The organism is Actinoplanes utahensis (genome assembly GCF_016862455.1).
GTDB classification, from domain to species: Bacteria; Actinomycetota; Actinomycetes; order Mycobacteriales; family Micromonosporaceae; genus Actinoplanes; species Actinoplanes utahensis.
Genome location: NZ_BOMZ01000049.1, coordinates 1 through 50,876, shown reverse-complemented (window position 1 = coordinate 50,876; position 50,876 = coordinate 1). Strand labels below are relative to the sequence as shown.

The window sequence follows — 50,876 nt, the reverse complement described above, 5'->3', positions numbered from 1 at the left end:
ACCACACCCGGCGGGGGCCTCGTCGTGGTTCTGGAGGACCGTCCACTCCGGGCATGTGCCGGCCTCGGTGCAACTTCCCTCCGACAGCGGCCGCCTTGACTCGTCGGAGACCCCGGCACCGGCCAGTGGCGGGCCACAAAGGAGCGATGACGCTGACCGTGGCGAACCCGATCTACGACCTGCGCTGCGGTCGTGACCACTCGACGCTGCGCACCGCCCCGGGCATCATCCGGGCGATGACCACCGCCCTGGGCGACTGGGCGACGCTCCTCGACGTGGACGATGGAACATGCGGGCGCGGGTTCGAGCCATGGATCGTCCCGCCCGTTGCCGCTTGACTGGAGTCAACGAAGAACCAGTCGAAGGAGACAGCGGATGTACGCGATCACCGGAGTCACCGGGCACGTCGGCGGAGCGACCGCGCGGGCCCTGCGCGAGGCGGACGTCCCCTACCGCGCGGTCGTCCGGGACCCGCGCAAGGGCGCGGGCCATCCGGAGACGGCGGTGGCCGACTTCGCCGACCGTCCGGCCCTGGCCGCGGCGCTGAGCGGATGTGCCGGGGCGTTCGTGATGCTGCCGACGCTGCCGGGCGGTGACGACGCGGCACATCGGGCACTGGCCGATGCGATCGCCGGCGCGGTCGCCGACAGCGGGGTGCCGCACGTCGTGATGCTCTCGTCGCTCGGGGCGGACCTGGCCGAGGGCAACGGGCCGGTGCGCTGGCTGCACCACCTGGAGAGCCGGCTGCGTGACACCGGCTCCCGGGTCACCGCGATCCGGTCGCCGCACTTCCAGGAGAAGGTCGAGGAGATCCTCGGCGCGGCCACGGGCGCGGGCGTCTACCCGGTCTTCGGCGACGCGGACGTGCCGGTGCCGATGGTGGCGACCCGCGACATCGGTACGACGGCGGCCGCGGCCCTGGTCAGCCCGCCGGAGGACAGCGAGGTCGTCGACCTGGTGGCCCCGGAGTACACCGAACGGCAGGTCGCCGGCGAACTGGGTGAACTGCTCGGCCGCGAACTGGAGGTCGTGTCGCTGCCCCGGGAGGCGTGGCTCGGCGCGCTCACCGACTCCGGGGTGCCGCCGCTGCTCGCCGCCGAACTGGCCGAGCTCTACGACGCCGCGAACCGGGGTGTCCTGCAGCCGCGCGGCGACCGGCGGCACGTCTGCGCCACCGGGATCAGCGCGACCCTTCGCGAGTGTGCCGCGCCCACGACGCCGGCAGGCTGAGCGACGCGGGGGCCGGCGAACCGGGCGCGGCGGTGTAGATGGCCGGGGCTCTCCCAGGCCGGGGTGAGGTCACCGGCGACGTGGTGCCGGAAGGATGTACCGCTAGGACACCCCGGCGAGCTTCTTGCGGGCCTGGGTCAGCGCCCGGCGGGTCAGCGTGCCGAAGGCGCGGCGCTGCGGGCCGTCCCCGGGGAACGGCAGTTCCGCGGCGGCCGCGTTGATGGCGGCGTCGGAGAGTTCCGAGCCGATCAGGATCCGCTCGGCCGCGCGGAGCCGCACCGGGCACGGGCCGGCGTTGACCAGGCCGATCGCGGCGGCGCTGACCAGACCGTCGGTCACGGTGACCGCCGCCATCGCGGCCGCCTGCGGATAGATCGTGGTCCGGCGGTCCTCGGCGTACCCGGTGCCGGTGCCTTCCGGCAGCGCCGGGAGGCAGACCTCGGCGAGCAGTTCGTCCGGGCGGCGCACGGTCGTGAACGGCCCGGTGAAGAACTGCTCGGCCGGCACGGTGCGGGTCCCGCGCGGCCCGGTCAGCACCATCTGCGCGCCGACGGTGACCGCCAGGGCCGGCCACTCCCCCGCCGGGTTGGCGTAGGCGAGGCTGCCCAGCATCGTGCCGCGGGCCCGGACCGGCGGATGCCCGATGTGGCAGACGACCGCGCGCATCAGGTCGCCCAGCGGCCCGCGGACGGTGTCCGCCTCGAACGCCCGATGCCGGACCAGCGGCCCGACCCGCAGCGTGCCGCCGCCGGTGTCGAGGGTGTCCAGTCCCGGCACGAGGTTGATGTCGACGACCCGGCGGGGTGGTGCGCACGTGCCGGTCATCTCCAGGATGAGGCTCTGGCCGCCGGCGAGCACCGCGGTGTCCCCGTCGGAGAGGGCGGCCATCACCTCGTCGACGCTGTCGGCGGCGAGGTACTCCACGGTGGTGGGGTTCATCGGGCGTCCTCCACTGTTCAGTTTCCGCCCCGGGGGACCGCACGGCTGCTTGCTGGTCCGGCAGGCCGTCACATTGTCAGCCAGGTGAATGTGACACGGAAAGGGTGCCACCCTTCCAGGTGACGATCGAGAGGTCGGATCCCCCGATCGGCCACCGGCCCCGGGGACGGTCGTGGTCGGTCGGCAGGCTCTCCCACCGCAACGCGTGCCCCGGGGCGCCGGAGGGCTCGACGTTCACCTGAAGACCGGGCCAGTCACCGCGTACGGGTTCGGCCGCCGCGCCACGGACGTGTGCGACCGGGGTCAGGTCGTCCTCCGTCACCACGGTCCACGGCTCACCGTGTACCCGGGCCTCGTGGCGATCAGAATCCGGCCGGCATGGTCGAACCCGATTCTCGCGTTGCCGTCGAGCAGCCCGCGGCCCTCCGCGGTCGCCTCGACGACGTCGCCGCCGCCGTGCCGGAACGGCGTCTCCAGGGGCTGCGCCGATGCGGTCTCCCAGGACGTACATGCCGGCCCGGCACCGCCCGACCACCGTCTCCTCGGCGGCCGGTGAGGGCGCGGCCAGCGCCGGATGCGAGTCGGCACTGCCGGGAGCCTCGATGCGCATGACCGGTATCGAAACAACTCGACACCGCTCACCGCAACGGGCGGTAAGGCCGAAAGGCCGAGCTCATCCCTTTCATCCGTTCACGCGGCACTGGGCACGGTGCGTGACGTGAGACGGGCGTGTCCGGGGTTCCCTGATCGTCTCCGGACACGCCCGAGCGTCACACCCCACCCCCGGCGACTACTCACCGTCACTGCCCATATCGAAACGAGTGATGATCGGCACTGTCGATCGAGGGTGTCGGATTTGATCGCGGTCCGACTAATATCCACGAGCATCGAATCGATGGATGTCAGTTGGGGGACGGGCATTTGAAGATCTCAGGTAGACGTGACCTTCGGCGATCGGCGACGATCGCCACGATCGGGGCCACCGTGGTGGCGCTCGCGGCGCCCGGCGCGGCAGCGAAGGCCCCGGCCGATCCGGCCGACCGCGCCTACGCGCAGATCGCCGCACTCCAGCAGCTCAAGAAGTCGCTGACCCCGGCCGAGCGCAAACTCGACAGCCGGCTCGCGATCGAGCTGCGCAAACGCAACGGCAAGGTGGCGGCGAACGCGCTGCCGGAACTGTCGACCGGGGTCGAGGTCTCCGCCTCCGGCCGGACCGAGGTTCTGGTACGGGCCGGTAAGGTCGACGACGCCCTGGTGAACCGGCTACGCGGGGTCGGCGCCGGGATCCGGCACGCGTCGGCGGACACGGTCCTCGTCGAGGCGCCGCTGACCGCGCTGCCGGCGATCGCCGAGTGGAAGGACGTGGCCGAGGTCAGCCTCAAGACCGGCCTGATCAGCAGCCACGAGACCGATCCGCGCAAACGCCCGGCCGCGGACACGAAGGAGGCGAAGGCCGCCCGGATCGAGTCCGCCGTACGACGGGCTCAGCAGAAGGCCGCAGCCAAGGCGACCGCGACCGCCGCGCCCACCCAGGGCGCCGCCGTCTCCGAAGGAGACCGGGCGCACGCCGCCGACACCGCCCGGACCAGGTACAAGGTGAGCGGCGTCGGCGTCAAGATCTGCGCCCTGTCCGACGGCATCGACTCCCTGGCCGCCTCGCAGGCGTCCGGTGACCTGCCCGCCGTCGACGTGCTGCCGGGCCAGGAGGGCTCCGGCGACGAGGGCACCGCGATGCTGGAGATCATCCACGACCTGGCGCCGAAGGCGGAGCTCGGGTTCGCCACCGCGTTCACCAGCGAGGCGAGCTTCGCGGCGAACATCCGCGCGCTGCGGTTCGAGGCCGGGTGCGACATCATCGTCGACGACGTCGTCTACTACCACGAGAGCCCCTTCCAGGACGGGCTCCCGGCGCAGGCGGTCAACGCGGTCACCGCGGACGGCGCGTTCTACTTCAGCTCGGCCGGCAACGAGGGCAACACCCTCGACGGCACGTCCGGCAACTGGGAGGGCGACTTCGCCGGCTCGGGCCGGGGCGTCGGCAAGTTCGCCGGAGACGCGCACGACTTCGACCCGGGCGCGGGCGTGCAGGTGTTCAACCCGCTGTCGCCGAACAGCGCCGGCCGGGTGACCACCCTGTGGTGGGCCGACCCGCTGCTCGGATCGGCCAACGACTACGACCTGTACCTGTTCAACGCGGCAGGCGACGTCACGACCTTCTCGCAGGACACCCAGAACGGCGACGACGACCCGTGGGAGGCCCTGCAGACCGGGTCCGGCACCGGTCAGCGGCTGGCCGTGGTGAAGTTCGCGGGCGCCGACCGCTACCTGCAGCTGTCGGTGTTCCGGGGCCGGTTCACCGACTCGGCGGACGGGCTCAAGGGCTTCTCCACCCCGGGCGTGACCCGTGGCCACAACTCGGCCGAGCAGGCGTTCTCGGTGGCGGCGGCGCCCGCGGCGAAGCCGTTGCCGTTCCCGCTGGAGACCGGGGACCCGGAGAACCCGACCGGGCCGTACCCGAACGTCTTCACCAAGCAGTCCAAGCCGGAACGGTTCACCTCGGACGGGCCGCGACGGGTGTTCTTCAACGCCGACGGCACCCCGATCACACCCGGGAACTTCTCCTCGACCGGCGGGTTCGTCCGCGCCAAACCGCAGATCACCGCCGCCGACGGCGTCACCACGACGGTCCCGGGCTTCGAGACCTTCTACGGCACGTCGGCCGCCGCACCGCACGCCGCCGCGATCGCCGGCCTGGTCCTGTCCGGCAACCCGGGCACCACCAACGCCGAGATCCGGGCCGCGCTCACCGGCACCGCGCTGGACCTGGCCCCGGCCGGGTACGACAACCGCACCGGCAGTGGCGTGATCCGCGCCGACCTGGTGCTGCGCAACACCGGCGCCACCCCGCAGCCGCTGGTCCGGACCGGCACCCCGACGGTCACCCCGACCACCGGCGACGGCGACGCCTACCTGGAACCGGGCGAGACCGCGACGGTGTCCGTGCCGGCCGAGAACGTCGGCGACGGTACGGCGACCGGCGTCAACGTGGTGGTGGAGACCGCCGACGCCGGGGTGACGGTGACGCCGCGGGCCCGCTCGTACGGCAACATCGCCGCCGGCGCCACCAAGACCCGGGACTACACGCTGAAACTGGACGCCGGTTATCCGCTCGGCCGCCCGGTGAAGCTGTCGGCCCGCGTCACGTTCGCCGGCATCCTGTCGCCGACCGCCGCCGAACTGCTCGTGCCGGTCGGCCAGGTGTCGACCACGGTGCGGGACTTCGCCTACACCGGCCCGGTCGTCCCGATCCCGGACAACGACGTGGCCGGCGCCTCCGCCGGCGTGGAGGTGACCGGCGTGGGGTACGCCTCGTCGCTGACCTTCTCCATCGACGGCACCGAGTGCAACACCACCACCGGCGCGACGACCGTCGGCATCGACCACACCTGGGTCGGTGACCTGACCGCCACCTTGACGGCACCGGACGGCCGTTCGATCGCCCTGTTCGCCCGGGACGGCGGCGGCGGCAACAACATCTGCCAGGCGGTCTTCGACGACACGGCCGCGGCGTCGTTCTCGTCGGTGACCTCGACGGACGCTCCGTTCACCGGCACGTGGCGGCCGGACGGCTCGCTGACGTCCCTGCGGTCCGCTCCCATCGACGGCACCTGGACGCTGCACGTGACCGACGGTGTCGGCTCCGACACCGGCTCGATCCGCTCCTTCGCCCTGCACGCCACCGGCTTCGAGCCGGCCTGACCGCTGAACGTGGGGGCCCCGGGCGCGATGCGTCCGGGGCCCCCACGCGTAGCGACGGAACGCAATGATCGGCGACGATGGCGGCATGGGCTGCTACCTGCACATCACCCGTGCATTCCGGGACCACGAGAGTGAACGCTTTCCCATTCTCGACGAGGAGGTCACGGCGGCGGTGGACGCGGCGCCCGACCTGTTCACTCCACCGGACGCGCCCCGGCATCCCGGTTTCCGCTACGTGATGTGGAAGGACTCGGTGCACGAGGAGTACCTGCTGTTCCAGCGAGGCCAGCTCGACACGAAGCATCCGAGCGACGCCTTCATCCGCCGGATGATCGAGTTGGCCGGGCACTTCGACGCCTGGGTGATCGGCGACGACGCGGAAGTGTACGAGTGGGACGGTGCACAGATCGTCGCCGGGGACCGCGACCGGGAGGAGTTCCACCGCCGGCAGCTCGTCATCACCCGCGCGTCGATGAACGGCGACGCTCCGATCCGGTGGAACGAGTGGACGGCACTCGCCGCCGCCCAGCCCGACTTCTCGTCGATGAGCAGCGTCGAGGTGAGGCTACCGTCCGGGCTGCGATGGATCGAGTGCCCGCCGGTGCACTGCTGGACCGGCCACCCGTCCGGCCGACCGGTGCCGTTCTTCCACGACGAGGATCTGATCGAGGTCACCGACGCCGACGAAGCGACCGAACGCCGCATGACGGAGCTGGCCGCCGCCCTCCAGGCCCGTGTCGTCGAGGGCTGACCCCCGCCGCCGCCCGGGCCCGCCGTAAGCTTCTGCCGTGACGGGCGGGCTCGGGAAACTCACTTCGCACCAACGGGATCTGCTGGACGGCTGGCTTCCCGGCCTGCGGGTCGAGCGGGATCACAGCTGGGGCGTGGTGGAGACCACGGTCCTGGAGGTCACCCACGGCGGGGAGCGGTTCATCGTCAAGGCCGGTGGGGCCGCTGACCATCACATCGCACGGGAGATCAACGCGCACCGGCACTGGCTGACACCGTGGACGAGCCGGGGCCGGGCGCCACGGATGCGGCACGGCGACGACCGGGCGAAGATCCTCGTCTGCACGTACCTGCCGGGCGATCTGGTCCTGGACACCGAGGACCAGCGGAAGCCGGAGACGTTCCGGCAGGCGGGCGAGCTGCTCGCGCTGTTGCACGCCCAGCCGGCCGGCACCGACGGCTACGAGCGGCGCGAGAACGAGAAGTCGCTGAAGGCGCTGGACGGCCCGCACCGGATCGCCGCGCCCACGGTGGAACGGCTCCGGAAGCTGATCCGGTCCTGGCCCGAGCCGCAGACCCCGGTCGTGCCCGCCCACGGCGACTGGCAGCCCCGCAACTGGCTGATCCACGACGGCGTGGTCAGTGTCATCGACTTCGGCCGGGCGGCGCTGCGGCCCGCCTACACCGACTTCGGCCGTCTCGAGGTCCAGGATTTCCGTGACGATCCGGGCCTGGCGAAGGCTTTCATCGAGGGGTACGGGTCCGACCCGCGCGAGTCCGCCGCCTGGCGCCGCAACCTGCTGCGAGAGGGCATCGGCACCGCCTCCTGGGCGTACGCGCACGGCCTCGACGACTTCGAGGCCCAGGGCCACCGCATGATCGCGGAGGCGCTCGGCTGAACCCCGGCTGGTTCTCAGGCGCGTGCGGCCGGTCGCTCGTACGACATGAGCGCGGCACGTTTGTGCCCGAGATCCACTTCGGCCAGCGGCGCGAACCCGGCCCCGGCGAACATCCGCCGCGCTCTCTCGTGTCGGGCGTCCGGGTCGGCCACCACCCGCACGCACTCCGGATCGGCCGCGAACAGGCCCGCCACCAGCGCACGGATCAGCTCCCGGCCCAGCCCACGCCCGGTGGCGCCGAGTGGCCCGACGGCGATGTGCACGCCGAGGTCGTGATGGTCGGCCGGGTAGTACCTGCCGACCACGTCCCGCGGCGTCCGGTAGACCTCCAGATAGGCGAGGTCGACGCCGTCGCGGGAGGCGATCAGCGGCACCGTGCACGATCCGGCGAGCTGGCGGCGCAACACCGCGGCCCAGCGCTCGACCGGCCAGGCCTGCTCCCAGAACAGGTCCACGTGCGGCAGCGCCATCCACTCGGCGACCAGCTCGGCGTCGCCGGCGTCCGGGTCGGCGGGACGCACCCGCCACACGCCGTCGAGGGCCGGCACGGGCGGCGGCCCGGCGGCCAGCACCACGGGGTCGAGACCTTCGGAGAGCTCCCGGAACGACTCCGCTGACCAGGTTTCCGTGCTCATCGGACGGCCTCCATCGGCAGTAGGTAAGGCTCGCCTAACCTAAAAGACCGGTGGCCGAAGAGACAACAGGGGCCCTTCCAGGCCCCCGTCGTCCCTGTTGTAAGGTCGCCCTCGCCCGAGGACCGCCGGTCAGTCGCCGAGCTTCGGCAGGGTCGAGGCGCCGTTGTCGACGAAGTTGAACGTGGTCGTCAGCGGGGCGTCGCCGAGCTCCTGGGCGATGATGCCGTACTTGCCGGAGAGCTGCAGGAACGCGTCGCCGTTGGCGATCGAGTAATTCTTGCCCTCGACCGCGTCGATGGTGAACAGCTGGTCGGCCTTGCCGGCGTCACAGGCGGCGGAGCCGACGGTCAGCGGATTACTGCCGTTGGTCTTGATCACCAGGCAGAGCGGCTCGCCGCCGGACACCACCTTCGCGGTCTTGATCAGGAACTTGCCGCTGGTCGGGGACAGGACGAACAGGGTGTGCTCGGCCTCGCCGTCGATCGTGGTGAGGCGGCCCTTGTCCAGGGCGACGATCGACTCGGTGCTCTGCACGGGCTTGATGACGACCTGGCGCTTGCCGGCGAGGATCGGGTCCGCGGCGCCCGTACCCCCGGGCTCGGTGTCGCTCTTGCTCCTGGTCGGCGTCGCGGACGGCTTCTCAGCGGCAGCGCCTGCGGAGGTGGCGGCGGCAGGAGTGGAGACGGCCGGAGTGGTGGCCGCCACCTTGGCGGGCTCCTCGGAGGAGGTGCTGCCGGAGCAGGCCTGCAGGGCCAGGGCCAGGGCGGCGCCGGCGGCGACGGTGTAGATCTTCCGGTGGAGCAAGGCGTTCCCCTCATCGTGGGCTCGTTCGTCGCCCTTGATCCTCGACGGCCGGGCGCCCGGCCGAATCACGGATTCGTGCCGCCTACCCCATACCGGTGAGGCGGTCGCCGAGCGGGCTGCGGCGGTACAGGACCGAACGCCCGGCCCGGGTTCGGATGAGCAGGCCGCTCGCGTGCAGGACCCGCAGATGCTGGGAGACGGCGCCCGGAGTGACACCGAGGCGGCGGGCCAGGTCGGTGGTGGTCGACTCCTCGCCGAGGAGGGCGAGCAGGCGGGCCTTCGGCGGCCCCACCAGGGCGGGCAGGATGCCGGGGTGGACGGGTGCGGGCGGCTGCCAGAGGTCGGCGACGCCGCGGGCCGGATAGGACAGCCAGGGCGGCTCGTCCGGGCTCATCGGCGGGATCGGCTTGTAGGCGAAGACCGACGGGAGCAGCAGGAGACCCCGGCCGGCGGCCAGCACCCGATGCCGGCCGATCATCTTGTCGATGCGTACCGTCCCCTGATCCCACGTCACGTTCGGGTGCAGGTCCTCGAAGAGCGCGCGGGCGCCGCCGATCGCCAGCCGCCGGGCACGATAGGTGGTGTCGGCCTCCAGGACCAGGCGCATCCGGGGCCAGACGGCCTCCATCGACGCCGCCCAGTAGCGCTCGAGGACGGCGATGAGGTCGGCCAGGGTGGCCGTACGCAGCACGGCGGGCACCGGGCCGGGCCGGTGGGTGGCCGCGAGGTCGCGGTCGACGATGTCCGGCGGGGTACGGCGTACCGTCGCCAGTTCCTCGGCCAAGGACGGCGTGAAGGAGTCCGGCCGCGGCGTCAGGAAGTCCGGCAAGCCGCGCGCCGCACCGACCAGCGCCAGCAGCAGCCGCAGGTCATCGGCGCCGACCGCGGCGAGCGCGGCCCGGCGCCACGGCAGGTGCAGGGTGTAACGGCCGGGATCGCGCAGCGCCCAGAGGCTGAACACCAGCTCCTGCACGGGTGAGATCGCGAAGCGGGTGTCGGCCAGGTCGTCGGCGCTCAGCTCGTACTCGATCATTTAGCCCCAGGCTATATCTGTTAGCGCCGATCGGCTGACGCGGTGGACTGCGGACATGAGATCGAGCGCGGTTCTCCTCCTCGCGACCGTCTGCGGCGTGGCGGTCGGCAACGTCTACTTCCCGCAGGCCACCGGCCCGGCGATCGCCGCGGGCCTGCACGTCTCCGGCGACGCGGCGGCCGCGGTGGTCACCGCGACCCAGCTCGGGTACGCCGCCGGACTGTTCCTGCTGGTGCCGCTCGGCGACCGGCTGCCGCACCGGCGGCTGCTCATGACCCTGCTCGCGGTGACCGGCACGCTGCTGCTCATCGCGGGCCTGATGCCCGCGCTGCGCCCGCTGGTGGCCCTGAGCGTGCTGATCGGCACCGCCACGGTGGCCGCGCCGATCATCGGCCCGATGGTGGCCGGGCTGGTCCCGCCGGATCGGCGCGGAGTCACCGGCGGCCTGCTGCTCAGCGGCGGTACCGGCGGCATGCTGCTGTCCCGCACGTTCAGCGGCTACCTCGCCGAGTGGTGGGGCTGGGCCGCGCCGTACCTGCTGTTCGGTGTGCTGACCCTGGCGCTGGTGCCGCTGGCCGGCCGGGTCGTGCCGCGGACCGGGCCGGGCACCCGCCGGCCGTACCCGGCGCTGCTCATCGAACCGCTGCGGCTGCTGCGCCGCGAGCCGCTGCTGCGCCGGTCGGCCGGCTACCAGGCGGCCGTGTTCGCCGGGTTCTCCGCCGTCTGGACGTGTGTGGCGTTGCTGCTCACCGGGCCGGCGTACGGCTACGACGCGCACGCCGCCGGCCTGCTCGCGTTGGTCAACGTCGTGACCGTGATCGTCACCCCGTTCGCCGGCCGGCTGGCCGACCGCCGCGGGCCCGACCTCGTGACGCTGATCTGCGCCGCCGCCGTCCTCGTCGCGGCGGCGCTGCTGAGCCTCGGCGGCGGCGGGCGGATCGGCTGGCTGATCGCGGGCACGCTGGTCCTCGACGTCGCCATGCAGTCCGGCACGGTCGCCAACCAGGTCCGGTTCTACGCCCTCGGGCCCGGACGGCTGAGCCGGATGAACACGGCCTACATGACCTGTGCGTACCTCGGCGGCGCGATCGGGTCGTGGCTGGGCGTGCGCTGCTTCACGGCGTACGGCTGGAAAGGGGTATGCGGCCTGGTGGCCCTGCTCGCCGCGACCGTCGTGCTCACCGGGTGGCGCCGCCTCGGTTATCGGCGCGGCCGGCGGGTAGTCCTCGACCATGAGCGAGCTGCCCGGCACTGAGGAGTCCTATTGGATGGACTCGGCCCCGCCCGCCACCCACCCGGCGCTGACCGGCGACGCGGAAGCCGACGTGGTGGTGATCGGCGGCGGGATCGCGGGCCTGTCGACCACGTGGGAGCTGACCGAACGCGGTCTGCGGGTGCACTTGTCGAAGCGGACCGGATCGCCGCCGGCGTCACCGGTTACACGACTCGGGGTGTCCGAGATCGCCTACCGCTGGGCGGCCCAGGACAACACCAGCACCGACCGGATCCCGTTCGTCGGCCCGTTGCACCCCGGCACCCGTCTCCGCCCGCTGCACCCACCTGGGCTGCATCGTCCGCTTCAACGACGCCGAGACCACCTGGGAGTGCCCGTGCCACGGCTCCCGCTTCACCGTGGACGGAGCGGTGCTGCAGGGCCCCGCCACCGAACCCCTACATCCTGAGGAGGCCGATCCGCGATGACCAGCAGGTTCGCTCAGTGGACGCTCGATGTGCAGGACGTACGCCGGCAGGCGGAGTTCTGGTCGGCGGTACTGGGTTACACGATCGACTACGGCGACGACGGCGACGCCCACCTGTGGCCACCGGACGGCGGCCTCAGCGTGTGGCTCCAAGCGGCGGGCGAGCCGAAGTCGGGCAAGAACCGGGATCATCCCGATCTGGTGGCCGCCGACGGCGACGTGGCGGCCGAGGTCGAACGGCTGCTGTCGCTGGGCGCCACCCACGCCGACGTCGGCCAGAACGGTGACGAGGGTTTCACCGTCCTGGCCGACCCCGAGGGCAACGAGTTCTGCCTCCTGCACCGGCGCTGACCGTGGGCGGCGGGACCGGAACCCTCGATGTACGGGGCAGCGGTTCCGCCGCCCACCGGCGACAATGCGCGGATGGAGTCGTTCGCCGCCGTCTTCGGACCCCCGCCCACCGCCACACCGCCCCGGATCGACTGGGCCGCCGTGGAGAGCTGGCTCGGCCTGACCCTGCCCGCCGACTACAAGGCGATCGCCTCCGCGTACGGCCCCCTCGACATCGGCGAGCACATCTGGCTGCACGTTCCCTGCAAGGACTACGACGGTTTCGACTACGGGGACTGGCTGGCGCAGACCCACCGGCACTGCCGGGTGGTCTCCCGGGAGACGTCAGCGAGCCCACCGCCGATCCTGCACCCCCAGCCCGGCGGCCTGCTGGCGTGGGGCAGCACCCGCACCGCCGATCACCTGTTCTGGGACACCTCGGCCGGCGACGACCCGGACCGCTGGCCGGTCGTCGTCTTCCGGCAGGACACTGCCGACGAGGGCGCCGACCCGTGGCTGCGCTACGGGACGCCGCTGGTCGAAACGCTCGTCGAGGCGACCCGCAACGGGTTGCCGCTGCCCGGTGGCGGGCGGCTCGATCCGATCCCCGCGACGCTGGAGCGGACGGCCTTCCTGCGGAAGAACCACCGGTGGGCTCCCCCGGAACCGGCGCCGCCGACCGACCCGCGCCGCCGGGCCGCCCTCACCGAAGGCGAGGGTCTGGCGGCGCTGACCACGCTGGTGCCGCCGCCCGCGACACCGCGCCTCGGCGACGGCGCCTGGGAGGACCTGTTCGCGCGCCTGGGCACCCGGCTGCCGGACGAGTACGTGACGCTGATGGACCGTTACGGAGCCGGGACCTGGCGCGACTGGCTCGCTTTCCCCTCGCCCCGCGGTGACGCGTTCGACAGCCACGTCGAGCAGACACTGGACGCCTACCGGGAGCTGCGCGCGGAGTTTCCCGAGTACAACACCCTCGCCGTCTGGCCGGAGCCGGGCGGTTTCCTGCCGTTCGCGACCTCCCTCGACGGCGACGAGCTGGGCTGGCTCACCGAGGGCGACCCCGATTCCTGGAAGCTGATCGTCTATCCGCGGCATGACGAACAGGGACCGCCGTTGCCCGGCGGCCTGATCGAGACACTCCTGGCGTGGACCCGTGGACGCTTCGACGCCCCGGGTCTGGTCGCCCTCGACGAAGACGATGATCCACTGGAGTTCGCGACCTTCGAGCCGTTCCCGGAGTAGAGCGCGGCGCACCCGGAACGGGCGTCGCCGGCTCAGCCGCGCCAGCGGAGGATCTCCAGGGCGGCGCCGACGGCGACGATGTCCTCGGCGAGCGGGCGGGGAAGCAGCCGGTCGGCGCGGGCGAGGCGGCGCAGCACGGTGTTGCGGTGGGTGTAGAGGCGTTCGGCCGTACGGGTGGCGCCGCACTGCTCGCGGATGTAGGTGGCGACCGTGTCCCGCGTCTCGGGGTCAGCGTGCCGCAGTTCGCCGAGGGTGTCGGCGAGGAACTCGTCGGTGCGGGCCGGTTCGGCGGTGAGCAGGGCGACCAGTTGAACATCGCTGTACCGGGCGACCTGCTGCGGTGAGGCGAGCCGGGCCAGCATCCGCTGGGTGGTGGCGGCGTCGAGATGGCTGCGCCGGAACCCGGCGACGTCGGCGCCGGGCCGGCCGAGCGCGACCCGCACCTCGGGATGCCCGGCGAGTTCGGCGGTGAGCCGGCCGGCGTCGACGGGTTCGCCGGTCGGCAGCCACAGCCACAGCGCGGCGGCGCTCGCCACGATGGTGAGCCGGTGGGCGGCGCCGCTGACCCGCAGCAGCGACTCGGCGGCCGCCTCCAGCCGGTTCGGGGTGGTGGCGCCGGTGTCCCAGATGATCGCGGCGGTGTGCGGGCCGGTCAGCCGGTAGCCGAGCTGGGTCTCCGCCCGGGACCTGCTGATCGGGGCGCCTTCCAGCAGCAACGTGACCGCGGCCCGGCGTTCGGCGTGGGCGCCGCGAGTGAGTTCGGCGCGTTCGGCGTCCATCCGTTCGGACAGCGCGGCGATGGTGTCCTCGATGAACGTGGTGATCGACAGCGCGGACAGGTCGAGCAGCTCACGCAGCTCCCCGGCGTCGGAGGTGAGACCGAAACAGATCTCCATCCAGTACCGCCAGACGACCCCTTGCGCGGTACGGAACGCGTCGAGCACCCCCCGGTCGAGGCCGCGGCGCACCAGATCGCGGGAGGACTCCAGCATCTCCGGGCCGAGGTTCGCCGGAACCCGGCTGCCGGGCTCGCGCAGATTCGTCACCACCCATTGGCGCAGGTTGGCGAGATTGCTGCGGCGGACCGCGGCGACCAGGGCCGGGTCCTCGGTGACCGCCCGGATCCGCCGGCTGCTCAGCGACGCCTGGTGCAGGTCCTCCAGCCAGTCGCCGGGCGGTTCGAGGGCGGCCCGCGCGCCCTGCCGCAGCAGTTCGGCCATCCGCGGTGAGATCTCCGGCCAGGGGACGTTCTGCACCATGCGATGAGTATTTTGGTGCGCTCCGTGCTAGCGCAAGGTCGCCGGGCCATCGACCATGGCAGGATGAGCGAGCACTTCGATGTCCTGATCGTCGGGGCCGGCATCTCCGGCATCGGCGCGGGGCGCTACCTGAAGACCGAACTGCCGGGTAAGAGCTTCGCCATCCTGGAGGCGCGGGGCGCCTCCGGCGGCACCTGGGATCTGTTCCGCTATCCGGGCATCAGGTCCGATTCCGATCTGCACACCTTCGGGTACGAGTTCAAGCCCTGGCGAGACGAGGAGTCGATCGCCGACGCGCCGCGGATCCTGTCCTACCTGCGCGAGACCGCCACCGAGAACGGCCTGGACCAGCACATCCGCTACCATCACCGGGTCGTCGCCGCGTCCTGGTCGTCCGAGCACGCCCGGTGGACCGTCACCCTCGCCGACGGCCGCACGCTCACCTGCGGGTGGCTGTTCTCGGCGAGCGGCTATTACCGGTACGACGAGGGGTTCACCCCGGAGTTCGCCGGGCGGGACCGGTTCGGCGGCACGATCGTGCACCCGCAGCACTGGCCGGAGGATCTGGATCACGCGGGCAAACGGGTGCTGGTGATCGGCAGCGGGGCGACCGCGGTCACCCTCGTCCCGGCGATGTCCCGGACGGCCGGGCACGTCACGATGCTGCAGCGGACGCCCTCGTACATCCTGCCCGTACCGAAGAAGGACGCGATCGCGAACGCGCTGAAGAAGCGGCTCGGGCCGGAACGCGGGTACGCCTGGACCCGCCGGAAGAACATCGTCCAGCAGAAGGCGATCTGGTCGTTCTGCCGGCGGTTCCCGAACACGGCCCGCAAGGTGATCCGCTGGGTCAACACCCGGCAGCTGCCCGCCGGGTATCCGGTCGACGAGCACTTCAACCCGCCGTACGCGCCGTGGGACCAGCGGTTGTGCGCGGTCCCGGACGGCGACCTGTTCCGGGCGATCCGTTCCGGGCGGGCGTCGGTGGTCACCGACCGGATCGTCACGTTCACCGAGACCGGCGTACGCCTGGAATCCGGCCGGGAGATCGACGCCGACGTGATCGTGACCGCGACCGGCCTGAACGTGCAGGCGTTCGGCGGAGTCCCGCTCACCGTCGACGGGGCTGCCGTGAAACTGGCCGACACCGTCGCCTACAAGGGCATGATGCTGTCCGGTGTGCCGAACCTGGCCTACGCCATCGGGTACACCAACTCGTCCTGGACGCTCAAGATCGGCCTGCTCTGTGAGCACTTCTGCCGGCTGCTGGCCCACATGGACGCCCACGGATACGACATCTGCCGGCCCGAGGTCGCCGACCCGTCCATGCCGACCCGGCCGTTCCTGGACTTCGGCGCCGGCTACATCGAACGCGCCGTCGATCAGCTGCCCCGCCAGGGCGACCGGATGCCCTGGCTGACCTCGATGGACTACCAGTCCGACGTGCGACTTCTGCGCGCGGACAGCGTCACCGACCCCGAACTGCACTTCGCCGGCATCCCGGTGTGAGCGGGGGCGGGCAGACCATCCTGGACACGGACGGGGAGTCGTTCGACCCGTACCCTCACGGTCGATCTCTTCGGGGCGGGCCGCCGGGATCATCGTCGCGGAGGCACGGGCGGGGTCGCCCCGGATCCGGGTCGGTGGCGACGCGACGACGGTGGACCGGCTCGTCGGATTCCTGCCACGGCTGTACCCGAGGCTCGTCTCCGGTTACGAGAAGCGGCTCTCCTCCTGGAGACGTGTCTGGGGTTGCTCGGGGTTCACCAGCAGGTTTTCTGGGGTGTCTCCCGTATTGCTGTCAGCGTCCCGGGTCCTGAACCATTTGTTGTGTGGCGGGGTTCACCCTTCCGAGAGGTGCCGACGAAAAAGTGTCGTACCCCCGGCCTAGCGTCAGCGATGAGAACCCGGTGGCCGGCCGGTCTGGTGATACAGGAATCCATCCAGACGAGCGCCCGGCCCGAATAGGAAGCGTCCGAGCACGTCCCGCGAAGGAGGAGCCATCATGAACGCCACGACCCCCGTACTGACCGCCGCCCGGGCGGAAGCCCTGTTCACCACCGGTCTGGCCACCGGAAGCCGGCCGGCCTTCGAGGTCGTCGAGGACGCCATCCGGGCCACGGTCCGCGCGCACGGCGGTGTCCGCGGATGTGCCGCCGACGTCGCCGCCGAATACGGCGACCATCCCGAGCTGGCCGTGCCACGCATGCGCTGGGCCCTCGAGGTCGTCGCCCTGCTCTACCCGCCGCGCCGCAACCACACCACTCGTCCGTACGGGTGGGCCCTGGTCGGCTGACCCCCGGGACACGGGACACGGGTCCCGCGATCCCGTCGGTCGACCGGAGGCGATCGGTCAGTGGCGGAACTGGCCGACCAGCGCGGTGAGTTCGCCGGACAGGCGGGTCAGGTCGGCGGCGGCCTGCTGGGTCGTGTCGGCGCCGGCCGCGGTGGCGCCGGCCACGGCGGCCACGCCGGAGACGGTGGCGGCGACGTCGCCGCTGTTGGCGGCGGTGTCGGCGACGGAACGGCTCATCTCGGCGGTGGTGGCGGTCTGCTCCTCGACGGCCGAGGCGATGGTCGTGGTGTAGTCGCTGATCTGCTGGATGACGGCGGTGATCTCGCCGATCGCGTGGGCCGCGCTGCCGCTGGACGCCTGGATCGCCTCGATCCGGCTGGTGATCTCGTCGGTGGCCTTGGCGGTCTGCTGGGCCAGTTCCTTCACCTCGCCGGCGACCACGGCGAAGCCCTTGCCGAGTTCGCCGGCGCGGGCGGCCTCGATGGTGGCGTTCAGGGCGAGCAGGTTGGTCTGCTCGGCGATGCTGGTGATCAGCCGGACCACGTCGCCGATCTCGGCGCTGGCGGCGCCCAGCTGGGCGACCTGGTCGGTGGTGCGGCGGGCGACGGCCATCGCCTGCTGGGCGACCTGCGCGGCCTGCCCGGCGTTGCTGGCGATCTCCGTGATCGAGGCGCTCATCTGCTCGGCGCCCGCGGCGATCGACTGCACGCCGGCGTTGACCTGTTCGGAGCCGTGCGAGGCGGTGCCCGCCTTGGCGGCGGCGTCGGCGGCGCCGGCCTGGAGGTCGGCGCTGACGGTGGTGAGTTCGCGGGAGGCGCCGGCCAGTTCGACGGCGGAGCCGCCGATCGTGGTGACGGTCCGGCGCAGGCTGGCGATCGCGGTGTCCAGGGCGCGGCCCATCCGGCCGGGTTCGTCGCTGCTGGTCAGGCCGGTGGTGTGGGTGAGGTCGCCGGCGGCCAGGCTTTCGCAGACGTCGGTGACGCGGTGCAGCGAGCGGACGATGCCGCGGGCCATGAAGACGGCCAGCCCGATCGCGAGCAGCAGCCCGATCAGCAGGAGGACGAGGACGAGGGTGCGGTTGCCGGTGTAGGAGTCGTCGGTCTCCGCGGCGGTGTTCGCGGCGTCGGCGGACTCGGCGGCGGTCATGTCGGCGATGTCCTGCATCGCCTCGGCCATCAGCGGGCTGATCTCCGCATCGCGGATCTTCTGCCAGGCGGTGACGTCGTCGCGCTGGCTGGCCGGGATCAGCTTGTTCGCGGCGATCTCCTCCAGCTCCATGAAGTCGGCGTAGAGCTCGTCGATCGCGGCGGAGTCCACGGCGGGATCGCTGTCGCGGTAGGCGATGAAGGCCGCCTCCGCCGCCTTCTGGTCGTCGGCCAGCGCCTGAAGGTACTTCGCCTGGGTGGTGTCGTCGCGGGACAACGCGTGGTTGGTGATGGTCAGGCGGGTCTGCAGGACCGACGCCTTCAGGTCACCGAGTGCCGCCACACTGGCCAGGTTGCCGTTGTAGATCTCCCGGGCGCCGTCGTTGGCGCGGCTCATCCCGTTCAGTCCCAGCAGTCCGACGACCACGGCGACCAGCGCGGCGACCGTGACGGCGCTGAGGAACTTGACGTTGACGCTCAGCCCGGCGAACCAGCCACCCGACTGTGGCGCGGACGTGCCCGACTCGACCACGGAGACCCTCGACTCCCCTTCGCCCCCGGCCACCAGGGCCGGGCGGTTCGAACAGGGCTTCTGCCGCCCTCACCCATGAAGATCGGCTCGCCGGCCCGCACCCTGAGCGTCAAGGGCGCGGTCCGCGGTGGGAGAGGCCCCCGGAGCCGCGAGGGTACGGGCGAGCCAGCGCAACTGATGCCGCACGTGGTACGCCTCGCCGTGCTCGTGGCCGTTGAACCGGTACTCGTGCTTGGCCCGTGTGGGCCGTACGGGCGCGGCGGCGCCGTACTGCTCGTACGCGGTCCGGCCGGTGACCGGCGGGCAGACGGTGTCCCGCAGCCCGATCCCGAAGTGGCCCGGCGCGGTCGCTCGCCGGGCGAAGCTCACCCCGTCGACATATGACAGGGTGCGCCAGACGGCCTCCTCCGCGTCCCGGTGCACGGCCAGGTACGCGGAGATCTCCGCGTACGGCGGCCCGCTGGCGTGTTCGACGCCGCGTTCGATGTCGCAGAGGAACGGCGCGGACACCAGGGCGGCAGCCAGATCCGGGATCAGCCCGGCGGCGGCGAGCGCGAGCAGCCCGCCCTGGCTGTTGCCGACGACCGCGACGCGGTCCGGGTCGGCGCCGGGCAGTTCCCGCACCGCATGGACGGCACGGACCGCGTCGGCGATGAGACGGCGGTAGTAGTAGTCGGCGGGCGACAGGATCCCCCGGGTGACCGGGCCCGGACCGCCGAGCGCGACCCCGGCGGGATCCGGGGTGTCCCCGCCGGAGCCGTACTGGTCGCCCTGGCCACGGTTGTCCATGAGCAGGTGCGCGTATCCGGCGGCCGGCCAGGTCAGGCGTTCGTGCGGGAGCCCGCGCCCGCGGCCGTACCCGGCGTACTCGACGATCGCGGGCAGCGGTTCGGTGTGCCCGGCGGGACGGGTGTACCAGGCGCGGACCGGATGCCCGCCGAACCCGCCGAACGTCACGTCCCAGCAGTCCAGCAGGTCCAGATCGTTCGGCACGGGACGGACGTCGAGGACGATCGGCCCGGCGGACTCGGCGAGGGTGGTGCGCCAGAACGTGTCGAAGTCAGGCGGTTGCATCACGGGGTTCCCAACGGGCGGTGCTCTCCCGGACGACGAGTTCGGTGACGAGATCGATCCTGGTCATCGGTACGGCCACGCCGCGCGCCAGGTCGAGCAGCATCCGGGTGGCCGTCCCCGCCATGTCCTGGACGTGCTGGTCGACGGTGGTCAGCGGGGTCGCCGACCACTCGGCCATCGGCACGTTGTCGTAACCGACGACCGACAGATCCGCCGGCACCCGCAGCCCGAGTCGCCGGGCCGCCCGGATCAGCCCCATCGCCTGCATGTCGGAGCCGGCGAAGACCGCTGTCGGCCGGTCGGAACGGTCGAGCAGGTCGAGCCCGTGCTCATAGCCGGTCTCCCCGGTGAAATGGCCGTATCTGATCAGTCCCGGCTCGGCCGGCAGCCCCGCCTCGTCGAGTGCCGACCGGTACCCGGCGACCCGGGCCCGGCTGCACAGGACGTCGGCGGGCCCGGAGATCACCGCGATCCGGCGGTGGCCCAGGTCGAGCAGGTGCCGGGTGGCGAGCAGGCCGCCGTTGAAGTTGTTGGAGCCGACGGTCGGCACCGAGGACTCGGTGGCGCTGTCGGTGTCCAGCACGACGAACGGGATCCGCTGCCGGTGCAACTGCCGTCGCTGCGACTCGGTGGGGTGGCAGAGCACCAGCAGCACGCCGAGGGGATTGCGGGCGAGCACGTCGTCGGCCCAGTGCCGGGGCGGCCGGTGGCTGCCGTCCAGCTGGGAGATGACCAGTTCGACGCGGGCCGGTGAGGTGACCGCCTCGACGCCGCGCAACACCTCCATCGCCCAGGCCGCGTCGAACTCGTGGAAGACCAGGTCGATGTGGCCGGTGACGGCGGGCGGCCGGCGAGAGCGACGGCGGTAGCCGTGTTCGGCGAGGCTGGCCTCGACCCGGGCCCGGGTCTGCGCGGCCACGTCGGTTCGCCCGTTGAGGACCTTGGAGACGGTCGTGATGGACACGCCGACCTCGGTGGCGATGAGCGCGATGGTCGCGGGGGTCCCGGCCTTGTCAGAAGTCATCGAAACATCACGCGCCCCTGTCGGTAGTTGCGACCGGCTTTTCGTTCGATCAGATCCGGACCATACCGTCAGGACATCGACGTAGTCCACTGTTGATCTGCTTCCAGTGAGCGCGATGAGGAGCCTTGACATGAATTCGTAACGGACTTACGTTCGCCGCCAGAGATACCGGTCCATCGATGAAACTTTCGGAAACTGGACGGTCGAGACATTCATGGTTGTCACGTTGAGCAAAGAGGTGAAGGACGCTCCGGCCCCCGGTCCGCCGGTGCGGCGGAAGCGACGGCCGCTGCGCCGGGACTGGCAGTTGTACTCGCTGGCCGTACTCCCGCTGCTGTTCTTTCTGGTCTTCCGGTATCTGCCGATGCTGGGGAACGTCATCGCGTTCCGGCGCTATCAGCCCGGCGGTGATCTGTTCGGTGAGCAGTGGGTGGGGCTGCGGTACTTCACGATGTTCCTGGGCGACCCGACGTTCTGGCAGGTCTTCACGAACACGGCGGTGCTCGGCGCGCTCACCCTGCTGTTCTGCTTCCCGCTGCCGATCGTCCTGGCCCTGCTGCTCAACGAGGTCCGCACCCGCTGGCTCAAAGGGTTCGTGCAGACCGTGTCATACCTGCCGCACTTCCTGTCGATCGTGGTCGTCGCCGGCCTGATCCTGCAGACCGTCGCGGTGGACGGCGTGATCAACCAGGGTCTCCAGGCCCTGGGGCGGGATCCGGTCGCGTTCATCCAGGAGCCGGGCTGGTTCCGCACCCTCTACGTGTCGTCGGAGGTGTGGCAGACCGTCGGCTGGGGCACGATCCTCTACCTCGCGGCGCTCACCACGATCGACACCGACCTGTACGACCAGGCGAAGGTCGACGGCGCGAACCGCTGGCGGCAGACCTGGCACGTGACCCTGCCCGGCATCGCGCCCACCATGATCACGCTGCTGATCCTGAACATCGGCACGTTCCTGGCCGTCGGCTTCGAGAAGGTGCTGCTGCTCTACAACCCGCTCACCTTCGAGACCGCCGACGTCGTCTCCACGTACCTGTACCGGGTCGGCATCGTGTCCGGCAGCTTCAGCTACGCCGCCGCGATCGGCCTGTTCGAGGCGCTGATCGGGCTGTTCCTGGTGCTCGGCGCGAACACCCTGTCCCGGCGCACGGTCGGGACGAGCCTGTGGTGACCGCGACCCGGGGGTACCGGGCGTTCCAGGCGGCCAACGCGGCCGTTCTGACCGGCGTGGTGCTGGTGACGCTGTTCCCGTTCGTCAACATCGTGGCCCGGTCGTTCAGCGGCGAGCAGGAGATCCGCTCCGGCCAGGTCGTCCTGTGGCCGAAAGGGTTCAACCTCACCACGTACCAGAAGGTGATGTCGGATCCGGTCTTCTGGGCCAACTACCGCAACACCGTCGTCTACACCGTGGTGGCGACGGTCATCGCCCTCGTGCTGACCACCTGCTACGCCTACGTGCTGTCGAAACGCGAGCTGCGCGGCCGCACCGTGCTGGTCGGCATCGCGGTGTTCACGATGTTCTTCAACGGCGGCCTGATCCCCAACTACGTGCTGGTCAGCTCGCTCGGCCTGCGCAACACCCTGTGGGCGATCGTGCTGCCGAACGCGATAAGCGTCTTCAACCTGCTGGTGATGAAGGCGTTCTTCGAGAGCCTGCCGCCGGAACTGGAGGAGGCCGCGGCGGTCGACGGCTCGGGCACGTACGGCACCCTGCTGCGAATCGTGCTGCCGCTGTCGAAGGCGGTGCTCGCCACGATGTTGCTGTTCTACGCGGTGTCGTTCTGGAACTCGTGGTTCGCCGGGTTCCTCTACATGGACCGGCAGGGCCTGTTCCCGGTCACCGTCTATCTGCGCAACCTGATCGCCGGCGCGACCGGCGGCACCGACAACACCGCGACCAGCGAGGCCGCGCTGCAGATCGCGGCGAACATCCAGGCCGTCACGATCGTCCTGATCATGCTGCCGATCATGCTCGTCTACCCCTTCATCCAGCGATTCTTCGTCTCCGGCGTCATGCTCGGCGCCGTCAAAGGCTAGGAGCGGATCCCCATGAAGCTGACCAGACGCCACCTGCTGACCGCCGCCGGCGCCGCCACCGTGGCCGGGCTCGCCGGATGCGGCGACGACGCCGAGAACGGCAAGGAGGGCCTGGACGACAAGCGCGCCGGGGCCATGGACGGGTTCAAGGCCGGCGACCAGTTCAAGGCCACCGAGCCGCTCACCTTCTCGATCCTGATGCTCAGCAACCAGGCCTACCCGTACAAGGCGGACTGGCCGTTCTTCACCGAGTTGGCCAAGCGCACCAACGTCACCCTCGAGGGCACGGCGGTTCCGGGCAGCGACTACAACCAGAAGCGCAGCGTCATGGTCAGTGCCGGGGACGCGCCGTTCATCATCCCGAAGACGTACCACCCGCAGGAGGAGGCGTTCATCGCGGGCGGGGCGATCCTGCCGGTCAGCGACTACGTCGACCTGATGCCGAACTACACCGAGAAGGTCGCCCGCTGGAACCTGCAGCCGAACCTGGACGGGTTCAAGGCCGAGGACGGCAAGTACTACCTGCTGCCCGGGCTGCACGAGAACGCCTGGCAGGACTACTCGCTCGGGGTCCGTGCCGATGTGATGGAGAAGTTGAAGCTCCCCGCGCCGCAGACCTGGGACGACGTGGCGGACATGCTGCGCGAGATGAAGAAGGCCCACCCCGACCTGTACCCGCTGTCCGACCGGTGGAGCACTCCCCCGCAGCCGGGCGCCAACAACCTGCTGAACCTGCTCGGCGCCGCGTACGGCACGCACGCCGGCTGGGGCTGGACGCCGACCCACTGGAACGCGGCCACGAGCCGGTTCGAGTACTCCGGGGCGCAGCCGGAGTACCGCGCCATGCTGGAGTACCTGCACAAGCTGGTCAGCGAGGGCCTGGTCGATCCGGAGAGCTTCACCCAGACCGACGACATCGCCCGGCAGAAGTTCGCCAACGGCAAGTCGTTCGTGATCGGGGTGAACGCGCAGACCCTGGTCAACGAACTGCGCAAGGACGTCGCCAAGGTCCCCGGCGCGAAGGTGTCGAAACTGATCCTGCCGACCGGCCCGGCCGGCACCGTCCTGCCCGGGGTGAGCCGTCTGGAGAGCGGCCTCATGATCTCCTCGAAGGCGCGGGAGTCGAAGAACTTCGTGGCGATGATGCAGTTCATCGACTGGCTCTGGTACTCCGACGCGGGCCTGATGTTCAGCAAGTGGGGCATCGAGGGCCAGACCTACACCGGCAAGGTCGACGACGGCTCGTTCCAGCTCGACCCGGGCATCAAATGGGCCGGCCTCAACCCGGACGCGCCCAAGGATCTGCAGGTCGACTACGGATTCTCCAACGGCGTCTTCGCGTACGGCGGCAGCACCGCGATGCTCAACTCGCAGTTCACCGACGAGGAGAAGGCGTTCCAGGCGGAGATGAACAAACGCCAGGTCAGCCCGGTCCCGCCGCCCGCGCCGCTGTCGGTCGAGGAGCGCGAGCAGGTCACCCTCTGGGATTCCGCGCTCCAGGACCACGTCTTCCAGAACACCCTGAAGTTCGCGCTCGGGCAGCGGCCGCTCAGCGAATGGGACGCCTACGTCAAGGAGCTCGAGGCGAAGAACTCCCAGCAGTACCTCGACATCGTGAACAAGGCCTACGAGCGGTACAAGAAGGAGCACGGGTGAAAGCCTGGCGCGCCTGTGTCGGCACCGGCCGGATGGACCTCGCGCTGCGCCGCGACCATCAGGAGTCGCTCGCGCTGGTCCAACGGGAGATCGGTTTCCGGCACATCCGCGGGCACGGGCTGTTCAGCGACGGCATGGGCGTCTTCCAGCCCTATTCGTACACCGGTCAGGAGCGGGTACGGCACTCCTTCACCTATCTCGATCAGGTCGTCGACGCGTACCTGGAACTCGGCATCCGCCCGTTCCTGGAATTGGGCTTCATGCCGTCCGGGCTCGCCTCCGGCGACCAGACGGTCTTCTGGTGGCGCGCCAACGTCACTCCCCCGCGCTCCCATGCGGCCTGGTCCGATCTGGTACGGGCGACGATCGCGCATCTGATCGACCGATACGGGGCCGCCGAGGTCCGGCAATGGCCGATCGAGGTGTGGAACGAGCCGAACCTGACCGATTTCTGGCAGGACGCGGACGCCGACGCCTATCACCGGCTCTACGAGGTCACCGCCAAGACGATCAAGGACGTCGACGCGGAACTCCAGGTCGGCGGGCCGGCCATCTCCCCCGGCTCGGACAAGTGGCTGGAGACCTTCGCCGACTTCGTGATCGACAACGATGTGCCGATCGATTTCGTGAGCCGGCACGCGTACACCTCCGGGCCCGCCCAGCACGTGCCGTTCGGGGTCTATCAACCGCTGGCTCCCGCGTCGCAGCTCCTGGAACAGTTCGCGCTGCCCCGCCGGCAACTGGCGGGCACACCGCTGGCCGGGCTCCCGGTGCACATCACCGAGTTCAACTCGTCCTACCGGCCGGACAACCCCATTCACGACACCGCGTTCCACGCCGCCTACCTGGCGCCGGTCGTCGCGTTCGGCGGCGACCACGCCGACTCGTTCTCCTATTGGACGTTCAGCGACATGTTCGAGGAGCAGGGTGTCCCCACCACGCTGTTCCACGGCGGTTTCGGCCTGCTGACCCACCGCCAGATCAAGAAACCCACCTTCCATCTGTACGCCTTCGCCGCACGCCTGGGCGATCAGGTGATCTCCCGTTCCGACGATCATGTGATCACCGCCGACGAGACCGGCCGGATCGCCGTGCTCGCCTGGGCGCCGGTCGACCACACCGGCGCCGAACCCGGGCCGCGCACGCACAACCTGCGGTTCTCCGTCCCGATCGCCGGTGACGCCGCCTTCCTGATGCGGTCCACCGTCGACGAGGACCACGGCAACGCGTGGACGGCGTGGCGCGAGATGGGCCGGCCCGCGTCACCGCTGCCCCGGCAGCTGGACCTGCTGCGTGAGGCCGCCGAACCGGCACGCACCCACCGCCGCCTGCCCGTCGCCGACGGGCATGTGGAGATCGAGATCGCGCTCACCCGGCACGAGGTGACCCTTCTCGAGATCAGCCCGGTGGCCGACGAGACGCCACCGTGGTGGGACGACGCGCGGCTGCTCGGCGGGCAGCCGTGACCACGGCGGTCGGGGAACGGTTCGGGACCGGGCTGCTGTCGAAGGCGGCCGCCTTCGTCTACCACCTGCTCGTGGTGGAACTGTTGCTGCTGGCCACGGCGGGCCCGGGACTGGCCGTGACGGTGCTGCTCGACAGGCATCCGTCGAACCTGCCGCTGGCCGCGCTGTGCCTGCTGCCCGTCGGGCCGGCGGTGTCCGCGGCGGTCTACGCGCTGCACCATCGGAAGCTGGACCTGACCGATCTGCGGCCGGCGGCGCTCTTCCTGCGCGGGCTCCGGCTCGACGCGGGGCAGGCGGCGCGGCTCTGGGCCGTCTGGCTGGCGGTGCTCGCCGTGCAGGTGGGTGGCGGCGGGCCGGTGCTGCTGGTCGGCGGGGTGGCGACGTTGTGGGTACTGAACGCGCTGGTCATCACGTCGCTGTTCGAGTTCCGTACCCGCGATGTCGCGCGGCTGGCGGCGTACCTCATGGTCGCGAAGCCCTCGGTGACGGTCGCGAACCTGTGCCTGCTCGTCGTCGCGGTCGGCGGCGTCTGGTTCTGGTCCGAGGCGGCGCTCGCCCTGGCGGGATCGCTACTGGTGCTGGGCCTGCTGAGCAACAGTCGCGCGATGATCGCGGTGGTCCGTGACGAGTTCACCCGATGAAGATCCCCTACGGTGGCGACTACAACCCGGAGCAGTGGCCGGTCTCGGTGTGGGACGACGACTACCGCCTGTTCGACGCCGCGCACATCGACACCCTCACTGTCGGTGTCTTCACGTGGGCACTCACCCAGCCCGGACCGGACACGTACGACTTCTCGGTTCTGGACGCCGTCGTCGCACGCGCGTCCGCCGAAGGCCGTCAGATCTGCCTCGCCACCGGGACCGGCGCCCATCCCCCGTGGCTGGCGAAAGCGCACCCCGAAGTGACCCGGACAGACTTCGAAGGGCGCGAGCACCGGTACGGCCAGCGGCACAACTCCTGCCCCAGCTCGCCGGTGTTCCGGCAGCTGTCGGTCGCGCTCGCGGGCCGGATCGCGGAACGGTACGCGGGGAATCCGGCGATCGTCGCCTGGCACGTCGGGAACGAGTACGGCGGAGCCTGTTACTGCACGTCGTGCGCGGCGGGCTTCCGGGAGTGGCTGCACCAGCGATATCAGGACCTGCCGACCTTGAACGCGGCCTGGTACACCACCTTCTGGTCGCACACGTTCACCGACTGGGACGAGATCGAGCCGCCGAACGCGCTGACCGAGCACTGGCGCGGCCCCGACCACACCGCCTTCCCCGGCATCACCCTCGACTACCGGCGGTTCATGTCGGACGCGATGCTCACCAACTTCCGCGACGAGAAGGCCGCGATCCGCGCCTTCGACCCGCACACCCCGGTGACCACCAACTTCATGGGCCTGTACCAGCCGATCGATTACCACCGGTGGGCCGCCGACCTCGACTTCGTCTCCTGGGACAACTATCCGCCCGACGACCGGTCCGCCGCCCGGATGGCGCTCGCCCACGACCTGATGCGCGGGCTCAAGGACGGGCAGCCGTTCTGGCTCATGGAACAGACACCCAGCGTGACCGCGTGCCGGGACGTGAACCCGCTGAAACGGCCCGGGGTGATGCGGCTGTGGAGCTGGCAGGCGGTCGCGCACGGCGCCGACGCGGTGCTGTTCTTCCAGATGCGGGCCGGCCGCGGCGCCGGCGAGAAGTACCACGGCGCGGTCATCGGGCACGCCGGCCGCTCGGACACGCGGGTCTTCCAGGAGGTCGCGGCGCTCGGCGCGGAACTGGCCGCGCTGGGTACGGCGACGCTCGGTGGCCGTACCCCCGCGCGGGTGGCACTGCTCTTCGACTGGGACAGCTGGTGGGCCCTGGAGATCTCCGACGGCCCGTCCCGGCTGGTCCGCTACCTGGACGTGGTGCAGGACTACCACCGGGCGGTGTGGTCGCTCGGCGCCGACCTCGACGTGATTCCGGTGACCGCGCCGCTGGACGCCTACGACGTGGTGGTCGCGCCCGCCCTCCACATGATCAAAGGTGACCTGGCGGACCGCCTGGCCGCGGTCGCGACCCGCGGCGGTTCCGTGATCACCACGTTCCTGTCCGGCCGGGTCGACGAGAACGACAACGCCTTCCTCGCCGACGTTCCGGGACCTTTGAAAACCCTTCTCGGGGTACGGGTGGACGAGTGGGACGCCCGGGAGGAGTCCTTCGTCAACCCGGTGACGGCCGGCTCCTCGGTGCTCCCGGCCCGGCTCGTGTTCGAGCTGGTCATCCCGGAGTCCGCCGAGGTGGCCGGGACCTACGGCGAGGACTTCTACGCCGGAACCGCCGCCGTGACCCGCAACCGGCACGGCGCCGGCGACGCATGGTACGTCGGCACCGCCCTCGACCCGGCGCCGATCGTCCGGCAGGTCCTGGAACGCCACGACCTGCTCGGCCCGTTCGCCGACGTCCCCGACGTGGAGACCGCCACCCGCGTCACTCCCGACGGCGCCCGGCTGCTGTTCGTCCTCAACCACGGTGCCGCACCCGCCGACCTGCCCGGCATCGACGGCACCGACCTGCTCACCGGAGAACACCTGCGGGCCGGTGAACAGCTACGGCTTGCCCCGAACGGTGTCCTCCTGCTCCGGGTCAGCCCGGAACCCGGTGACAGACCGCCTCGAGGTTGATGCCGTGCGGGTCCTGCACGAACGCGCCGTAGTAGTCGTCGTGGTATTCCGGATGAACGGCCGGCGCCAGCAGGGAGGTCGCGCCGGCGCCGAGCGCGGCACGGTAGAAGGTCGCCACGTCGTCGCGGCTGTCGACGGTGAACGCCAGGTGCATGTTCGTGCCGACGGTGCCACCGTCGATGAGCCAGAAATACGGTTTGACGGCCGCCAGCCCGAACCCGGTCATGGCCGTCGGCTGGTTCGGGGTCGCGTTCGCCGGGATCTCCAGCATCTTCGTGATCCCGATGGCGGCCAGCACCGGCTCGTAGAAGGCGACAGCGACAGCGAGGTCGGGTACGGCGACGTTGAGATGGTCGATCCGCGATCCGGAACGGTCAAGAGTCATGCTCTGAGCCTGCCCGGCATAGCGGTCGGATAGTGGCCTCGATACTGCAATCGATGCGTCGTGCGATGCGTGACGGGTGAGTTTACCCCAAACGCCGAAGGACACGGCGCTCAGCACGGTCGCGACTGACGCACCGGACCCGATGCCGGACGCGCCGTGCACACCGCCGCGGGTGGCGGCCGGCCCCACATCCAGCGCGGGGAACCCGCGCGCATCCGGCACGACGGGTGCCGGTACCGCTACCGGCGGGCCAGGACGAGGGTGGTGCGCAGGTTGAGAACGACCGTGCCGCCGAAGTCGTCGATCAGGGTGCCGAGGGCGTCCAGGCCGCGTTCCTGCTGCTCGGGGGAACGTTGCAGGAACGGGCCGAAGGTCTGCACCAGCGCCAGGTAGGCGGATCTGTCCAGGGGCAGCACATTCTCGAAGACCTGCTTCCGTACGCCCGTGAAGCAGCCGGCGGCGACGATGTCATCGTGGAACCAGTCGGCCGGCCGTTCCCGCACGCCCGGGTCGACAGCCCGCACCGCGGCCTGGATGGCGGCCCCGTGTGCCGGGTCGGCGTACTCGTACCGGTGACCGAAAACGGCCAGGGTGCCACCCGGTGCGAGGATGCCGCGGGCCCGGGTGTTGCGGGTGGCCGGGTCCAGCCAGTGCCAGGCCATCGCACAGGCCAGCACCTCGGCCCCACCGGCAGGCGGCGACCAGTGTTCGAACGTGTTGCGCTCGACCACCGCCACCGGGAACCGTGAGGCCAGCACGGCGGCCATCCGGGCGTCCGGCTCGACGCAGGTCAGCGGCGCGCCGATGCCGGCCAGGACCGCGGTCGCCTTGCCGGTCCCGGCACCGATCTCCACCACCGACGACGGGGTACGCCCGTGGTAGCTCAGGATCGCGTCGGCGATCTGCGGCGGGTAGCCGGGGCGGGCCGTCTCGTACAGGTCCGCGACCGTTCCGAACAGTTCCATGGTCGTCTCGCTCCGATCAGTGGGTGCGGGTCTCGGTGCTGCGCAGCGTGGTGAGGGCCGTGTCGATGCCGGCGCTGACGTCCATGCCGATGGCCTGCATCGTGAGCACGAGCGTGGCGCGGGCCAGGGACGCGGTCACCGCCTGCGGACCGGCCGAGGACAGCGCTTCGGCCTCGTCCAGGATGGCGGCGATCACCGCCCGGCAGCGGGCCGCGACGACCTCGTCGGACCGTGCCGCGGCACAGGCCTGCAGCCAGAGGCCGGTGATGACGCCGTCGGCGATGAGGTTCCGGTAACCCGCCCGGATCGCGGGCAGCGGCTCCCCTGCGACGTCCCTGCTGGAGTCCCGCATCGCGCCGCGGATGCGGGACTCCAGCTCGTCGAGGCAGGCCAGGAGGAGGCCGCGTCTGCTGCCGAAGAGCCGGAAGACGTACGGCTGGGAGACGCCCATCTCGTCGGCGACCTTCTGTACGGACGCCGTCGTGGCCCCGTGGTCGGCGATCACCCGCATCGCGATGGCGACCGCGTCCGATCGCCGGCGTGGTGCGGTACTGCGCTGTGTTGCCATGACCGCAGCCTTACAGCAGTGACCACTTACAAACAACCCCGTTCGAGGCGTGCCCTGGGCCCACGAGCCGGTTCTCCGGTTCGGCGAGCTGGGTACTGGCGCTGGGCACGGTCGACGCCGTAGCGGGCACGTTCACAGCGTTGCCGCCAGAGCAGGTCGACTTGGGCGCGGCCGGCTTCGGCCTGGGCGGCGGTGAGCACACCTTCCGCCTGCTGAAGCAAAGTCTTGGCTGGACCGCTCCGCAGGTGCGCGAGCCGACCGCGGCGGACCACTGGACCCGGCTGATCCTGGCCGCGCATACTCAGCCGCGCCTCGCTCGGCCGCTCGCCCAGGACCTGCGCCGGCCCTGAGATTGCCCGATGACGCCGGAGCGGCTCACCCCGGCCCGGGTGCGGCGGGGGTTTCGGAACCTCCGCGCGGCCAGCGCCCTACCAGCGCGTACACCTTAGACCCAGCCACCCGGTCCCGGACGTCCGCCCGGTTCCCGCAACCGACAGTCCGCTGTCCGCCCCCACGTGGGACTCATCCTGGTCACCGGCCAGGCTCTGCCCACCCACCACAAGAAGGGCACCAAACCCGGCCGCACGGGTTGAATGGCAAGCTAAGTCCCAGGTTCACTCACCGGTTCCCATCAGGGCGCGGCGCCCCACCGCGGCCCACGCCGACGCGGTGACACCGAACGGCTCCTCGCCGCCCAGCAGAGACGCGCACCGGTCGCGCAGCTCGGCACGGCGGGCCGTGCCGAGCTGCGCGACATAGGCGCCGGCCGGGCCGACGCCCAGGGTGAACGGCTCCCACCACTGCTCGAAGGCCGGGAAGCGCGCCTCGACCGTCAGCACATCCTCACGGATGCCGGTCAGCCCGGCGGCGGCGAACAACCGGACGAGATCACCCTCGCGGGCGCCCGGCATGTCCGACTCGCCGCGCGCCCCCGGGTCGAGCTCTCGGACGGCCCGCCAGAACGCGGTCACCGGCCCACGGGCGCCGTGATCCCACACGCAGGCCGCCACCACGCCGCCCGGGCGCGTCACCCGCGCCATCTCCCGCAGACCGGCCACCGGATCGTCCATGAAATGCACGACGAGCTGCGCCATCGTGAAATCGAAGACGCCGTCCGGCTCGGGCAGCCGCTCCGCGGAGGCCACCGTGACATCGATGCCGGGGAAGCGGGCGCTCGCCGCCGCGGCGAACGACCGCGACGGGTCCACCGCCGACACCGAGCCGGCGCCCAGAATCCTGACCAGCTCCCCGGTCAGCGCGCCGGGACCACACCCGACATCGAGGGCCCGTCCTCCCGGCTCGACACCCGCGAACCTGGCGAACCGCACGGCGAGTGGCTCGGAGTACCGGCCCATGAACCGGCCGTACGCCTCCGCTGAAACCTCGAAATTCACCCCGCCAGCGTAGGCCCGCCCGGCGCCGCCGAGCCGCCCCCGGCGATGATCCCGTAGAGTGCCGACCACCCGAGCTTGCCGTGACCGGCGGCGATGGCCCGGTCGTAGTGGGATCCGACCGCCCGCGGCAGGGCCGTGTCGATGCTCAGCGCCTCGCTGGTCCGGACGATGTGATCGGCGGTGGCGCCCATCATGAGAACGGTGCTGAGGTCGCCCGGATGGTCGCCGTCCGTCAGGCGGCGAGCCAGCTCCGGCACATCCTCGATCATGTCCGGGATGCCGGTGAGCATCTCCAGGGCGCCGGGCAGGAAGTCGGCGGCCGGCACACCGGCGGTGGCGACCATCGCCGTGGCCTGCAGCAGGCTCGACAACCCGGTCAGGAAGACGGTCAGATGCGCCTGGTAGAACAACTGCGCCAAGCCGGGATCGTCGCCCAGATGACGCGGCTCGCCGAACAGCCGCAGCACCTCCGCGTGAGCGCCGAAGACATCCGCGGGACCGCTGTAGAACACCGACGCGCCGGGGCCGCCGACCGCCGGCGCGGGCACCATGACCCCGCCGGTGAGGAACCGCGCCCCCTGTCCGGTCGCCCAGGCAGCCGCCTGCCGGGACGCTGCCGGCGTGTCGGAGCTGAGGTTGACCAGGACCTTCCCGGCCAGGCCGGTGGATGTCTCCGGGGTGAGGATGTCGTACATCGCCTGGTAGTCGGTCAGGCTGAGGATGATCAGATCGGCGGCGGCGACGGCGTCAGCGGGCGTCGCGGCGGCTGACGCGCCCGCGGTGATCAGTTCGGCGGCGCGGCCGGGAGTACGGTTCCAGACGGTCACCGCATGCCCGGCCCGCAGCAGGACGGCGGCCATCGCCCGGCCCATCGGACCGAGACCGATCACGGTCACGTGGTTCATCGGCTGCTCCTGAGCTCTTCGAGGATGCGGGCTGTTCCGTGGTCGCCGAAACCGGCGGCGATCTGCCTGCGCACCAGCTCGCGTACCGGGTCGATCAGCTCGGTGCTGATGCCCTCGTCGGCGCTGGACTCGATCAGTGTGGACAGCGCCGCCTCGGTGAAGCGCAGGCTCTGCTGGCCGGCGCCGGTGTAGTCGGCGGCGTCGATGGTGGCCGCGTACCCGGCGAGCTGCCCGGCCATCGCCGCCAGGAACGGTCCCTGCCGGCGCGCGAACGCGGTCGCCGGCACGCCCGCCGCGCCCACCATGGCCGTGCCGTGCAGGAAGCCGCCGATCATCGCGTACATCCCGGTGAGCATGGCCATGTCGGACAGTGCCGCCAGGCCCGGATCGGGGCCGAAGAACTCGCTGCTCCCCCACCGGTCCAGTAGCTTCCGGTGCTTGCCGAAGACGAGCGGCGAACCACTGTAGAAGATCATCGAGCCCGGTTCGCCGATCATCTCGGGCACCGCCATGATCGCCCCGTCGAGGTAGGCGATGTCGTGGGCCGCGGCCCAGGCGGCCAGTTCCCGCGACTGGTTCGGGGTCGTGGTCGTCATGTTGATCACCGTGCGCCCGGCCAGGTCCGCCACCAGCGGATCGAGCACCTCGTGCACCGAGGCGTGGTCGAGCAGGCAGGTCACGATCACGTCGCCGGCCGTGACGGCGTCACGTGGATCTTCGGCGGCGCTCACGCCGGGCGTCCGGGTGAGGGCGTGCGCTCGTTGCGGGCTGCGGTTCCACACCACGGCGGATCCGCCGTCACGGACGGCCGCGATGGTCAGGGCGGCGCCCATCGCCCCCGTACCGAGGAAAATCGTCATGTCTCGTCCCCCGTGCTTCTGGAATGTGCCGCCGTCGATGCTTCGCGGTTACAGTCGCTCGGACAAGTACCTACTTAATAGTTCGTACTTACCTTTTGGTAAGCATCAGCACGGGGGCACACTGATGACGACGACACGGTCCGGCCCGTACATCTGCGGTCTCGACGCCGCGATGGACGTGGTGTCCGGCAAATGGAAATCACTGATCCTGTGGGAATTGCACGACCACGGCGCCCGGCGCTTCGGCGAACTGCGGCGAGGACTGCCCGGCGTCAGCGAGAAGATGCTGATCCAGCAGTTGCGCGAGATGGAACAGGACGGCCTGATCAACCGGGAGGCGTTCCGCGAGGTGCCGCCCCGCGTCGAATACTCATTGACCGAACACGGCCGCGCCCTCAACGAGGCCCTCCGCCCGCTGGGCGCCTGGGGCACCCAGCGGCGCGACCGGCTCACCCGCCGGCAACCCGGCACCGCATAGGCGCAGTGACCGCGCGATCCACCGGAACTGCCGGCTGACGGTTGGACAAGCGCGGGCGCCGGTTACTTCCGGCTGGCCGTCACGGCTGTCTCAAGGCCCGGGAGACAGCACTGACGACCAGCCGGGGGTTTTCAGTTCCGTCCGGTGCGGGGCCGTGGTGGGGGTCAGTGGATGCGGCGGTGGCGGGCGTCGGGGATTCCGGATTTGCGGAAGAAGTAGGTGTTGATCTGGTCGCGCCATTCCTCGGCGCTGCGGAGCTGTTCGTCGAGGAGGGCGGAGATCCGGGCGTACACCGCGGGGGTGAAGAGGTCCGCGGACTTCTGGAAGCGGTGGCGCATCTCGGCGACGCGGGCGGCCCCGGTGAAGTGAGTGTCGTAGATGTGCTGGATCACGGTGACCCCGCTGTGCAGCACGTGGGTGTAGGGGACGTGGTGGAAGAAGAGGAGGAGTTCGTCGGGGCAGGTGTCGCGGGACTCGTAGAGATCTGACAGCGGCTGCGGGTACTGGGCGGTGAAGCCGGTTCCGGTGGCCCGGGTACGGTCGACGCCGATGCCGTCGCGGTCGGCGAAATGGTAGGTGCCCCACGGGGTGTACTCGTAGCCGTCGACGTCGGGGCCGTAATGGTGGCCGGGGCGGACCATGAAACCCACCCCGAGCGGGGCCGTGTACCGCTCGTACGTCTGCCAGGAATCGTCCATCAGCTCGTGCAGGACGTCCCGGGCCTCCGGGAACGTCCACGTGATCCACTCGTCGAGGACGGCGATCGGGTCGAGGGTGGGGTCCCAGGCGAGACGGCCGACGGCGTAGAGGTTGGCCTGGGCGAGCGGATGGCCGGTCCAGAACGGGTCGTCGCCGGCGTTGGAGACGGCGGCCAGAGCCCGCACCCGCACGGACCGCAGGACCGCCGACCACATCGGCGGCAGGTAGCAGATGTGTTTCTGCTGGCCGGTGTACTCCTGGGTGGCCTGCAACTCGACGGCCAGGTTGGTACGGGGCATCGCGAGCAGGACCGGGGAGATCGGTTCGCGGGTCTGGAAGTCCATCGGGCCGTACTTGACCTGCACGATGACGTTGTCGTGGAACGTGCCGTCGAGCGGGACGAAGTGGTCGTGGGCGGCGCGGGCCCGATCGGTGCCGCGGTCGCGCCAGTCCTGGCGGTGGTCGTAGACGAAGGCGCGCCAGCGGACCACGGCGCCGAACGGGGCGAGGGCCTCGGCGAGCATGTTCGCGCCGTCGGCGTGGGTGCGGTGGTAAGTGTGCGGGCCGGGCTGGCCCTCCGAGTCGGCTTTGACCAGGTAGCCGCCGAAGTCCGGGATCGTGTCGAACATCCGGGCGGTGGCCCGGGACCACCAGGCGCGGACGCGGTCGTCGAGCGGGTCGGCGGTCGGGAGGTCGCCGAGGAACACCGGGGCGGCGAAGTTGATCGAGAGGTGGACGCGTACGCCGTACCTCCGGAACTCGGCGGCGATGGCGGCGACCTCGTCGCGCCGGTCGGTGAGCAGCCGGGTCTCCGTCGCATGGACGTTGACGTTGTTGATGGTGACGGCGTTGATGCCGGAGGCGGCGAGCAGGCGCGCGTAGTCCCGGACCCGGGACAGATCCTCGCGTAACGCTCCGTCATGCCAGAAGAGGGACCCGCCGGCGTAGCCGCGTTCCACCCGGCCCATCACCGGATGGAGGTCGACGTTGTCCCAGTGGTCGAGGACCCGCAGCGGCAACGCCGGGTCATGACGGCCGGGCGGCACATCGCGGGCCAGCGCGAACCACCCGTTGAGCAGTCCGGACGGGCCGTCGGCACGAACGACGGTGGTTCCGTCGCGGCGGCTCACCGAGAAGCCGTCACCGGAGGAGCCGAAGGAGCCGAAAGGGCCCGAGGGGTGGGGGGAACCGGACGAACCGCCGGACACGAGAACGAGATCGGCCGGCTCTCCCGGAGCGGTCAGGATGCCGCCCGCACGGATCACCTCGTCACGCACGGTGTCGACGAGTGGGCCGTCGCCGTCGACGACGACTCGGCGGGAAGCGATCGCCCGGAAGGCCGTGGATGGCAGCCAGGCGGGATGGATCTCGGGTGACGGCTGCTCGGTCACATCAACTCCCGGAGAGCGGTGGGGACGGATGCCGGGCGACAGCGAGGGACGGCGACGAGGAGAACCGGATCGAAGAAGAACGATATCGAAATGCGCGGGCCCCGCCGGTCATGACACGACCGGCGGGGCGGAGGGTTGCGGGCTTTCGTCGTACGGGGAAAGGGTCTTGAATCTCAGACGGCGACCGTGACCTCGCGGCGGGCCGTGGTCTCGCCGACCGCGCCGGCCGGCAGGGTGAAGGTGAACCGTGACCCGCCGCCGGGGTTGTCGGCGGCGCTGATGGCGCCACCGTGCCGTTCCACGATGCGTTTGCAGATGGCCAGGCCGAGGCCCGTCCCGGCGTACCCGGCGTCGCGGTGGGCGCGGTGGAAGTTGCCGAAGATCGCGTCGTGCTGACCGGCCGGGATGCCGATGCCGTTGTCGCTGAGCGTCACCTCGACGACGCCGTCCCGCAGTTCGCCGGAGATCGTCAGCCGCGGCACCACACCCGGCGCGGTGTACTTGATGGCGTTGGCGATCAGGTTGTCGAGCAGCTGCCGGGTCAGGACCCGGTCGGCGTGCACCTCGGCGAGCGCGCCGACGGTGAACGTGGGGACCGGCAGGCCACCGGCGACCGCGGCGTCGCAGCGGGCGGTGATGATGTCGCCGACCATCTCGGACAGGTCGACCGGCGCCGGGGCGATCCCCGCGTCCCGGCTGGTGGCGTAGGCGAGCAGGTCGTTGATGAGTCCCCGCATCCGGGCGGCGGCGCGGGCGACCCGGCAGAGCCCGTCGCGGGCCGTGTCGATCCGCGGCGGCTCGGTCTCCAGCAGTTCGGCGACGGTGTCGGTCCAGCCTTCCACGGTGGTGAGCGGGTTGAGCAGGTCGTGGGCGACGACGCCGGCGAATCCGGCGAGCTCGTCACGGTGCCGGCGTTCGGCGGTGACGTCGTGGAAGACGATGACGGCGACGTTGCCGCCGGCCCGGGCCACGCCGGTGGCGGTGACGCTGACGATCCGGCCGTCCGGGACTCCCGGGTTGCGGACGACGAGGTCCATCTGCCCGATGTCCTCACCGGCCATCACCCGGGTGTACGGCAGCTCGTCGTCGGTGAGCGGGCGGCCGTCGAGGTGGAACAGCCCGTAGTAGGCGGCGCCGGTGACCATGTCCCCGGAGTTGATCCGCCCGCCGAGCAGCTTCGCGGCGACCGGGTTGCTCAGCAGCACCCGCCCGTTCGCGTCGATCACCGACAGCCCGTCGCCCATCGCGTCGATGATCGTGGTGACCAGGTCGGCGTGCTGGGCGGCCTGCTCCTTCTCGGCCGCGAGCCGGGCCTTCTCGGCGGCGAGCTCGGCCAGCAGCGCGTCGCGTTCGTCGCGGCCGAGCGCCACGGCGAGCCCGATGACCGCCACGGTCACCACGAAGAGCTGGCACACCAGGACCTGACTGACCTGGTCGTCGACGGCGGCGAACATGCCGGTGCCGTGCAGCGTGAACGCCACGGCGGCGACCCCCGTCACGGTTCCGTGCCCGATCGCCCACGGGATCGGCATCCGGACCGCGGCCCAGACGGTGACGGCGAGGAGCGGGAACGCGATCGGCAGCCCGGTGTCGGCGAGGAAGCAAGCGTAGTAGGCGACGAGCGTGCTCACGGCCAGGCCGAGCGTTTCGGCGACCCGCGGGGCCGGCCCGGCGGTACGGCGGCCGCGCCAGCCGGCGAGGTAGAGGCCGGAGACCCCGATCAGCAGGATGCCGGCGGTGTTGCAGGCGACCCAGGAGACCATTGAGGACCAGGAGAAATGGCTGGTGAGCAGACCCACACCGGTCGGGCCGATCGCGGCGCCACCGGCCGTGGCGGCGAGGACCGCGCCGAGCATCCGCCACAACCGGCGCGGGCTGTGCACCTTCTCGATGCCATGGGTCAGCCGGAGCAGGATCGCGATCTGGACCAGGTTGGCGGCGACGAGCACGGCCGCGATCGGCGCGCTCGCCCCGGTCGCCAGGTCGACCAGGAAGGTCAGGACGGCGAACAGGGCCACCTCGGCCCGGAAGGTCGGGGACCGGCGCCGGGTGAGGAACCAGATCGCCGCCACCCCGGCGGCCGGCCACACCACGGCGATGTCGCTGCCGTCCAGCACGGTCAGCCGGCCCAGGACGGTCGCGCCCAGATAGAGGGCGGCGAACAACGCGGTCACGAGCGGGCCCCCGACTCCAGCAGCCGCATCGCCTGGCCGAGGCCGGCCACCGTGAACGGCTTGGCCAGGTGGGCCGCGCCGGCATCCCGGATCCGGTTCAGGTCGGTCGGCAGCCACAGCGCGGTCAGGAACAGCACGTCGATCCGTGGTCCCAGCAGCCGTAACTCGCGCAGCAGCTCCAGCCCGTCCATGCCGGGCATGGCCACGTCCAGCACGGCCAGTTCCGGCATGCCGTGCTGCTCGACGGCGGCCAGGGCGGTCAGCCCGCTGTCCACCGCCAGCACGTCGTGGCCGTCGCGCCGCAGGTAACGCACGACCAGATCGCGTACATCCGGTTCATCCTCGACCACCAGAACTCTCGCCACGATGCCCCCTCAAGTTCGTGGCCGCATCGTCGGCAGGCGGACGGGGGCATCTGAGGTTTTCAGACGGTTGCAGTCGGGTGGACGTGCCCGCCGACGGACCTCATGAATCGATGTCCATTTCTGGGCAAGCCCTTGATTCGGAACCGGGTCCCCGTTTAGCTGAACCGCATGTCCACGACCTCCCGCGAGGAAATCGACGCGCTGCGCGCGAAATACCAGGCCGAGAGGGACCGGCGGATCCGTCCGGACGGCGGCGGGCAGTACCGGGGTACGACGGGCGAGTTCGGCTACTACGCCAAGGACCCCTACACGCCCTTCCAGGAACGGGAGCCGGTCAGCGACCGGGTCGAGGCGACCGTCGTCGGCGGCGGGTTCGGTGGCCTGCAGACCGCCGCCAAGCTGCGGGACGCCGGCCTCGACGACATCCGGATCGTCGACGAGGCCGGTGACTTCGGCGGCACCTGGTACTGGAACCGGTACCCGGGCATCCACTGCGACATCGAGGCGAGCATCTACATGCCGCTGCTGGAAGAGGTCGGCTATGTGCCGAAGTGGCGGTACGCTCCGGGCGAGGAGATCCGGCAGCACGCGGTGGCCGTCGCGAAACGCTACGACCTCTACGGGCAGGCCCTGTTCCACACCAAGGTGGTCGATCTGACCTGGGACGACGCGGCCACCGAGTGGATCGTGACGACGGATCGGGGCGACCGGTTCCGGTCCCGCTACGTGGTGGTGTCGTCGGGTCTGCTGACCCAGGCGAAACTGCCGGGCATCCCCGGGATCGCCGAATTCCGTGGGCACACCTTCCACACCAGTCGCTGGGACTACGGCTACACCGGCGGCGACCAGACCGGCGGGCTGCACGGGCTGGCCGGGAAACGGGTGGCGGTGGTCGGCACCGGTGCGACCGGCATCCAGGTCGTCCCGCATCTGGCCGAGTCCGCCGAGCACCTCTACGTCTTCCAGCGCACCCCGTCGACCGTCGACGTCCGCGACAACCGGCCGTTCACCCTGGCCGACCCGAAACCGGGCTGGCAGCAGGAACGGATGGACAACTTCCTCACCATCGTCAGCGGCGGGCACGCCGACGTCGACCTGATCGACGACCGGTGGACCAGCACGGCCCGGCTGCAACGCACCTTCCTGACCGGTACGCGTGACGAGCTCACCGACGAGGAGCTGGAACTCGCCGACTTCGCGAAGATGAACGAGATCCGCGCCCGGGTGGACGAGGTCGTCACCGATCCGGCGGTCGCCGAGCTGCTCAAACCGTGGTACCGCTACATGTGCAAGCGGCCCACGTTCAGCGACCACTACCTGCAGACGTTCAATCGGCCCGACGTCACCCTGGTGGACACCGCCGACCACGGCGGCATCACCCGGATGACGCCGACGTCGGTGGTGGTCGGCGAGGACGAGTACGAGGTCGACTGCGTCATCTTCGCCACCGGTTTCGAGGTCGGCATCTCCGGCGTGCTGTCCGGCACCCTGACCGTCACCGGCCGCGGCGGGAAGAACATCTTCGAGCACTGGAGCAACGGCTTCCGTACCCTGCACGGCTTCTACAGCCACGGCTTCCCGAACCTGTTCCACCTCGGCCCGATCCACAACGCGAACGCCGTCAACTTCGTCCACATCCTGCAGCAGCAGGCGATCCACATCGGCGCGCTGGTCGCCACCGGGGCCAAGCGGATCGAGCCGACCCTCGAAGCCGAGGACGAGTGGTCCGCCACGATCGCGAGCAACGCCCACGACAGCTACCGGTTCCAGGCCGAATGCACCCCCGGCTACTACAACAACGAGGGCAGTCCGATGCCGGTGAGCTTCTCCTTCGGTCCCGGCCCGATCGCCTTCCACAACCTGCTGCGCACCTGGCGCACCGACGGCAGCATGGACGGAGTCCTGTGGAACGAGTGACCGTACCCACTCCGCTTCGCGGTTCCAACGGCATCACCTTCGGCCCTGACGGCCGCCTCTACGTCGCCGAGTTCCTGCCCGGCCGGATCAGCTCGGTCGACGTCGCCACCGGCGCGGTGCAGACCGTCATCGCGCCGGACGGCCCGCTGCAGGCGCCCGACGACGTGGCGTTCGGTGCGGACGGCACGATGTACATCACCGATCTGTCGCCCGGCCAGGTGTGGCGGCTCGGCCTGGACGGCGACCTGACGGTGCTGGCCGGTGACCTGGCCAACCCGAACGGCATCGCGGTCCTCGGCGACCGGGTCTTCGTCAACGAGATGACCTTCGGCGGCCGGCTGCTGGAGGTCACCGACGGTGTGCCGCGGGTGCTCACCGAGGGCCTGACGCTGGGCAACGCGATGCAGTTCGGCCCGGACGGCAACCTCTACTACCCGCACATGTTCCCGGGCGACGTCTACCGGATCGCGCCCGACGGCGGCGTCCCGGAACTCGTCGCCGCCGACGTGCCGCAGACCGTCGCGGTACGCCTCGACCGCAACGGGGTCCTCCATGTGCTGCTGATCGACGAAGCGGGCACCATCGTGCGGATCGAGGACGGCGAGCGCACCACCATCGTCACCGGCATCCCGGGCCTGGACAACGCCGCCTTCGACGCCGACAACCGGATGTTCGTCTCCAGCTTCGCCGCTGGCGGGATCACCGAGGTCCTGCCCGGCGGCGGCACCCGTGAGGTGGTGCCGCGCGGGTTGGCCGGCCCGTTCGACGTCACCGTCGACGCGGGTGGCGCGGTGGTCACCGCCGACCACTACCGGATCGACGGCGCGCTGCGGCCGTTCGCCCACGCCATCGCCGCCGACGGCGACGTCCTCCACTTCACCTCGCAGTACGGGCAGGCGGGGACGTTCGACCGCACGTCACGGTCGGCTCGCGCCCGGGCCGAGAACCTGGAGCAACCCCGGGGCATCGCGGTACGCCCGGACGGCGCCCTGATCGTCGCGGAGGCGGGCCGGGGACGGGTCCTCGCGATCAGTCCCGCAGACGAGGTGTCGGTGCTGGCCGAGGGCCTGGGCCGGCCGGCCGGGATCGCCGTCGACGCCGACGGCCGGGTGCACGTCACCGACGAGGAGCACGGCGCGGTCTACCGGCTCGACGACGGCAAACCGGTCGCGCTGGCCGAGGGCCTGGACACCCCGCAGGGCCTGGCCTTCAGCGGCGGCCGCCTGTTCGCCGCCGAGGCCGGCCGCCGCCGGGTCGTCGAGGTCGGGTCCCCGGTCCGCGTCGTCGCCGCCGAGCTGCCGATCCCGCTCCCCCGGCCGATCACCCCGAACCTGTTCGGCCACGGTCTGCCCGGGGTCCCGCAGCCGTTCGCCGGGCTGGCAGCCGGCCCGGACGGTGCCCTCTACCTGGCCGCGGCCGGGGAGGGCACGGTGGGCCGCATCACCGTGTGACCTGGACGCTCGCGTATGCGTCGCGGCTCCACAGCCATGGCTCGTCCCCGGTCGACCCGGTTGACTGGGGACATGCCGATCACCAACCGCCGCTGTGCGGACTACGTGAGCCCCATGGCGGGCCGCGCGGGAAAGGCGTCGATACGGTGACCGGTGTGGACACGCTGACCGGTCTGCTGGACTCGCCGCGCGCCCGGGGCGCCTTCCTGCTGCGCTCGGTGTTCGATCCGCCGTTCGCGCTGCGGATCGAGGACGAGGCGCCGCTGACCCTGCTCACCGTGGTGCGCGGGTCGGCGTGGGTGACCGGGGACGACGGCGACCCGACCCCGCTGCGGCCCGGTGACGTGGCGGTGATCCGCGGGCCGCGACCGTACACGGTGGCCGACGACCCGGCGACGCCGTGGCAGACGATCATCCGGCCCGGGCAGGTGTGCGTCACGGTGGACGGGCGGAACCCGCTCGACACCATGCACCTCGGCGTCCGGACCTGGGGCGATCGGCTCGACGCCGGGACGGAACTGCTCACCGGGACGTACCGGATGGACAGTGCGGTCAGCCGGCGGCTGCTCGGCGCGCTGCCACGACTGCTGGTGCAGCCGGGGGCGGCGGCGGACCGTACCCTCGTACGGCTTCTCGCCACCGAGATCTCCCGCACCGACCCGGGCCAGGAGCTCGTCCTCGACCGGCTGCTCGACCTGCTGCTGGTGTCGGTGCTGCGGGCCTGGCTGGCCGCCCCGGAAGCCGGCGCCCCGGCCTGGCACCGGGCCCGGCAGGACCCGATCGTCGGCCCGGCACTGCGGCTGCTGCACGAAACGCCGCAGACGCCGTGGACCGTCGCGGCCCTCGCGGCCCGGACCGGGGTGTCCCGGTCGGCGCTGGCCCGGCGGTTCACCGAGCTGGTCGGCGAGCCGCCGATGGCGTACCTGACCGGCTGGCGGCTCACCCTCGCCGCCGACCTGCTGCGCGAGCCGGGCGCCACGATCGGGTCGGTGGCCCGCCGGGTGGGGTACGGCAGCGCGTTCGCTCTCAGCACCGCCTTCAAACGGGAGCGCGGGATGAGCCCGCAGGAGTACCGCCGTCAGGTCACCGCGGAACCGGACCGGCACGAGACCGCCCACGGTCCGCTGCGGGTGATCCTCCCGGCCGCCGCCGGTTAGCTGCCGCTACGGCGAGCGGTTCCGGTTCTGTCCGGCTGGTCGTCACTGCATGTCTGAAGGCGTTCGAGACAGCCGGTTCGGATCTTGTCCGGCTGGTTGTGGCTGCTGTTTCAGCTGCGCTGAGACAGCGATGAGAACCAGCCGGGGTGACCGGGACGGGCATGCATGACCCGCAGCCGAGGACGGTCGCGAGGGGACGCCTGCCGTTGGCGCCGCGAGGCACGGGGCGTTGCGTGGCCCGTACCGAAGCGTGGTGTGAGAGAACCGCCGCGGACCGGAAGCGGGTAGACCGCCGTAGCCGCGCCTCCCGAGTGTGGAGTTCGGCCGTGGTGCCGGCCCGAACTCCACACGAGCCGGGCCCGGTGCGCCTGCGCGAGATGAGCACTTTCGGGTGTTAGCGTCCGTTTGTCCGTTTCCGGTCCCCCCGGTTCCGCGCTAGAAGCACTCACTCGGAGACTCTCATGTCGTACCCTGCTGCGATCTTCCGCCGCGTCGTGGCCGTCTACGCCGCGGTGGCGCTGACCGCGACGGCGTGGGCCGCCCCCGCCACCGCCGTCGCCGCGTCCGTCGCCCCGACGCCTTTGCAGTACGTGGCGCTCGGCGACTCCTACGCCGCCGGGTACGGCTCCGCGCCCACCCGGGACAACTGCGGCCGAACCCCCGCCGCGTACCCGGCGCTGCTGGCCCGCAGCACCGACGGCGCGGTCGCGCTGCGCAACGCGGCCTGCATCAACGCGACGGTCGCCGACGTCACCGGCCGCCAGCTGGCCGCGCTGAACCACCGGACCGCGCTGGTCACCGTCACCGTCGGCGCCAACGACCTGAACGTCAAGGAGGTCCTTCAGGCGTGTCTCAGCCCGATGACCGCGATGGCCTGCCGTACCGGTAACGCCCGGATCAACCGCACGCTGGCCGTCACCCTGCCGCGCGAGATCACCCGCATGATCCAGGCGATCCGCGCCGCCGCCCCGAACGCCCGCATCGTCGTCACCGGCTACCCGCTGCCGTTCGCGAAGGCCGCCCGCTGCGCCGACATGCCGATCCCGGCGAAGATGCGCGCCCGCGTCAACCAGGTCGCCGCCCGCCTCAACGCGGTGATCGCCGCGGCCGCCGACCGGGCCCGGGTCCGGTTCGCCGACGTCGAGAAGGCGTTCGCCCGGCACGGCGTGTGCAGCGCCCGCCCGTGGCTGGTCGGCACCGAGGGCATGCGCGACAACACGGTCCTGCACCCGACCGCCGTCGGGCACGAGCGCGGTTACCTCCCGGCGATCGCCGAGACCGGTTTCGCCGACCGATTCTGAGTCTTTCCCCGTTCCACCCGGCGGCCGGCATGCGATGAAGCGTGCCGGCCGCCGGTTCACATCGCACTCCGCAGCAACAGCCCGCCGCCGTACGCGAGAGCCGCGATCGTGCCGACCAGGAACACGAACGTCCAGATGGCACTGGGCACGCCGGTGAGGCTCTCCAATCCGGCGGCGTCGGTCTTGTCCTGGTCGTACTGCTTGTTCGCGACGAACAGCAGCATCCGCTGCACCGCCCCGATCAGCAGGAACCAGATCCACATGTGCGTATAGAGCGTCTGCAGCGGCGGCTCGGTCCGGGTGGCGATCAACCAGATGATCACCATCAGTCCCGGCACCGACAGCCAGCCGACCACGCCCCGGACCGCGAACAACATGACCGCCAGGAAGGCGAGGCTGCCCCACAGCACGACCTCGATGCTCCCCCGCACCAACAGCCAGACACCGAACAGCCCGAACAGTGACGGGCCGAGGTAGCCGGCCAGCTTGATGAGGATGTTGAAGAGCCAGGGCACCGGTGGAACCGTGCTGGTCATGCCGCCGCCGGACCGGTTGAAGGTGACCGATTCCAGGTTCCGGAAGAGCAGCTTCGACGCCAGCGCGTGACCGCCCTCGTGCGCGATCACGAGGACGAACCTCATGACGAACCACAGTGGCACCGCCAGCACCCAGGACAGCAGCGCCGCCGTCCACACCAGTCTCGGCATGGGACGGAAACTATCGGCTCCACCGGACCGGGAAACAGTCATTCAACGTATTCGAATGACGACCCGTCCGAAGGGTTGCGCCGCCCGTAGTGACGGAACGCGTCGGCGGCCCTCTCGAACGGGAACGTCCGATCGATGACAGGCCGCAGTGGTCGTGCGGGAGTCGGCGCGGCGGGCGGCGATCTGGACGTCGCGGAGGCTGACACCGGCGTCGAGCATGGTCGGGCATCCTCGGCCGGCTGCCGGAACCGTTCAGCGTCGAGGCAGGCCCATCGGGTTGGGGTACGGGACGACCGCGCCGGCGGCCGTGGCCAACGGTGCCAGCACGCCCGCCAGCCGTTCCTGCTCGGCGACGCTCAACGCCGCCCAGGGTTGCGCGGCGAGCCGGTCGGTTCGGTTCTCCACGTCCCGGTGCACCTTCAGCCCCTCGCCGGTGGCCCGGCCCGACCCGTCCACCAGCCCACGGGCGGTCAGCTGCCCGACCGCAGCGTCCCACTCGCCGTCACTCCAGCCCCGGTTAGGCTGTAGCTGGTCCCGGCCGCCGTGCACACCGTGCCGCAGGACGAGCGCCTGACAGCTGGTCAGCTCGGCGTCGACCAGTGCGGCGATGTGCCCATCACCCCGGTGCTCCCGCAACACCGTGGCCGCCTGCCAAAGCCGGGCGAGCGCATCGGTGGGACGCGGCAGCACGGCATTGGCGGCGCCCAGCGCCCGGCCCTCCGTCCCGGCCGCCCCGGCGGCGACCTCCAGCAAGTCCGCGGCCTCCACCCACCGCGCGGGCTCGTCCGGCAGGATCGCTCGCAACGCCGCGACCGCGCCGTCGAGGCGGGCCGCCAGTGCCTGTTCCGGCGTCGCCCGTTGCCATACATCCGGCACGGCACGGGCCACCATGGCCGGCGCGAAAGAGAAGAACAACGCGGCGACCGGCGCCGCCGTCACCGCGCCCAGAGGGGCTGCACGCCCGGCGAAATATCCACGCCAGTACCCGCGCAGCCCGGCGTTCTCGAATGCCGTCCGCGCCTGGGGTGCAAAGTACGTAACCGCATGCACCGGCTCGTACAGCTGCCACAGGTTTCGAGCCGCGCTCGCGAGAGTCATGCCGCCGATCCAAGCGCACACCCGGCCGCCGGTGAACAGCCAATCGCCACATCGCGGCTTCGTGGCGACGAAGCCGGCGCAGTCGATCGAGCAACTCGACCGGCACCGGTGAGATCAACAAGCCATCTGCATTGATGCCACCGAAGATCAGAGGCGCCGTGCGAACGCACTCTGATCGGCCCAGATCCGTGCGTTCGTACGACCCTCTCCGGTCTGGCCGACGGTTAACGTGCGTCATCCGGTGAGGATGGGGGCATCTGGCACCTATCGACGATCGTTGTGGCCGTCGTGACGGACAGGGCGGAAGCGATCGATGTGTTGGCGGGGCTCCTGAGCAGCTCTACCGATGCATGACCAGGCGGGCCGACGTCTTGTTCGAGCTGACGGACGCCCTGCTGTGCACCGACGGGCCGGTCAAGACGCTGGTCGGGCCAGGCCATCACAAGAAGGGCACCAAGCCCCGCCGAACTGGTGGAACGACAAGCCTGGCGGTGGACCGTCCCGGGGCAGACGTGCGCCGTCCTCATTCGCCATGATCACCGCCATGGGGTTCTGGGGAACATACGTCGTCCATCGTGGTGAGGCATCGCTGCGGGACCTGCTGCCCGATATGCCGCAACTGGCCGACGACGACGCCGTGGACGGCGAGCGGGCGGCCGGCGGCTGGCAGATCACCCGGGTCCGGGTGCCGGACCTCGACCTCCCGGGCACGCTGATCACCGACCTGCGTGACGCGACCGGCGCTCCGGTACTGGTCGCCGACATTCTGGACAGCTCCACCGCCTACGTGCATGCGGTCGGTGTGCGGACACCGTTCTGGGACACCTGGCTCAACATCGACAGTGCGGTGGGGTACACCGTGCTGCCGCAATCCCCGTTCGACGAGGGCGGCAACTACCTGGGCGACGACTGGGAGGACCCGGAGTATCCCGCCCTGGCGGCCGCGACCAGGCAGGACATGCTCGCCCGGACGCTGAGCGGCGCCGCCGCCGCGGCTGCCGCGATGACGTGGGCCCAGGAAGCCGGCCTCGACTCGGCGCCGGCGCCCGAGGTGGAGGCGACGCTGGCCGCCACCGAGGTCTTCGTCGAGGAGCAACTGTACGTACTGTTCCAGCGGCTGGGGCTCGACACCCCGCCGTCCTGATGCCGCAACGGCAGTAGACAGGCGGAACGTATCAATGATCGGCCGATCGGAGGCCCTTCTCGACGAGCCCGGTGTCGTCGGAGCTACCGAGGTGTTCGACCAGGTAGTCCCGCATGTCATCACGGACCGGAGCCGGTTTCCAGCACGAGCTGTAGAGCATCTCCTGCACCGCGTTCGGTGACCGGCGGCCCGCGTGTTCAGCGATTGTCACCGGTTACGCCGCTCCAACGGAGCCGGCAACCCGCGTATCCAGGCGAATGCCAACCGGCGCGGCTCCACCCGATAAAACGGCTCGCCACCAGTGCAAACAAGCTATCCAAATCCGCCTTCCGCTACGTGAGCACCATGCCACTCAGCATGACCAGCCAACGAGCGACCGCCGCTCGAGTCGCAACACCGGGTGCAGCATTGGGGGTGTGTAGATCGACCTCTCTCGATAGACTGGGCAATGTTCGTCCATTGTGGATAGATAGGGGTTCGGGAATGCCTGTTCGTAAACTCGGTAGCGCGATCATGTTCGCCGCGACGGTTGCCGGCATCGCGACGGTGATGGCACCTGCACCAGCGCACGCCGCGGCACCGGCTCAGTGTCAGTTCACCAATACGGTATGTCTGTTCAGTTCGGCCAACTACACCGGCAGCAGGCTGACACTCACGTCGCTGGCACCGGGCGGCACATGTGTCAGCCTGGTCGACGCCGGATGGGGCGGCCGAGCGCGATCCGCGCTGAACACCGCCAGCAACTCGGCGGCACTGTTCACGGGCGACGACTGCGTCGGTGGGCCGCTCCAGGTTGCCGCGAATGCAGGTGTCTCGAATCTCGGCTCCTTCCAAGCCAACAGCATCTGGGTTCCGTAGTGCCTGCGGTCCTCGGTTCATAGTGGTGATCGCCAACACCGACAACCGGGGAACCGCGCTCTTCCGCTGCGTATCGCTCCGGCGACATCTCGGCAAATCAGGCAGGAAGAGTCTCCCGGGGGCCCCTACGGCTTGTCGAGCAGCGAGCGCGGGTTTCCAATACGTTCCACCCGCTGAGTGCGTTGCAGTACTAGGCCGGGCCGCCACGGTCCTCAGCCGAAACTCCAGCAGGTCGGTGCTCACAGGGATCCATTGACGACGTGGAGGACGGCGGCGGCGCCGTCCTCCCGGGCGAGGCGCGCGGCGATGTCCGTGGCCCGCTCACGGTAGCGGGAATCGCCGGTGGCCCGGGTGAGGGCGGCGGCCAGCCGATCCGCGGTGAGCTGCCGGAACGGGATCGGCTCCGGGGTGACGCCGAGCAGGGCGAGCCGTCGCGCCCAGAACGGCTGGTCCACCATGAACGGCACCGGCACCGCGGGAATCCCGGCGCGCAGACCGGCCGCGGTGGTGCCGGCGCCGGCGTGGTGGACGACCGCCGCCATTCGTGGGAACAGCCAGTCGTGCGGCAGGTCGGCGACGGTCAGCACGTCGCCGCCGGCGCCCGAGAGCCCGGCCCAACCGGAGTTCACCACGGCCCGCAGGCCCGCCTTGCGGAGGGCGGCCAGCAGCAGCGCGGAAACGGCGGTCCCGTCGGCGAACGGCATGCTGCCGAACCCGATGTAGACCGGTGGCGGCCCGGCGGCGAGGAAGTCGGCGACCTCGGGCGGTGGGGTGAACGCCGGGTCGGCGGCGGGCCACCAGTAGCCGGCGGTGTGGTTCCAGTCCGGCCAGTCGGCGGGCTGCGGGACGACCGTAGGGCTGTACCCGTAGCAGATCGGCCACCGGGACGCCCGTAGCCGGGCCAGCCACGCGGTGGTGCCGATCGGCGGCAGGCCGAGGTCGTCGCGGAGGGCGGCGACGGCCGTGCGGAACGGCCGCTGACCCAGGTTGAGCAGCGCGGACGCGGCCCAACGGTTGCCCCGGCCGCCGAGCGCCCGGGTGGTGACCATGGCCGGCGGGAACTCCCGGGTGGGGGTCATCGGCTGCAGGTAGACGCCCATGCTGGGCAGGCTCAGCGCCTCGGCGACGTGCGTGCCGATCCACCCGGCCGGGGTGAGCAGCAGCATGTCGGCCTGGCGGGCGGCGTCGAGGATCGCGGCGGCCATCGGGCGGGCGTGCGCGGCGAGGATCCGGCTGAACTCGACGGTGGTCCGCAACTGGCCACGGGCGCCCTCGGCGGTGAGCCGCTCCGTCAACTCCTCCCGCGTGTCCAGGGGCAGCGGGTGGAAATCGAGGTCGGCGCCCCGTATCGAAGGCTCGAAAAGATCGTGGGTGGCGACCGTGACCTGATGGCCTGCCGCAAACAGACGCCGGCCCAGTCCGGTGAACGGCGCGACGTCGCCGCGACTGCCGACCGCGATGATGAGAATCCGCATCAGAGGTCACCCCACATAAGCCATGGCGAAACCGGCGGTCGGAATCCCGAAGAGCAGCGAGACCACCGCCAATCGCGCGATCGACGGGCGGCGGGTCAGCGCCGCGTACGCGGCGAACAGCACCGGCGCCATCACCAGCTGCGGAATCAGCGTCTCCCGCGGCACCAGCGAATCCCGCGAAGCACAGAAGAGCGAAACGGCGAGAGCAAGACCCCAGAGACAAAGACCGATTCTGTACGCCGTACGCGCCCCGTACTTCACGGAAAAGGTCTCGTCACCCGCCCCCGCGTCCGCGGAGACGTCGATGACCGTGGTCGGCACGTAGAGGGCCGCCGCGAACAGCACGCCGATCAGCGCCAGCTGCCACGGGAACTCCCACGGTTCCCGGGTGATCGCCCAGCCGGCCGCCGGCGACACCGCCCCGACGACGACCGCGTTGACGGCCACGTCCCATCCCGAGCGGCCTTTCAACCGCAACGGCGGCACGCTGTACGCCCAGCCGAGCGCCAGCACCCCCGCCACGCCGACGACGAACAACGGCCCGACGTACCACGCCGCCCCGATCGACGCCAGCACCAGCGCTCGGTGCCAGAGTCGCAGCCGCGGCGCCGACACCGCCCCGGTGACCAGCGGCGCCGTCGCCTTCCGCGGGTTGACCCGGTCGCTGGGCAGGTCGTGCAGATCGTTCTGGGCGAGCACCGCGCCCCAGATCAGCGGCCCGAGCACGAGCAGCGCCACGACCGCCCGGCCGGTATCGGCCGGGTCCGGGAGCCAGGCGTGCCCGGCGATCACCGTCCCGAGGTAGGCGGGAACCCAGGACACCGGCCAGAACCACGGTCGTGACACCGCGACCAGTACCGCCGCGGGACGCTGCGCCAACGTCGTCATGCCCGCATCGTCACCCGGCGCTCCTGTGTGGACCCTGAGATTCGGTCCGGCGTTGAGGTAACGCGGCACCGCCAGCACACGGAAGACGAAACCGGCCCGATCGCGGCGCAGCCGGGTCAACGCCCGCTCCCCCATCCAGGTGATGTTGCGCCTGGCCGGTCGGCCGGTGCCGCCGGTCGGCCGGTGCCGCCGGTCGGCCGGTGCCGCCGGTCGGCCGGTGCCGCCGGTCGGCCGGTGCCGCCGGTCGG

The 50,876-nt window shown here is 71.0% G+C and carries 44 protein-coding genes and 4 pseudogenes; 26 read left to right on the top strand and 22 right to left on the bottom strand.

Annotated elements, in window-relative coordinates; translation table 11 throughout:
- Nucleotides 1-146 precede the first annotated feature (146 nt).
- Together Aut01nite_RS18970 and Aut01nite_RS18965 are read left to right on the top strand one after the other, a co-directional pair.
- Nucleotides 147-338, top strand: a complete 192-nt coding sequence (locus Aut01nite_RS18970) for a hypothetical protein (RefSeq protein WP_043528626.1) — start codon at nucleotides 147-149, stop codon at nucleotides 336-338.
- Between the two features lie 37 nt (nucleotides 339-375).
- Nucleotides 376-1,230, top strand: a complete 855-nt coding sequence (locus tag Aut01nite_RS18965) for an NAD(P)H-binding protein (RefSeq protein ID WP_043528628.1) — start codon at nucleotides 376-378, stop codon at nucleotides 1,228-1,230.
- 102 nt (nucleotides 1,231-1,332) lie between these two features.
- Here the strand turns inward: Aut01nite_RS18965 and Aut01nite_RS18960 are convergent, their stop codons facing one another.
- A complete protein-coding gene (locus Aut01nite_RS18960; protein ID WP_043528630.1) occupies nucleotides 1,333-2,169 on the bottom strand; it encodes an FAD binding domain-containing protein in 837 nt (278 codons plus the stop codon).
- 921 nt (nucleotides 2,170-3,090) lie between these two features.
- Here Aut01nite_RS18960 and Aut01nite_RS18955 point away from each other — a divergent pair.
- From Aut01nite_RS18955 to Aut01nite_RS18945, 3 genes are all read left to right on the top strand, one after another.
- Nucleotides 3,091-5,928, top strand: a complete 2,838-nt coding sequence (locus Aut01nite_RS18955; protein ID WP_052164146.1) for a S8 family serine peptidase — start codon at nucleotides 3,091-3,093, stop codon at nucleotides 5,926-5,928.
- A 64-nt stretch (nucleotides 5,929-5,992) separates the two neighbouring features.
- Nucleotides 5,993-6,679 carry a hypothetical protein gene (locus Aut01nite_RS18950; protein WP_043528634.1) on the top strand — a complete coding sequence of 229 codons (687 nt, stop codon included), beginning with the start codon at nucleotides 5,993-5,995 and terminating at the stop codon, nucleotides 6,677-6,679.
- Between the two features lie 37 nt (nucleotides 6,680-6,716).
- Nucleotides 6,717-7,556: an aminoglycoside phosphotransferase family protein gene (locus Aut01nite_RS18945; RefSeq protein WP_043528636.1), complete on the top strand. Its 840-nt coding sequence runs from the start codon at nucleotides 6,717-6,719 to the stop codon at nucleotides 7,554-7,556.
- A gap of 14 nt (nucleotides 7,557-7,570) precedes the next feature.
- On the opposite strand, the gene Aut01nite_RS18940 is transcribed toward Aut01nite_RS18945, so the two are convergent.
- The 3 genes from Aut01nite_RS18940 to Aut01nite_RS18930 all read right to left on the bottom strand — a co-directional run bounded on the left by Aut01nite_RS18940 (nucleotide 7,571) and on the right by Aut01nite_RS18930 (nucleotide 10,028).
- Complete coding sequence (locus Aut01nite_RS18940) at nucleotides 7,571-8,191, bottom strand: GNAT family N-acetyltransferase (RefSeq protein ID WP_043528639.1); 621 nt, start codon at nucleotides 8,189-8,191, stop codon at nucleotides 7,571-7,573.
- A gap of 129 nt (nucleotides 8,192-8,320) precedes the next feature.
- Complete coding sequence (locus Aut01nite_RS18935; protein WP_043528641.1) at nucleotides 8,321-8,995, bottom strand: hypothetical protein; 675 nt, start codon at nucleotides 8,993-8,995, stop codon at nucleotides 8,321-8,323.
- Between the two features lie 82 nt (nucleotides 8,996-9,077).
- Nucleotides 9,078-10,028: an ArsR/SmtB family transcription factor gene (locus Aut01nite_RS18930; protein ID WP_043528643.1), complete on the bottom strand. Its 951-nt coding sequence runs from the start codon at nucleotides 10,026-10,028 to the stop codon at nucleotides 9,078-9,080.
- Nucleotides 10,029-10,083: 55 nt separating this feature from the next.
- On the opposite strand from Aut01nite_RS18930, the gene Aut01nite_RS18925 reads away from it, so the two are divergent.
- The 5 genes and pseudogenes from Aut01nite_RS18925 to Aut01nite_RS18910 all read left to right on the top strand — a co-directional run bounded on the left by Aut01nite_RS18925 (nucleotide 10,084) and on the right by Aut01nite_RS18910 (nucleotide 13,303).
- Nucleotides 10,084-11,283: an MFS transporter gene (locus tag Aut01nite_RS18925; protein ID WP_063958818.1), complete on the top strand. Its 1,200-nt coding sequence runs from the start codon at nucleotides 10,084-10,086 to the stop codon at nucleotides 11,281-11,283.
- Nucleotides 11,261-11,401: pseudogene (locus tag Aut01nite_RS44845) on the top strand (FAD-dependent oxidoreductase); the annotation flags it as partial. The gene Aut01nite_RS18925 and the pseudogene Aut01nite_RS44845, both read left to right, overlap by 23 nt.
- Before the next feature lie 178 nt (nucleotides 11,402-11,579).
- A pseudogene (locus Aut01nite_RS18920) lies at nucleotides 11,580-11,729 on the top strand (Rieske 2Fe-2S domain-containing protein); the annotation flags it as partial.
- On the top strand, nucleotides 11,726-12,079 hold the full coding sequence (locus tag Aut01nite_RS18915; protein ID WP_043528647.1) for a VOC family protein: 354 nt from the start codon (nucleotides 11,726-11,728) through the stop codon (nucleotides 12,077-12,079). The pseudogene Aut01nite_RS18920 and the gene Aut01nite_RS18915, both read left to right, overlap by 4 nt.
- A gap of 72 nt (nucleotides 12,080-12,151) precedes the next feature.
- The gene (locus tag Aut01nite_RS18910; protein WP_052164147.1) at nucleotides 12,152-13,303 is read left to right on the top strand and encodes an SMI1/KNR4 family protein; all 1,152 of its coding nucleotides are present in this window, start codon (nucleotides 12,152-12,154) and stop codon (nucleotides 13,301-13,303) included.
- Nucleotides 13,304-13,335: 32 nt separating this feature from the next.
- Here the strand turns inward: Aut01nite_RS18910 and Aut01nite_RS18905 are convergent, their stop codons facing one another.
- Entirely contained in the window at nucleotides 13,336-14,562 is a 1,227-nt protein-coding gene (locus tag Aut01nite_RS18905) for a PucR family transcriptional regulator (protein WP_043528649.1), read from the bottom strand.
- A 63-nt stretch (nucleotides 14,563-14,625) separates the two neighbouring features.
- Between Aut01nite_RS18905 and Aut01nite_RS18900 the strand changes: the two genes are divergently transcribed.
- Nucleotides 14,626-16,071, top strand: coding sequence for a flavin-containing monooxygenase (locus Aut01nite_RS18900; RefSeq protein WP_043528651.1), 1,446 nt, complete (start codon nucleotides 14,626-14,628; stop codon nucleotides 16,069-16,071).
- A gap of 496 nt (nucleotides 16,072-16,567) precedes the next feature.
- Nucleotides 16,568-16,858 (top strand): hypothetical protein, encoded by a 291-nt coding sequence (locus Aut01nite_RS18895; RefSeq protein WP_052164148.1) that lies wholly within the window; start codon nucleotides 16,568-16,570, stop codon nucleotides 16,856-16,858.
- 57 nt (nucleotides 16,859-16,915) lie between these two features.
- Here Aut01nite_RS18895 and Aut01nite_RS18890 read toward each other — a convergent pair whose 3' ends face one another.
- From Aut01nite_RS18890 to Aut01nite_RS18880, 3 genes are all read right to left on the bottom strand, one after another.
- Nucleotides 16,916-18,535 carry a methyl-accepting chemotaxis protein gene (locus Aut01nite_RS18890; RefSeq protein ID WP_043528653.1) on the bottom strand — a complete coding sequence of 540 codons (1,620 nt, stop codon included), beginning with the start codon at nucleotides 18,533-18,535 and terminating at the stop codon, nucleotides 16,916-16,918.
- A gap of 69 nt (nucleotides 18,536-18,604) precedes the next feature.
- The gene (locus Aut01nite_RS18885) at nucleotides 18,605-19,609 is read right to left on the bottom strand and encodes an acetylxylan esterase (protein WP_052164149.1); all 1,005 of its coding nucleotides are present in this window, start codon (nucleotides 19,607-19,609) and stop codon (nucleotides 18,605-18,607) included.
- Nucleotides 19,596-20,633 (bottom strand): LacI family DNA-binding transcriptional regulator, encoded by a 1,038-nt coding sequence (locus Aut01nite_RS18880; protein ID WP_204037586.1) that lies wholly within the window; start codon nucleotides 20,631-20,633, stop codon nucleotides 19,596-19,598. Before Aut01nite_RS18880 ends, Aut01nite_RS18885 begins: the two co-directional genes overlap by 14 nt.
- Nucleotides 20,634-20,859: 226 nt before the next feature.
- Here Aut01nite_RS18880 and Aut01nite_RS18875 point away from each other — a divergent pair, with 226 nt between their 5' ends.
- Genes Aut01nite_RS18875 through Aut01nite_RS18850 form a run of 6 tightly spaced genes read left to right on the top strand, consistent with a single transcriptional unit; the run spans nucleotide 20,860 to nucleotide 28,448 of the window.
- A complete protein-coding gene (locus Aut01nite_RS18875; RefSeq protein WP_052164161.1) occupies nucleotides 20,860-21,804 on the top strand; it encodes an ABC transporter permease in 945 nt (314 codons plus the stop codon).
- On the top strand, nucleotides 21,801-22,670 hold the full coding sequence (locus tag Aut01nite_RS18870) for a carbohydrate ABC transporter permease (RefSeq protein ID WP_236642914.1): 870 nt from the start codon (nucleotides 21,801-21,803) through the stop codon (nucleotides 22,668-22,670). Before Aut01nite_RS18875 ends, Aut01nite_RS18870 begins: the two co-directional genes overlap by 4 nt.
- Nucleotides 22,671-22,682: 12 nt before the next feature.
- The gene (locus Aut01nite_RS18865) at nucleotides 22,683-24,326 is read left to right on the top strand and encodes an ABC transporter substrate-binding protein (RefSeq protein ID WP_043528659.1); all 1,644 of its coding nucleotides are present in this window, start codon (nucleotides 22,683-22,685) and stop codon (nucleotides 24,324-24,326) included.
- Entirely contained in the window at nucleotides 24,323-25,792 is a 1,470-nt protein-coding gene (locus Aut01nite_RS18860) for a GH39 family glycosyl hydrolase (protein WP_052164150.1), read from the top strand. The genes Aut01nite_RS18865 and Aut01nite_RS18860 overlap by 4 nt, the downstream gene beginning before the upstream one ends.
- Entirely contained in the window at nucleotides 25,789-26,433 is a 645-nt protein-coding gene (locus Aut01nite_RS18855; RefSeq protein ID WP_043528661.1) for a hypothetical protein, read from the top strand. The genes Aut01nite_RS18860 and Aut01nite_RS18855 overlap by 4 nt, the downstream gene beginning before the upstream one ends.
- Complete coding sequence (locus tag Aut01nite_RS18850; RefSeq protein WP_043528663.1) at nucleotides 26,430-28,448, top strand: beta-galactosidase; 2,019 nt, start codon at nucleotides 26,430-26,432, stop codon at nucleotides 28,446-28,448. Before Aut01nite_RS18855 ends, Aut01nite_RS18850 begins: the two co-directional genes overlap by 4 nt.
- Here Aut01nite_RS18850 and Aut01nite_RS18845 read toward each other — a convergent pair.
- The 3 genes from Aut01nite_RS18845 to Aut01nite_RS18835 all read right to left on the bottom strand — a co-directional run bounded on the left by Aut01nite_RS18845 (nucleotide 28,411) and on the right by Aut01nite_RS18835 (nucleotide 30,366).
- Complete coding sequence (locus Aut01nite_RS18845; RefSeq protein WP_043528665.1) at nucleotides 28,411-28,833, bottom strand: VOC family protein; 423 nt, start codon at nucleotides 28,831-28,833, stop codon at nucleotides 28,411-28,413. The genes Aut01nite_RS18850 and Aut01nite_RS18845 overlap by 38 nt on opposite strands.
- A gap of 239 nt (nucleotides 28,834-29,072) precedes the next feature.
- Nucleotides 29,073-29,798, bottom strand: a complete 726-nt coding sequence (locus tag Aut01nite_RS18840; RefSeq protein WP_052164151.1) for a class I SAM-dependent methyltransferase — start codon at nucleotides 29,796-29,798, stop codon at nucleotides 29,073-29,075.
- Between the two features lie 16 nt (nucleotides 29,799-29,814).
- Entirely contained in the window at nucleotides 29,815-30,366 is a 552-nt protein-coding gene (locus Aut01nite_RS18835; RefSeq protein ID WP_043528667.1) for a TetR/AcrR family transcriptional regulator, read from the bottom strand.
- A 194-nt stretch (nucleotides 30,367-30,560) separates the two neighbouring features.
- Here Aut01nite_RS18835 and Aut01nite_RS44615 point away from each other — a divergent pair.
- Nucleotides 30,561-30,959 (top strand): annotated as a pseudogene (locus Aut01nite_RS44615) (NF041680 family putative transposase); the annotation flags it as partial.
- A 21-nt stretch (nucleotides 30,960-30,980) separates the two neighbouring features.
- Here the strand turns inward: Aut01nite_RS44615 and Aut01nite_RS18825 are convergent.
- Genes Aut01nite_RS18825 through Aut01nite_RS18815 form a run of 3 tightly spaced genes read right to left on the bottom strand, consistent with a single transcriptional unit; the run spans nucleotide 30,981 to nucleotide 33,525 of the window.
- The gene (locus Aut01nite_RS18825; RefSeq protein WP_043528729.1) at nucleotides 30,981-31,760 is read right to left on the bottom strand and encodes a class I SAM-dependent methyltransferase; all 780 of its coding nucleotides are present in this window, start codon (nucleotides 31,758-31,760) and stop codon (nucleotides 30,981-30,983) included.
- Nucleotides 31,757-32,665 (bottom strand): NAD(P)-dependent oxidoreductase, encoded by a 909-nt coding sequence (locus Aut01nite_RS18820; protein WP_052164153.1) that lies wholly within the window; start codon nucleotides 32,663-32,665, stop codon nucleotides 31,757-31,759. The genes Aut01nite_RS18825 and Aut01nite_RS18820 overlap by 4 nt, the downstream gene beginning before the upstream one ends.
- Nucleotides 32,662-33,525 carry an NAD(P)-dependent oxidoreductase gene (locus Aut01nite_RS18815; RefSeq protein ID WP_043528669.1) on the bottom strand — a complete coding sequence of 288 codons (864 nt, stop codon included), beginning with the start codon at nucleotides 33,523-33,525 and terminating at the stop codon, nucleotides 32,662-32,664. Before Aut01nite_RS18815 ends, Aut01nite_RS18820 begins: the two co-directional genes overlap by 4 nt.
- 124 nt (nucleotides 33,526-33,649) lie before the next feature.
- Between Aut01nite_RS18815 and Aut01nite_RS18810 the strand changes: the two genes are divergently transcribed.
- Nucleotides 33,650-34,003, top strand: coding sequence for a winged helix-turn-helix transcriptional regulator (locus tag Aut01nite_RS18810; protein WP_052164154.1), 354 nt, complete (start codon nucleotides 33,650-33,652; stop codon nucleotides 34,001-34,003).
- Between the two features lie 164 nt (nucleotides 34,004-34,167).
- On the opposite strand, the gene Aut01nite_RS18805 is transcribed toward Aut01nite_RS18810, so the two are convergent.
- The 3 genes from Aut01nite_RS18805 to Aut01nite_RS18795 form a co-directional block, all read right to left on the bottom strand.
- Nucleotides 34,168-36,093 carry an alpha-glucuronidase gene (locus tag Aut01nite_RS18805; RefSeq protein WP_043528671.1) on the bottom strand — a complete coding sequence of 642 codons (1,926 nt, stop codon included), beginning with the start codon at nucleotides 36,091-36,093 and terminating at the stop codon, nucleotides 34,168-34,170.
- Between the two features lie 173 nt (nucleotides 36,094-36,266).
- Complete coding sequence (locus Aut01nite_RS18800) at nucleotides 36,267-38,267, bottom strand: sensor histidine kinase (RefSeq protein ID WP_043528672.1); 2,001 nt, start codon at nucleotides 38,265-38,267, stop codon at nucleotides 36,267-36,269.
- The gene (locus Aut01nite_RS18795) at nucleotides 38,264-38,632 is read right to left on the bottom strand and encodes a response regulator (protein ID WP_043528674.1); all 369 of its coding nucleotides are present in this window, start codon (nucleotides 38,630-38,632) and stop codon (nucleotides 38,264-38,266) included. Before Aut01nite_RS18795 ends, Aut01nite_RS18800 begins: the two co-directional genes overlap by 4 nt.
- A 168-nt stretch (nucleotides 38,633-38,800) precedes the next feature.
- Here Aut01nite_RS18795 and Aut01nite_RS18790 point away from each other — a divergent pair, with 168 nt between their 5' ends.
- The 4 genes from Aut01nite_RS18790 (at nucleotide 38,801) to Aut01nite_RS18775 (ending at nucleotide 44,458) form a co-directional block, all read left to right on the top strand.
- Complete coding sequence (locus Aut01nite_RS18790; RefSeq protein WP_043528676.1) at nucleotides 38,801-40,549, top strand: flavin-containing monooxygenase; 1,749 nt, start codon at nucleotides 38,801-38,803, stop codon at nucleotides 40,547-40,549.
- Nucleotides 40,546-42,000, top strand: coding sequence for a Vgb family protein (locus tag Aut01nite_RS18785; protein WP_204037584.1), 1,455 nt, complete (start codon nucleotides 40,546-40,548; stop codon nucleotides 41,998-42,000). Before Aut01nite_RS18790 ends, Aut01nite_RS18785 begins: the two co-directional genes overlap by 4 nt.
- A gap of 155 nt (nucleotides 42,001-42,155) precedes the next feature.
- The gene (locus tag Aut01nite_RS18780; protein ID WP_043528734.1) at nucleotides 42,156-43,157 is read left to right on the top strand and encodes an AraC family transcriptional regulator; all 1,002 of its coding nucleotides are present in this window, start codon (nucleotides 42,156-42,158) and stop codon (nucleotides 43,155-43,157) included.
- A gap of 461 nt (nucleotides 43,158-43,618) precedes the next feature.
- Nucleotides 43,619-44,458: an SGNH/GDSL hydrolase family protein gene (locus Aut01nite_RS18775; RefSeq protein WP_083999504.1), complete on the top strand. Its 840-nt coding sequence runs from the start codon at nucleotides 43,619-43,621 to the stop codon at nucleotides 44,456-44,458.
- Nucleotides 44,459-44,514: 56 nt separating this feature from the next.
- Here Aut01nite_RS18775 and Aut01nite_RS18770 read toward each other — a convergent pair whose 3' ends face one another.
- Nucleotides 44,515-45,165 (bottom strand): M50 family metallopeptidase, encoded by a 651-nt coding sequence (locus Aut01nite_RS18770; protein WP_043528678.1) that lies wholly within the window; start codon nucleotides 45,163-45,165, stop codon nucleotides 44,515-44,517.
- A gap of 252 nt (nucleotides 45,166-45,417) precedes the next feature.
- Nucleotides 45,418-46,263: an SCO6745 family protein gene (locus Aut01nite_RS18765; RefSeq protein WP_043528680.1), complete on the bottom strand. Its 846-nt coding sequence runs from the start codon at nucleotides 46,261-46,263 to the stop codon at nucleotides 45,418-45,420.
- 544 nt (nucleotides 46,264-46,807) lie between these two features.
- Between Aut01nite_RS18765 and Aut01nite_RS18760 the strand changes: the two genes are divergently transcribed.
- Nucleotides 46,808-47,407 carry a hypothetical protein gene (locus tag Aut01nite_RS18760; protein WP_152628902.1) on the top strand — a complete coding sequence of 200 codons (600 nt, stop codon included), beginning with the start codon at nucleotides 46,808-46,810 and terminating at the stop codon, nucleotides 47,405-47,407.
- Between the two features lie 40 nt (nucleotides 47,408-47,447).
- On the opposite strand, the pseudogene Aut01nite_RS45075 reads toward Aut01nite_RS18760, so the two are convergent.
- Nucleotides 47,448-47,727: pseudogene (locus Aut01nite_RS45075) on the bottom strand (IS701 family transposase); the annotation flags it as partial.
- A 163-nt stretch (nucleotides 47,728-47,890) separates the two neighbouring features.
- On the opposite strand from Aut01nite_RS45075, the gene Aut01nite_RS18750 reads away from it, so the two are divergent.
- Nucleotides 47,891-48,265: a peptidase inhibitor family I36 protein gene (locus tag Aut01nite_RS18750; protein WP_161790689.1), complete on the top strand. Its 375-nt coding sequence runs from the start codon at nucleotides 47,891-47,893 to the stop codon at nucleotides 48,263-48,265.
- A 239-nt stretch (nucleotides 48,266-48,504) separates the two neighbouring features.
- Here Aut01nite_RS18750 and Aut01nite_RS18745 read toward each other — a convergent pair whose 3' ends face one another.
- Nucleotides 48,505-49,740, bottom strand: a complete 1,236-nt coding sequence (locus tag Aut01nite_RS18745) for a glycosyltransferase (protein WP_043528684.1) — start codon at nucleotides 49,738-49,740, stop codon at nucleotides 48,505-48,507.
- 6 nt (nucleotides 49,741-49,746) lie between these two features.
- A partial coding sequence (locus Aut01nite_RS18740; protein WP_204037582.1) for a UbiA prenyltransferase family protein occupies nucleotides 49,747-50,876 on the bottom strand: 1,130 nt, incomplete at its 5' end.

Coding starts and splice junctions, on each gene's coding strand:
- Aut01nite_RS18970 (WP_043528626.1), top strand. CDS start 147: ATGACGCTGACCGTGGCGAACCCGATCTACGACCTGCGCTGCGGTCGT.
- Aut01nite_RS18965 (WP_043528628.1), top strand. CDS start 376: ATGTACGCGATCACCGGAGTCACCGGGCACGTCGGCGGAGCGACCGCG.
- Aut01nite_RS18960 (WP_043528630.1), bottom strand. CDS start 2,169: ATGAACCCCACCACCGTGGAGTACCTCGCCGCCGACAGCGTCGACGAG.
- Aut01nite_RS18950 (WP_043528634.1), top strand. CDS start 5,993: ATGATCGGCGACGATGGCGGCATGGGCTGCTACCTGCACATCACCCGT.
- Aut01nite_RS18940 (WP_043528639.1), bottom strand. CDS start 8,191: ATGAGCACGGAAACCTGGTCAGCGGAGTCGTTCCGGGAGCTCTCCGAA.
- Aut01nite_RS18930 (WP_043528643.1), bottom strand. CDS start 10,028: ATGATCGAGTACGAGCTGAGCGCCGACGACCTGGCCGACACCCGCTTC.
- Aut01nite_RS18925 (WP_063958818.1), top strand. CDS start 10,084: ATGAGATCGAGCGCGGTTCTCCTCCTCGCGACCGTCTGCGGCGTGGCG.
- Aut01nite_RS18915 (WP_043528647.1), top strand. CDS start 11,726: ATGACCAGCAGGTTCGCTCAGTGGACGCTCGATGTGCAGGACGTACGC.
- Aut01nite_RS18910 (WP_052164147.1), top strand. CDS start 12,152: ATGGAGTCGTTCGCCGCCGTCTTCGGACCCCCGCCCACCGCCACACCG.
- Aut01nite_RS18905 (WP_043528649.1), bottom strand. CDS start 14,562: ATGGTGCAGAACGTCCCCTGGCCGGAGATCTCACCGCGGATGGCCGAA.
- Aut01nite_RS18900 (WP_043528651.1), top strand. CDS start 14,626: ATGAGCGAGCACTTCGATGTCCTGATCGTCGGGGCCGGCATCTCCGGC.
- Aut01nite_RS18895 (WP_052164148.1), top strand. CDS start 16,568: ATGAACGCCACGACCCCCGTACTGACCGCCGCCCGGGCGGAAGCCCTG.
- Aut01nite_RS18885 (WP_052164149.1), bottom strand. CDS start 19,609: ATGCAACCGCCTGACTTCGACACGTTCTGGCGCACCACCCTCGCCGAG.
- Aut01nite_RS18880 (WP_204037586.1), bottom strand. CDS start 20,633: ATGACTTCTGACAAGGCCGGGACCCCCGCGACCATCGCGCTCATCGCC.
- Aut01nite_RS18865 (WP_043528659.1), top strand. CDS start 22,683: ATGAAGCTGACCAGACGCCACCTGCTGACCGCCGCCGGCGCCGCCACC.
- Aut01nite_RS18850 (WP_043528663.1), top strand. CDS start 26,430: ATGAAGATCCCCTACGGTGGCGACTACAACCCGGAGCAGTGGCCGGTC.
- Aut01nite_RS18845 (WP_043528665.1), bottom strand. CDS start 28,833: ATGACTCTTGACCGTTCCGGATCGCGGATCGACCATCTCAACGTCGCC.
- Aut01nite_RS18840 (WP_052164151.1), bottom strand. CDS start 29,798: ATGGAACTGTTCGGAACGGTCGCGGACCTGTACGAGACGGCCCGCCCC.
- Aut01nite_RS18835 (WP_043528667.1), bottom strand. CDS start 30,366: ATGGCAACACAGCGCAGTACCGCACCACGCCGGCGATCGGACGCGGTC.
- Aut01nite_RS18820 (WP_052164153.1), bottom strand. CDS start 32,665: ATGAACCACGTGACCGTGATCGGTCTCGGTCCGATGGGCCGGGCGATG.
- Aut01nite_RS18815 (WP_043528669.1), bottom strand. CDS start 33,525: ATGACGATTTTCCTCGGTACGGGGGCGATGGGCGCCGCCCTGACCATC.
- Aut01nite_RS18810 (WP_052164154.1), top strand. CDS start 33,650: ATGACGACGACACGGTCCGGCCCGTACATCTGCGGTCTCGACGCCGCG.
- Aut01nite_RS18790 (WP_043528676.1), top strand. CDS start 38,801: ATGTCCACGACCTCCCGCGAGGAAATCGACGCGCTGCGCGCGAAATAC.
- Aut01nite_RS18775 (WP_083999504.1), top strand. CDS start 43,619: ATGTCGTACCCTGCTGCGATCTTCCGCCGCGTCGTGGCCGTCTACGCC.
- Aut01nite_RS18770 (WP_043528678.1), bottom strand. CDS start 45,165: ATGCCGAGACTGGTGTGGACGGCGGCGCTGCTGTCCTGGGTGCTGGCG.
- Aut01nite_RS18765 (WP_043528680.1), bottom strand. CDS start 46,263: ATGACTCTCGCGAGCGCGGCTCGAAACCTGTGGCAGCTGTACGAGCCG.
- Aut01nite_RS18760 (WP_152628902.1), top strand. CDS start 46,808: ATGGGGTTCTGGGGAACATACGTCGTCCATCGTGGTGAGGCATCGCTG.
- Aut01nite_RS18750 (WP_161790689.1), top strand. CDS start 47,891: ATGCCTGTTCGTAAACTCGGTAGCGCGATCATGTTCGCCGCGACGGTT.
- Aut01nite_RS18745 (WP_043528684.1), bottom strand. CDS start 49,740: ATGCGGATTCTCATCATCGCGGTCGGCAGTCGCGGCGACGTCGCGCCG.